The 57671-nt window shown below is 37.8% G+C and carries 52 protein-coding genes, 2 pseudogenes and 1 riboswitch (2 of these 55 cut by a window edge); of the genes and pseudogenes, 40 read left to right on the top strand and 14 right to left on the bottom strand.

Going from position 1 to position 57671, the window contains the following annotated elements; genetic code table 11:
- The 13 genes from UP17_RS09890 to UP17_RS09955 form a co-directional block, all read left to right on the top strand.
- On the top strand, window positions 1-883 hold the 3' portion of the coding sequence (locus tag UP17_RS09890) for a 5-oxoprolinase subunit C family protein (RefSeq protein WP_061462855.1). It extends 113 nt beyond the left edge of the window; the window shows 883 of its 996 coding nt (coding positions 114-996); its start codon lies off the left edge, out of view; it ends in the stop codon at window positions 881-883.
- Between the two features lie 310 nt (window positions 884-1193).
- On the top strand, window positions 1194-2276 hold the full coding sequence (locus UP17_RS09895; RefSeq protein WP_061462856.1) for a hypothetical protein: 1083 nt from the start codon (window positions 1194-1196) through the stop codon (window positions 2274-2276).
- Window positions 2263-4431, top strand: coding sequence for a molybdopterin oxidoreductase family protein (locus UP17_RS09900; RefSeq protein WP_061462857.1), 2169 nt, complete (start codon window positions 2263-2265; stop codon window positions 4429-4431). Before UP17_RS09895 ends, UP17_RS09900 begins: the two co-directional genes overlap by 14 nt.
- Complete coding sequence (locus UP17_RS09905) at window positions 4432-4992, top strand: 4Fe-4S dicluster domain-containing protein (protein ID WP_061462858.1); 561 nt, start codon at window positions 4432-4434, stop codon at window positions 4990-4992. It begins immediately after the preceding gene.
- Window positions 4993-5003: 11 nt separating this feature from the next.
- Window positions 5004-5531, top strand: a complete 528-nt coding sequence (locus UP17_RS09910; protein ID WP_061462859.1) for a QcrA and Rieske domain-containing protein — start codon at window positions 5004-5006, stop codon at window positions 5529-5531.
- 187 nt (window positions 5532-5718) lie between these two features.
- Window positions 5719-6030: a hypothetical protein gene (locus UP17_RS09920; RefSeq protein ID WP_061462861.1), complete on the top strand. Its 312-nt coding sequence runs from the start codon at window positions 5719-5721 to the stop codon at window positions 6028-6030.
- Window positions 6017-6304: a hypothetical protein gene (locus UP17_RS09925; protein WP_061462862.1), complete on the top strand. Its 288-nt coding sequence runs from the start codon at window positions 6017-6019 to the stop codon at window positions 6302-6304. The genes UP17_RS09920 and UP17_RS09925 overlap by 14 nt, the downstream gene beginning before the upstream one ends.
- Window positions 6297-7802, top strand: coding sequence for a nitrate/nitrite transporter (locus UP17_RS09930; protein ID WP_061462863.1), 1506 nt, complete (start codon window positions 6297-6299; stop codon window positions 7800-7802). The genes UP17_RS09925 and UP17_RS09930 overlap by 8 nt, the downstream gene beginning before the upstream one ends.
- A 171-nt stretch (window positions 7803-7973) precedes the next feature.
- Entirely contained in the window at window positions 7974-8624 is a 651-nt protein-coding gene (locus tag UP17_RS09935) for a sensor histidine kinase (RefSeq protein ID WP_061462864.1), read from the top strand.
- Window positions 8625-8725: 101 nt separating this feature from the next.
- The gene (locus UP17_RS09940) at window positions 8726-9379 is read left to right on the top strand and encodes a response regulator transcription factor (protein ID WP_061462865.1); all 654 of its coding nucleotides are present in this window, start codon (window positions 8726-8728) and stop codon (window positions 9377-9379) included.
- Window positions 9369-9830, top strand: a complete 462-nt coding sequence (locus UP17_RS09945) for a GAF domain-containing protein (protein ID WP_061462866.1) — start codon at window positions 9369-9371, stop codon at window positions 9828-9830. The genes UP17_RS09940 and UP17_RS09945 overlap by 11 nt, the downstream gene beginning before the upstream one ends.
- A 20-nt stretch (window positions 9831-9850) precedes the next feature.
- A complete protein-coding gene (locus tag UP17_RS09950; RefSeq protein WP_061462867.1) occupies window positions 9851-11578 on the top strand; it encodes a sensor histidine kinase in 1728 nt (575 codons plus the stop codon).
- A 221-nt stretch (window positions 11579-11799) separates the two neighbouring features.
- Window positions 11800-12555, top strand: a complete 756-nt coding sequence (locus UP17_RS09955; protein ID WP_061462868.1) for an IclR family transcriptional regulator — start codon at window positions 11800-11802, stop codon at window positions 12553-12555.
- 315 nt (window positions 12556-12870) lie between these two features.
- Here the strand turns inward: UP17_RS09955 and UP17_RS09960 are convergent, their stop codons facing one another.
- From UP17_RS09960 to UP17_RS09970, 3 genes are all read right to left on the bottom strand, one after another.
- Complete coding sequence (locus UP17_RS09960; RefSeq protein WP_061462869.1) at window positions 12871-13893, bottom strand: NAD(P)H-dependent amine dehydrogenase family protein; 1023 nt, start codon at window positions 13891-13893, stop codon at window positions 12871-12873.
- 329 nt (window positions 13894-14222) lie between these two features.
- Window positions 14223-15398, bottom strand: coding sequence for an SLC13 family permease (locus UP17_RS09965; protein WP_061462870.1), 1176 nt, complete (start codon window positions 15396-15398; stop codon window positions 14223-14225).
- Window positions 15399-15711: 313 nt separating this feature from the next.
- Window positions 15712-16341, bottom strand: a complete 630-nt coding sequence (locus tag UP17_RS09970) for a homoserine/threonine efflux transporter (RefSeq protein ID WP_061462871.1) — start codon at window positions 16339-16341, stop codon at window positions 15712-15714.
- Window positions 16342-16480: 139 nt separating this feature from the next.
- Between UP17_RS09970 and UP17_RS09975 the strand changes: the two genes are divergently transcribed.
- Together UP17_RS09975 and UP17_RS09980 are read left to right on the top strand one after the other, a co-directional pair.
- Window positions 16481-17308 carry a TrmB family transcriptional regulator gene (locus UP17_RS09975; protein WP_061462872.1) on the top strand — a complete coding sequence of 276 codons (828 nt, stop codon included), beginning with the start codon at window positions 16481-16483 and terminating at the stop codon, window positions 17306-17308.
- A 186-nt stretch (window positions 17309-17494) separates the two neighbouring features.
- A complete protein-coding gene (locus UP17_RS09980) occupies window positions 17495-17674 on the top strand; it encodes a hypothetical protein (protein WP_155727291.1) in 180 nt (59 codons plus the stop codon).
- Between the two features lie 204 nt (window positions 17675-17878).
- Here the strand turns inward: UP17_RS09980 and UP17_RS09985 are convergent, their stop codons facing one another.
- The 3 genes from UP17_RS09985 to UP17_RS09995 are packed head-to-tail and all read right to left on the bottom strand — an operon-like array spanning window position 17879 to window position 20865.
- Window positions 17879-18793 carry an ABC transporter substrate-binding protein gene (locus UP17_RS09985; RefSeq protein WP_061462874.1) on the bottom strand — a complete coding sequence of 305 codons (915 nt, stop codon included), beginning with the start codon at window positions 18791-18793 and terminating at the stop codon, window positions 17879-17881.
- Between the two features lie 20 nt (window positions 18794-18813).
- A complete protein-coding gene (locus UP17_RS09990; protein ID WP_411730424.1) occupies window positions 18814-19818 on the bottom strand; it encodes a FecCD family ABC transporter permease in 1005 nt (334 codons plus the stop codon).
- Window positions 19819-19830: 12 nt separating this feature from the next.
- On the bottom strand, window positions 19831-20865 hold the full coding sequence (locus UP17_RS09995) for a FecCD family ABC transporter permease (protein ID WP_061462876.1): 1035 nt from the start codon (window positions 20863-20865) through the stop codon (window positions 19831-19833).
- 280 nt (window positions 20866-21145) lie between these two features.
- Between UP17_RS09995 and UP17_RS10000 the strand changes: the two are divergent.
- A pseudogene (locus UP17_RS10000) lies at window positions 21146-21483 on the top strand (YmaF family protein).
- 385 nt (window positions 21484-21868) lie between these two features.
- Here UP17_RS10000 and UP17_RS10005 read toward each other — a convergent pair.
- A complete protein-coding gene (locus UP17_RS10005; protein WP_061462877.1) occupies window positions 21869-22783 on the bottom strand; it encodes a LysR family transcriptional regulator in 915 nt (304 codons plus the stop codon).
- Window positions 22784-23236: 453 nt separating this feature from the next.
- Here UP17_RS10005 and UP17_RS10010 point away from each other — a divergent pair, with 453 nt between their 5' ends.
- From UP17_RS10010 to ggt, 4 genes are all read left to right on the top strand, one after another.
- Window positions 23237-24211: a TAXI family TRAP transporter solute-binding subunit gene (locus tag UP17_RS10010; RefSeq protein WP_061462878.1), complete on the top strand. Its 975-nt coding sequence runs from the start codon at window positions 23237-23239 to the stop codon at window positions 24209-24211.
- An 84-nt stretch (window positions 24212-24295) separates the two neighbouring features.
- On the top strand, window positions 24296-24802 hold the full coding sequence (locus UP17_RS10015) for a DUF1850 domain-containing protein (RefSeq protein WP_061462879.1): 507 nt from the start codon (window positions 24296-24298) through the stop codon (window positions 24800-24802).
- Complete coding sequence (locus UP17_RS10020) at window positions 24795-26789, top strand: TRAP transporter permease (protein WP_061462880.1); 1995 nt, start codon at window positions 24795-24797, stop codon at window positions 26787-26789. The genes UP17_RS10015 and UP17_RS10020 overlap by 8 nt, the downstream gene beginning before the upstream one ends.
- Before the next feature lie 240 nt (window positions 26790-27029).
- Window positions 27030-29105 (top strand): gamma-glutamyltransferase, encoded by a 2076-nt coding sequence (gene ggt / locus UP17_RS10025; protein WP_061462881.1) that lies wholly within the window; start codon window positions 27030-27032, stop codon window positions 29103-29105.
- Window positions 29106-29269: 164 nt separating this feature from the next.
- On the opposite strand, the gene UP17_RS10030 is transcribed toward ggt, so the two are convergent.
- The gene (locus tag UP17_RS10030; RefSeq protein ID WP_061462882.1) at window positions 29270-30169 is read right to left on the bottom strand and encodes a LysR family transcriptional regulator; all 900 of its coding nucleotides are present in this window, start codon (window positions 30167-30169) and stop codon (window positions 29270-29272) included.
- Window positions 30170-30292: 123 nt separating this feature from the next.
- Here UP17_RS10030 and hutG point away from each other — a divergent pair, with 123 nt between their 5' ends.
- The 9 genes from hutG to UP17_RS10070 all read left to right on the top strand — a co-directional run bounded on the left by hutG (window position 30293) and on the right by UP17_RS10070 (window position 40395).
- Window positions 30293-31249 (top strand): formimidoylglutamase, encoded by a 957-nt coding sequence (gene hutG / locus UP17_RS10035; RefSeq protein ID WP_061462883.1) that lies wholly within the window; start codon window positions 30293-30295, stop codon window positions 31247-31249.
- A gap of 29 nt (window positions 31250-31278) precedes the next feature.
- The gene (gene gltS / locus UP17_RS10040; RefSeq protein ID WP_061462884.1) at window positions 31279-32484 is read left to right on the top strand and encodes a sodium/glutamate symporter; all 1206 of its coding nucleotides are present in this window, start codon (window positions 31279-31281) and stop codon (window positions 32482-32484) included.
- 280 nt (window positions 32485-32764) lie between these two features.
- Window positions 32765-32920, top strand: a complete 156-nt coding sequence (locus UP17_RS27490; protein ID WP_155727292.1) for a hypothetical protein — start codon at window positions 32765-32767, stop codon at window positions 32918-32920.
- A 60-nt stretch (window positions 32921-32980) separates the two neighbouring features.
- A complete protein-coding gene (locus tag UP17_RS10045) occupies window positions 32981-33652 on the top strand; it encodes an SOS response-associated peptidase (RefSeq protein WP_061462885.1) in 672 nt (223 codons plus the stop codon).
- Window positions 33653-33975: 323 nt separating this feature from the next.
- A riboswitch (SAM riboswitch) is annotated at window positions 33976-34083 on the top strand.
- A 192-nt stretch (window positions 34084-34275) separates the two neighbouring features.
- The gene (locus tag UP17_RS10050) at window positions 34276-35592 is read left to right on the top strand and encodes a Na+/H+ antiporter NhaC family protein (RefSeq protein ID WP_061462886.1); all 1317 of its coding nucleotides are present in this window, start codon (window positions 34276-34278) and stop codon (window positions 35590-35592) included.
- Between the two features lie 629 nt (window positions 35593-36221).
- A complete protein-coding gene (locus UP17_RS10055; protein ID WP_061462887.1) occupies window positions 36222-37094 on the top strand; it encodes a Cof-type HAD-IIB family hydrolase in 873 nt (290 codons plus the stop codon).
- A gap of 96 nt (window positions 37095-37190) precedes the next feature.
- Window positions 37191-38477 carry an MFS transporter gene (locus tag UP17_RS10060; RefSeq protein WP_061462888.1) on the top strand — a complete coding sequence of 429 codons (1287 nt, stop codon included), beginning with the start codon at window positions 37191-37193 and terminating at the stop codon, window positions 38475-38477.
- Window positions 38478-39028: 551 nt separating this feature from the next.
- The gene (locus UP17_RS10065; protein WP_061462889.1) at window positions 39029-39295 is read left to right on the top strand and encodes a RidA family protein; all 267 of its coding nucleotides are present in this window, start codon (window positions 39029-39031) and stop codon (window positions 39293-39295) included.
- A gap of 149 nt (window positions 39296-39444) precedes the next feature.
- Entirely contained in the window at window positions 39445-40395 is a 951-nt protein-coding gene (locus tag UP17_RS10070; protein WP_061462890.1) for a sugar phosphate isomerase/epimerase family protein, read from the top strand.
- Window positions 40396-40853: 458 nt separating this feature from the next.
- Here the strand turns inward: UP17_RS10070 and UP17_RS10075 are convergent, their stop codons facing one another.
- From UP17_RS10075 to UP17_RS10085, 3 genes are all read right to left on the bottom strand, one after another.
- Window positions 40854-41480: an FMN-dependent NADH-azoreductase gene (locus UP17_RS10075; RefSeq protein WP_061462891.1), complete on the bottom strand. Its 627-nt coding sequence runs from the start codon at window positions 41478-41480 to the stop codon at window positions 40854-40856.
- A gap of 71 nt (window positions 41481-41551) precedes the next feature.
- The gene (locus UP17_RS10080) at window positions 41552-42136 is read right to left on the bottom strand and encodes a DUF3238 domain-containing protein (protein ID WP_061462892.1); all 585 of its coding nucleotides are present in this window, start codon (window positions 42134-42136) and stop codon (window positions 41552-41554) included.
- Window positions 42137-42283: 147 nt separating this feature from the next.
- Complete coding sequence (locus tag UP17_RS10085) at window positions 42284-42865, bottom strand: DUF3238 domain-containing protein (RefSeq protein ID WP_061462893.1); 582 nt, start codon at window positions 42863-42865, stop codon at window positions 42284-42286.
- Window positions 42866-42995: 130 nt separating this feature from the next.
- Here UP17_RS10085 and UP17_RS10090 point away from each other — a divergent pair, with 130 nt between their 5' ends.
- Window positions 42996-43469 (top strand): MarR family winged helix-turn-helix transcriptional regulator, encoded by a 474-nt coding sequence (locus UP17_RS10090; protein WP_061462894.1) that lies wholly within the window; start codon window positions 42996-42998, stop codon window positions 43467-43469.
- Between the two features lie 344 nt (window positions 43470-43813).
- Here UP17_RS10090 and UP17_RS10095 read toward each other — a convergent pair.
- Window positions 43814-44120, bottom strand: a pseudogene (locus tag UP17_RS10095) (transposase); the annotation flags it as partial.
- Here UP17_RS10095 and UP17_RS10100 point away from each other — a divergent pair.
- Window positions 44068-44424 (top strand): hypothetical protein, encoded by a 357-nt coding sequence (locus UP17_RS10100; RefSeq protein WP_167555954.1) that lies wholly within the window; start codon window positions 44068-44070, stop codon window positions 44422-44424. The pseudogene UP17_RS10095 and the gene UP17_RS10100 overlap by 53 nt on opposite strands.
- Window positions 44425-44488: 64 nt before the next feature.
- On the opposite strand, the gene UP17_RS10105 is transcribed toward UP17_RS10100, so the two are convergent.
- On the bottom strand, window positions 44489-45493 hold the full coding sequence (locus UP17_RS10105) for a YeiH family protein (RefSeq protein WP_061466052.1): 1005 nt from the start codon (window positions 45491-45493) through the stop codon (window positions 44489-44491).
- 155 nt (window positions 45494-45648) lie between these two features.
- Here UP17_RS10105 and UP17_RS10110 point away from each other — a divergent pair, with 155 nt between their 5' ends.
- From UP17_RS10110 to UP17_RS10145, 7 genes are all read left to right on the top strand, one after another.
- A complete protein-coding gene (locus tag UP17_RS10110; protein WP_061462896.1) occupies window positions 45649-46545 on the top strand; it encodes a LysR family transcriptional regulator in 897 nt (298 codons plus the stop codon).
- Between the two features lie 146 nt (window positions 46546-46691).
- Window positions 46692-48025, top strand: a protein-coding gene (locus UP17_RS26360; protein WP_155727271.1) for an IS3 family transposase whose coding sequence is annotated in 2 segments (ribosomal slippage) — window positions 46692-47064 and window positions 47064-48025 — 1335 coding nt in all. Because the reading frame shifts where the segments join, the coding sequence is not laid out codon by codon here.
- A gap of 270 nt (window positions 48026-48295) precedes the next feature.
- On the top strand, window positions 48296-49822 hold the full coding sequence (locus UP17_RS10125; RefSeq protein WP_061462897.1) for a long-chain-fatty-acid--CoA ligase: 1527 nt from the start codon (window positions 48296-48298) through the stop codon (window positions 49820-49822).
- Window positions 49823-49835: 13 nt separating this feature from the next.
- Window positions 49836-50891: a TauD/TfdA family dioxygenase gene (locus UP17_RS10130; protein WP_061462898.1), complete on the top strand. Its 1056-nt coding sequence runs from the start codon at window positions 49836-49838 to the stop codon at window positions 50889-50891.
- Window positions 50892-50985: 94 nt separating this feature from the next.
- Window positions 50986-52278 carry an MFS transporter gene (locus UP17_RS10135; protein ID WP_061462899.1) on the top strand — a complete coding sequence of 431 codons (1293 nt, stop codon included), beginning with the start codon at window positions 50986-50988 and terminating at the stop codon, window positions 52276-52278.
- A gap of 166 nt (window positions 52279-52444) precedes the next feature.
- Complete coding sequence (locus UP17_RS10140; RefSeq protein ID WP_061462900.1) at window positions 52445-53443, top strand: TauD/TfdA family dioxygenase; 999 nt, start codon at window positions 52445-52447, stop codon at window positions 53441-53443.
- Between the two features lie 178 nt (window positions 53444-53621).
- Complete coding sequence (locus UP17_RS10145) at window positions 53622-54569, top strand: alpha/beta hydrolase (protein ID WP_061462901.1); 948 nt, start codon at window positions 53622-53624, stop codon at window positions 54567-54569.
- Between the two features lie 128 nt (window positions 54570-54697).
- Here UP17_RS10145 and UP17_RS10150 read toward each other — a convergent pair whose 3' ends face one another.
- The gene (locus tag UP17_RS10150; protein WP_061462902.1) at window positions 54698-55471 is read right to left on the bottom strand and encodes an SDR family NAD(P)-dependent oxidoreductase; all 774 of its coding nucleotides are present in this window, start codon (window positions 55469-55471) and stop codon (window positions 54698-54700) included.
- A gap of 477 nt (window positions 55472-55948) precedes the next feature.
- On the opposite strand from UP17_RS10150, the gene UP17_RS10155 reads away from it, so the two are divergent.
- Both UP17_RS10155 and UP17_RS10160 read left to right on the top strand, forming a co-directional pair.
- Entirely contained in the window at window positions 55949-57004 is a 1056-nt protein-coding gene (locus UP17_RS10155; RefSeq protein WP_061462903.1) for a TauD/TfdA family dioxygenase, read from the top strand.
- Between the two features lie 132 nt (window positions 57005-57136).
- A protein-coding gene (locus UP17_RS10160; RefSeq protein ID WP_061462904.1) for an MFS transporter crosses the window boundary here: on the top strand, window positions 57137-57671 show its 5' portion. 755 nt of this gene lie beyond the right edge of the window; only the first 535 of its 1290 coding nucleotides appear in the window; its start codon is at window positions 57137-57139; its stop codon lies off the right edge, out of view.

Below are 57671 nucleotides of genomic sequence, written 5' to 3' on the forward strand. Positions count from 1 at the left end.
TCGAATTGCCAATATGTTAGTTGGTAACAAAGAAGGTGAAGCGGCCCTGGAAATTACGTTAATGGGTCCGACACTTAAAATAGAAAAAAATTGCTTGATCGCGATAACAGGTGGAAATTTATCACCTACTATTGACAGTCAGACTGTACCAATGTGGAAGCCTGTTTATGTGAAAAAAGGCACCATTCTTCGATTTGAAGGGTGTAAATCAGGTTGTAGGTCTTATTTGTCTGTTGCGGGAGGATACGCTATTTCTACAGTTATGAATAGTAAAAGCACATATTTAAGAGGGGAAATCGGCGGCTTTAAAGGAAGAGCGTTAAAAGTGGATGATGTTGTGGATTTTAATGTAACTTCTACTATTCTAATTAACCGGGAATTTAAGGAATCGTTCACCGCTCCAAAGTGGTTTGTCAATGATAAGGAGTTTATGCCAAGTCGCATGCCAGCTATTCGTTTCATAGATGGAAGCCAATCCGATTATTTTACGGACTCCAGTAAAGTCAGTTTTACAGAGAATTTGTTTAAAGTTTCAAACCAATCTGATCGTATGGGCTATAGGATATCTGGCCCTTTGCTTGAGTTAAACGAGAAACGTGAGCTATTGTCTGAAGCAGTAACTAACGGCTCTGTTCAGGTTCCTCCTGATGGAAACCCGATCATTCTCCTTGCGGATAGCCAAACAACGGGAGGATACCCTAAGATAGCTCAGGTTATTACGGCAGATTTACCAATGATCGCCCAGATCAAACCAGGGGAATCCATTCAATTTTCACGAGTAACCTTAAAAGAAGCCGAGCAGCTTTTCCTTCAAAAAGAACAACAATTGAAAGAATTGAAGGTTTCGATTTCATTAGCCCTAAAAAAACAGCAGGTTATATAGTTACTTCATCAAGAAGTAACAAAAAGGAAGAAAGTACTCTTAATATTAGGGTTCTTTCTTTTTTGGTTCATTCTCCTAAAAAGCTAATATTAAGAGAAACTTCCAACGGTTCTCCTCCATTACAAGATAAAAATTTGAAAAGAGAAAATTTAATTGAAATATAGTACAACAGTTCTGCACATTAGAACTGTTTTTTTTATTTTCAAAGATAGGGGAATTTTCCCCTTAGGATGGGGAAGTTCCCCGATATGGAAAAATCGGGGCACCTCTTACAATAAAGGTATGGTAATTGTAATGAGGAGGAATAGTAATGCAGGCAAAAGTAGCAGCAAATCAAAAAACAGGAAAATCAATGGATAATGCTTTTGCATCACATTTTGCCAAGTCTATGTTTCTAGCAGTTTGCGGACTTGTAACCTTATCGTTTTTTGGCACGAGAATGTTTACACACGTAGATTTAAACCTTTATGGCTATATGGTGGGGACGATTATTTTTATTGGGGGGTTCTTTTACAGGTTTATCGCATGGGGAGAAAGGCCGCCAACAAAGATTTTCATAAAAAAAGGCATCAAACTTCTATTTAAAAAATCAACGCCTAAAACATCGGTTGAACATTTAGCAACATACAATTTCATCTGGAATAGGGGAATTTACCGATGGACTCAGCACGTTCTAATCGGCTGGGGATGTATTCTTTCCTGTTTTGTGACATTCCCTCTAGTTTTTGGGTGGATGTACTTCACCATGGACGACAATGGCTACTACAACATCATCGCAATGGGGATCAAGGTAATAACAGTACCAGCTGATGGGATCATTGCGGACTTATCATATAACGCTCTGAACATTACTGCTGTAATGGTTATCACGGGAGTATGCATGGCACTTTACCGCCGCTTGAAAAATATGCAGGCAAGAGCAGAACAAAAATTCATGTATGACTTTCTTCCATTATATATGCTGTTATTAGTCAGTGTTACAGGATTGGCATTAACGTTCATGAACATCTTTTTGCATGGTACTGGACAGCCAGCTATGTCCCTGATTCATCAGTGGTCAGTCATTATTACATTGATTTATCTTCCGTTCGGAAAACTTGCTCACATACCTTTCCGCCCACTGAGTGTATTTGCAAGAAACTACAGAGAGCATTATGCGGAACAATCCATGAAAGGATGCAAAGTATGTGGTGATGAGTTTGTTTCATCAGAACAATCAAAAGATGTCGTAGAGGTTCTCGGCGTGAATGATATCGAATTTCAAACGAAGGAAGGCCATCATCTCGCTGAAATGTGCCTACCTTGTCGAAGAAAATACCGGATTGCTCAATTTTCCGGTTTCCCTATCCATGAGCTAAAAGTTAAGGAGGCAAACCAGAATGCAAAGGGATAAGTTTTTTAAAGAAGTGGAGAATGTGATACACCCGAATGAAACATTGGTCAAAACGCATTGTGCGTATTGTGGAATGCAGTGCGGAATGAATTTAAGGGTAAATAGAGCGACAAATAAAATCATTGGGGTTGAACCACGTTATGACTGGCCTGTAACGGTTGGAAAAATGTGTCCAAAAGGGGTCACAGCTTACCAGCAGACGAACCATGATGATCGTATTTTAAAACCGCTTATTCGTGATGATGCATCATTAAAGGGAACAAAGGAAGGCTTTCGTGAAGCAAGCTGGAATGAAGCATATGATTTAATCGCGAAAAAATTCAGTGAGCTTCAAAAAAAATATGGAAAAGATTCATTATCCGTTTTCAGTGGCGTATCAATGACAAATGAAAAATGCTATTTAACAGGAAAATTTGCACGTGTGGCTCTTGGAACACGCTACATCGACTATAATGGCCGTTTCTGTATGTCAAGTGCGGCCGGGGGATTCCTTCGTTCTTTCGGCGTAGATAGAGGTTCAACATTACCCTGGACAGATATTCATGAAACAGATTGCTTATTTATTGCAGGAAGCAACACAGCAGAATGCCATCCAACTTCTATGTTTCGTGTCTGGAACGTACAAGAAAGAGGCGGTTACATTATCGTGGTGGATCCCCGCGAAACGCCTATTGCGAGAAGAGCAGATCTGCACCTTGACCTGAAACCGGGAACGGATCTTGCCCTTGCTAATGGAATCTTAAATTTATTAATTCAAAATGGTTATGCTGACGAAGAGTTTATTAATAATCATACAAACGGATTTGAAGAAACAAAAGAGCTAGTAAAAGAATTTACGCCGGAATATACGAGTGAGCTTACAGGTGTTGCACCGGAAAAGATCATTCGCGCAGCAGAGATTTATGGAAAAGCACCGAATGCAGTTGTCATGTTTGCCCGTGGAATTGAACAACAGCATAAGGGTGTTGACAATGTATCTGGATATACAAACATGGCGCTTGTAACAGGTAAGATTGGCCGTCCGAAGTCTGGTGTAGCAACATTCACTGGTCAAGGAAACGGACAGGGTGGTCGGGAGCATGGTCAGAAAGCGGATTTATTGCCAGGATACAGGAAAATTACAAATCCTAAACATGTAGAGGAAGTTTGTAAAGTATGGAAAATCACTCCGGAAGAAATGCCTCAGCCGGGTGTTTCTGCTTATGAAATGTTTGAACTGATGGAACAAAAAACGATCCGCGGATTGTATCTGCTATGTTCTAATCCAGCAGTATCTGCGCCGAATTTAAATTTCGTCAGAAGTACGATGAAAAACCTGGATTTTATGTTGTGTTCGGATTTCTACCTTTCTGAATCAGCAGAGTTTGCGGATGTTATCCTGCCTTCTGTAACGTGGTCAGAAGATGAAGGAACAGTTACAAACCTTGAAGGACGAATTATTAAGATAAATAAGGCACAAGAACCTATCGGAGATTCTAAGCCCGATTGGAAAATACAAGTAGAGCTTGCAGAACGTCTTGGGAGAGGAAGATATTTTTCCCATTTGAAAACTGCAAAAGATGTGGCAGATGAATTCAGACTGGCTAGTAAAGGCGGAAATGCCGATTATTACGGCGCTACTTGGGATAAGATTGACAAACAGGACGGAGTATTTTGGCCTTGTAAGGATGACAATGACAAGGGAACGCCGCATATGTTCCTGGATAAAAAATTCTATCACGCAGACAGTAAAGCGAAAATTTGTGCGCTTCCTTATCGGCCCCCTGCTGAGGAGCCAGATGAAAAATATCCGCTTCGTTTAACAACTGGACGTGTCGTTTACCATTATCTATCAGGGAACCAGACGAGAAGAATCCAGTTCCTGCGCGATATGTGTCCGGAACCGTATGTCGAAGCACATTCGGAATTAGCAAAAAAATACAATTTGGAAAATGAAGATAAAGTCCGTCTATTTACCCGAAGAGGCGAGGCAATCTATAAAGTGAAAATTACAGAAGCCATTCGTGAAGACACTGTATTTGTTCCATACCACTTTGGCCACGAGCAATCTATCAATCTATTAACAATTGCAGCGCTTGATCCAATCTCCCGTATGCCGGAATTTAAAGTCTGTGCAGCTCAAATGGAAAAAGTCGAAATAAAGAAGGTGCAATAAATGAAAAAGAGGCTCTACTTAGAACTTGAAAACTGTATAGGATGCCGGTCATGCCTAGCGGCTTGTACACAATGCGGGGGGCATGAAGAGAGGAACAGAAACTATGTATATGATGTAAACCCTCTGGTTAATCGGCAAACGATGCCTCTTATGTGCCTTCATTGTGTGAATCCGGCCTGTGCAAGGAGTTGTCCGGCCCAGGCAATCCAAATCCATGAGACAGGTGCCGTATTATCAGCACTCGTTGAAAAATGTATCGGCTGCCAAAATTGTACGATTGCTTGCCCATACGGAATACCGAAATTTGACACTGAACAAAACCTAATGTATAAATGCGATTTATGTATCGACCGGACAAAAGACAGTATCCCGCCAATGTGTGCAAGTGTTTGCCCATCCAATACTCTTCAATGGTTGACCGATGAAGAAATTGAAAATAAGAGAAAACAATTTAATCTAGATAATGGAAAATGGGTGACTAGCCTTCCTTATCTTGAAAGTGAAACGAACGTTAAGGTAAATCTCCCAGGTATTTTACAGGGAATAACTAAGTTATATTAGGAGGGATTAAGATGCCGTCAGATAAAAATAATAAAATTCCCTTTAATGAAGATAATTACACTCATAATATTGAACGGAATAATGAAAGAAAGCTTGACAGACGTGGGTTCATGAAAACATTAGTGGGTGCTGCTGGCGTATTCGCCATTTCCTCCCTCCCTTGGGGGGCGGTAGCGGCTAAAGAATTGATGGGGCTTGGGGAGAAGGAGTATCCTCACAAAAAAATCACAGATGTAAGCAAACTTGCAATTGGTGACGCAATGAATTTTAAATTTCCAGGTGATCATGATGATGCCATTTTGATCAGATTATCAGAAAAGAAATATGCAGCTTACCAAAATGCATGCACACATCTTCGCTGCCCGGTTTTCTGGGTGAAGGAAGAGGGAGAGATGGTTTGTCCTTGCCATCATGGGAAATTTGATGTTGAAACAGGTGCTCCAACTGCTGGTCCGCCAAGAAGGCCGCTGCCTGAGATTCAGGTGAAAGTGGAAAATGGAGCGGTATACGCAGTAAGGGTGAAGCGTTATGAGGCTTAAGTTCATTGGTGTCGCGTTGCTCTGTGCCTTCTTTATGATGAATATTGTATTTACCCAATTTATGGTTCACCAATATTATTATGAAAATTATGTGAATGTTTTAATATTCGTGGGATTAAACATTGTGGTGTTTCCCTTAGCGTTATTTACATATAAAAAAACGAAAAATGAAAAGGCGTGAATGTAAATGAACAGTGAAACGTACATTGATTTTTGTTTTATAAAAGAAGCATCTGGAAATTTTGCTGTTGAAATCGATATGCTCCTTTCAGACCTTTTTAAAGATGTCCGACTAAACTGGTATTTAGATGAAAAGTCAATCGATGGGGTCGATATTGTAGTTGCTGAAGTAAAAGGAATGAGCAGATGGGAGTCTGAAGAGGAAGCAATTGAATTTATCGAGATTCATGCAGGAGATTTGTTCTGGAAACATTTGCATGGGTATCAACTAAACGTTTACATGACAAAGAGGGGGTGCAATACCTGTGGAGCCCATTAAAATAGAAGATATACAACCGTTAGTATCAGAAAAAGCAAGCGTAGCGATCCTGGATGATGGTGGCCAGGATAAAGCTTCTTTCGTTACAAAAACGATTGTTAAGGTGGAGCTTTGTCCTGACATCACACATCTGCGCATTTATTTTGACGACATTAACTTTTTTGCAGTCCCATTGATATCGATTGTGACTAAAAGTGTAAATGAGTGGGTGGCTTTTGATGAAAAATCGGGTTTGCAATATATAATTAGAAGAGAGAGTGGTCAGGATGTTTAAAAAAATTCAGCTGCCATTACACACCTTAAATCTCGTTGTAGGATTTATGGTATGGGTATTAATTTCTTCCCTGCTGCCTTTTATTAAAGAAGATATCAATATACCGGATGGTCAGCTTGCACTGGTAACAGCTGTCCCGGTTATTTTAGGATCTATCCTTCGCATTCCCCTTGGCTTTTACGCCAATCAGTTCGGGGCCAGGAGAATTTTCCTGATTAGCTTTATATCGCTGTTATTCCCTGTTTATTATATCAGTATCGCGGATTCTCTTGCTGATTTGTTGATTGGGGGGCTTTTCCTGGGAATTGGGGGAGCCGTATTCTCTGTTGGAGTAACTTCCTTACCTAAGTATTATCCTAAGGAACGCCATGGCTTTATTAACGGAATTTATGGTGCAGGAAACCTCGGAACGGCCATTTCAGCTTTCGCAGCCCCCGCTGTAGCTACGAAGTTTGGCTGGTCGACAACCGTACAGGTTTATCTTGTGATTTTGTCAGTCTTTATCGTTGGTAACTTCCTATTGGGGGATAAAAAGGAACCGAAAGTAAAAACCCCGCTTTTAGAACAAGTTAAGGGTGTCTACAAAAATGAAAAACTGTGGCTGCTAAGCTTATTTTACTTTATAACATTCGGTTCTTTTGTTGCATTCACTATTTATCTGCCAAACTTCCTTGTAGAGAATTTTGGATTAGATAAAGTTGATGCCGGTGTAAGGACAGCTGGCTTTATTGTCCTTGCTACTTTTATGAGACCAATTGGCGGGTGGCTAGCCGACCGCTTCCATTCTCTTATTCTGCTCATGTTTGTTTTTGGTGTTTATACGGTTTCAGCCATGATCCTATCCTTTGCTCCATCATTCGGATGGTACACATTCGGCTGTTTAAGCATTGCTCTCTGTGCTGGAATAGGAAACGGTGTCATTTTTAAGCTTGTGCCGATGTATTTTCAAAAGCAGGCTGGTATTGTGAATGGAATTGTGTCAGCAATGGGTGGTTTGGGAGGATTTTTCCCTCCGTTAATTTTATCCTTGTTATTCAATATTACAGGTCATTATGCAATCGGGTTCATGGCATTGTCCGAAGTTGCCCTCGCAAGTTTGATTTTAGTTGTCTGGATGTTTTTCCAAGGTAAAATGGGGCTTGCCAAAGAAGTGATTGACCATACAATAGAAGGAATTTTGATCACCGATATCAGTGGTAAAATCATTTCAGTAAACCCTGCATTTACTAAAATTACGGGCTATCAGGAAAATGAAGTACTTGGAAAGAATCCTAGTATACTTAAGTCTGGTAAACAACCGCAAACTTTTTATGAGGAATTATGGAATTCTATTAAAAAAAATGGTTTCTGGCAAGGGGAAATCTTGAATAGCCGGAAGGATGGGCAACAATATCTACAATGGCTGACAATAAGTGCAATAAAAAATGATGCCGGGGATGTCGTTCAATATGCCGGGATGTTCAGTGACATTTCAAGTAATAAAGTGAAAAAAGCATAAAGAATTATATATCGTAAATTCTCAGTCTTGAAGTGGAGCTTTTGACGTACAAAAATATAGTGCAAACTTTCCCACTGAACAAATCGCTCGATAGAAAGCGTAACTTTTGGGAGGACGTGGCGTAAGTCGGTCTGTCCGATAATTTGCGACAAACAAGTAAGGAGGGTGGGAATGAATACTAAGCCACTCAAAAAAAACATTAGTTCTTACATTATTCAAACTCATGAAGAAGAGATTAAACGAATTGCAATGGAGCTTCATGAAGGTGTGGGACAATCCCTCTACAGTCTCTTTACAGGTATGCAGCTCATTGAAAAGGAAATCGAACAGCCTGCCATGAAAAGCTATGCAGGCGATATGAATCAGCTATTGGAAAAGACAATTCAAGAAATCAGGCTCTTGGCTGTGGAATTGCATCCTCCTACCCTTACAACTCTGGGGCTGATTTCTGCTATGAAAAGCTATATAAAATTATACACTTCAACATATGGCATTGAAGTTGAGATAGAGAATCTGGGTGTTGAATCGAAAATATCTGATAGAGAAAGCATTACACTTTTCAGAGTCTGCCAGGAAGCATTAGTGAATATAGCCAGATATGCTGATACGATGAAGGCAAGTATACTATTCAAATGGAAAAAAAGCAGGTTATTGATCATGATTAAAGATTCAGGAAAAGGGTTTGAGGTGGAAACCGCTATGAATAAGTCGAGCGGGCTTGCAGCCATGAGTGAAAGAATGCATTTGATTGGCGGAAAATGTTTCATATTTTCAAAAATAGATGAAGGGACTTCTATAGAGATTTCCCTTCCATTATATTAAAATGTACTAAACAAGGGGTTTGCTAATTGAGCAATCCCCGTTGTTGTTTCATTTTCAACTAATAACACTACATATACGAACAGAGCAAAGGGGGAGCAGCTTTGATAAAAATTTTGCTTTGCGATGATCACGCCGTTGTAAGAATGGGCTTAAAGATGCTATTAAATAATCATGCTGATATGGAAGTCATAGCGGAAGCTTCTGAAGGGAACGAAGGAATACAGCAAGCGCTAGAGCACCAGCCTAATGTGGTAGTCATGGATTTAAGCATGCCTCATGGGAAAGATGGCTTATCAGCAACTTCGGAACTGAAAAAACTAATGCCTGAAGTATCCATATTAATACTTACAATGCATGATGATGAAGAATATTTATTCAGAGCCATTCAAGCGGGGGCTTCAGGCTGTATTTTAAAAAGTGCACCACATGAAGAATTATTACTAGCTATTCGCTCTGTATCGACCGGAAATGCTTACCTTCATCCATCTGCAACAAAAAGGTTAATGGAAGTATACATAGGCAGTGTGAAGCAGGGGACCTCTGATATTTTCAATCTGCTTTCGGACCGTGAAAAAGAGGTGCTGACATTGATTGCGAAAGGATTTTCCAATAAAGAAATTGCCGGACAACTTGTCATAAGTGTGAAAACGGTTGAAACCCATAAAGGAAACCTGATGGAGAAGCTTCAGATGAAAACAAGACCTGAACTTGTTGCATTTGCTTTAAAAAAGGGGTTATTAGGGCATGGAATTTAACGTGTACAATCAATCAAGAAAAGGTCAACCATTTAAACAAACGTGTGTACAAGTATTAAAAGAGTTGGACTGTGATTTTGTTGGTCTTGCTTTACAAAACAGTAACGGTCCAGATGTAAGCTGGCATTATGCCGCCGGGAACAGAAATGATAAATACAAAAGAATAACTGTTCGATATGGGAAAGGGATAGCAGGGAAGGTCATCTCTACAGGCAGGCCGATGAAAATTGAAGATTTCCCTAATAATATCCTTGGCAAAGCACTAGAATACCCTATCATGCTCGCGGAAAATCTTAGATTCGCTTTCGCAGTTCCAATTCAATTTAAAGTTGTTCTCAAAGGAGTATTATTGGTAGGTAATAGAACAACTCAGCCTATTTCTGAAAGTGACCAGCAAACGATCCTTGATGCAGCAAAAAAATTGGAAAAGGAATTAAACAGCTCAATTTAACGGCAACAGGAGGACTATGAATGGACTGGAATAATCATTTGGAAAAGGAAAAAGAGAATTTTTCTGGGTCCGGCGATGCGACAATTCTCGTCAATGAATCTGGCATCATCTCATTTGCGAATCAACGGGTATATGAAAATTTTGGTTATTCAAATCATGAATTAATAGGAGAAAAACTTTTGAATCTTATGCCAGGAGCAAACCTTCAGGCAAGTGGGGAAGGGGAAATAATCCACCAGTTCGGAATCCACAAGGATGGTCATGCTTTTTCCCTTTTTTTCAGGATGAATGCCTTTTCTCTTGAAAAAGAGGTCCATTACTTAGTCGTGTTCCATAAAGTGAAAGACCAATCACGGCTTAATCAAAATCAATCCTATCCCATAAATGAGCTGGTTGATATAATGTATGCAATAGAAGAATCAACGATTGTTGCTTTTACAGATGAAAAAGGCAAAATAAAATCCTTCAATAAGAAATTTTGTGAGGTATCCAAATATTCAGCATCAGAGCTTTTAGGGAAAGATCATCGTATTATCAATTCAGGTCATCATTCAAAGCAATTTATGCAAAATCTTTGGAGAACAATCTCAGCAGGAAGTGTATGGCAAGGCGAGGTTAAGAACAGAGCAAAGGATGGAACCTATTATTGGGTAGATACCACAATTGTCCCTTTCTTAAATGAAATGGGGAAACCGTATAAATACCTGGCAATTCGGAAGGAAATTACCGAATATAAACGAGTTGTAGAGGAACTGAAAAAATCCGTACACAAACTGGTCGATTTTCAATTTGCTTTGGATGCTTCATCAATTGTAGCAATAACCGATCAAAAAGGGACCATCAAATATGTTAATGATCAATTTTGCAGGATTTCCAAATTTTCAAAGGAAGAGCTGATTGGACAGAATCATCGAATTATAAACTCGGGATTTCATTCTAGAGAATTTTTCAATGATCTATGGAAAATGATTTCATCCGGGAATGTATGGAAAGGCGAGATTAAAAATATGACCAAGGATGGAACTTATTATTGGGTAGATACGACAATAGTTCCGTTTCTTGATGAGCACAATAAACCTTACCAGTATTTGGCCATTCGCCATGAAGTGACCAATAGGAAGATTGCGGAAGAAGAGATTCAGAAAATGACGGGTAAAATCATTGATGTTCAGGAAGATGAAAGGAAACGCCTTTCCCGCGAGCTTCACGATGGTATCGGACAAAACCTGTACAGCCATCTCATCACGATTAACAGGCTGCAGGCAGAAATGAGTCATCCCCTGTTAGATCAGATGCGAGATGAAGCGACTGAAATAATCGAAGAACTTCGACACCTATCATGGGAACTGCGGCCATCAGTACTCGATGATCTTGGTTTGTTTCCTGCCATTCGCTCTTATTTGGTCCGGTTTTCAGAGCATCACCATATCAGGGTCCATTTTGACTGTTATTTAAATTGCCGTCTGAATACAAACAAAGAAATTACCATTTACCGTATAATCCAAGAAGCATTAACGAATATTCGTAAATATGCTCATACTCAAGCAGCAACAGTCACGATTCGGGAAATTGATGAAGAAATTCGTGTGGTCATAGAGGATAAAGGAAAGGGCTTTGATATTGAAAAGGTTACCCGTGGGGTAGGCTTATTCAGTATGGAGGAGAGAGCCAGAGCTGCCGGTGGAAACCTTTCCATTCATTCAGTTGAGGAGAGAGGGACAAAAGTATTTTTGGAAATACCTTTGTAGAGAAATCCAAGTCAATTTATATGCAAGGAATTCCTGGGGGCTTTCGAAATTAAGGTAATGTTCCCATCGGGGCTGCAGTTAGAACTATGCCTCAAAAACTAAAGCTGAAAGTTTTGAAGAAAAACGTAAGAAGCTAATATGATTAGGTGCTCATATTTTATAATAGAAAACACCTATAATGAACTATTAACTGAAAACTTAAATCATGAAGGAGAAAAAGTATGCAGGCACATAACAAAACTGTCGTGAAGTCCATGCAGATCCTTACCCTTTTCATAAATCATCCGAAACTCACCTTTAATGAGATGATGGAACTTTCCGACCTGCCGAAAACCTCTTTGCACCGTATGGTGGGATCATTAGAAGAAATGGGATTTTTAACAAGGGACGATGACGGTCATTATTCACTTGGACTGATATTCTTGCAGTTTGGTCAACTGGTAGGGGAGCGTTTGGATATCAGATCAATTGCCTATCCCATCATGAAAGATCTTCGGGATGATGTAGAAGAAGCAGTGAATTTAATTGTGAGGGATAAGGACGAAGCCATGTACATTGAAAAGGTGGACACATTGCATCCTGTTCGACTTTATACATCTATTGGAAGGCGTTCGCCATTATACGCTGGCGACTCTCGAATCATACTAGCGCATTTGCCAGAAGAAGAGCGTGAAGCTTATTTGGAAAGTATTGAATTAAAACCAATTGCCATTGGAACGATAATGGATAAAGATAAACTTCGTCATGCTTTGGATGAAGCTAGAATGAAAGGTTACACGATAACTTCATCTGAACTGGAGAATTATACGAAAGCGGTGAGTGCGCCGATACTCAATGGCAAAGATCAAATAGTAGCTGGCATTAGTGTGGCTGGGATAGAGGCTAGATTTCAGGAAGATCGCTTGCCTGAATTGATTGACAAAGTAACGAAAGCCGCCAAGGAAATTTCCATGAAACTAGGTTCTAAAAAATCTTAAAGATACTAGAAAATGATATTTTCCAAACAATCACATAAGCTGGTTGATTCCTATATAAAAAATGAAAAGGGAATAACCTGCAAAGCCACCGATCATGGTGGTTTTTTGTCTTTTTTTGGCTGCTCAGCAGTAAAATGGTTGATTATAGCAGCTTTAGGAAAGCGCATATCATCAACCATACTAACTGAGCCAAGATGCATAGGTGAACCATTTGAGATGGTTCACCTATGCAAATAAAGTAAGCAATCTACATAGCTATATTCAAGCTTTTGAATCTGGTCACAATCATACGGATGATCGTTGGTCTGCCTGCCTCTAAATATGCACAAAGTCTGATTGATTTATATTTCTCGGCACCCCGATGTCAGCCATTGTAAGTAAACCTGGTTTACGGAGGGCATCAATTTGCTTAGCGGTATTGATAATCATTGCAGCGGTTGCAGTATCCCCAAAGATGCCGTTTGGAACAATCAATCTTTGGGTTTCGTTCCCCTCGATAACGATTTCATCTTCTTGTTTAATACCTGCAGACATCGTTAAATCCAGGTGAATTTCCTTTCCGTCCGTGGTCTTGCCCGTGGAAATTTGATGAAGCCCCTTAACATCCCCAGGTTTTAAGGTAGTTAGGGGAACGGTAATATTTTCGCTTGCAATCGTTGGTTCAATTGTATTGAGTACACTTGAAAGTTTCCAATTGAGCCCATAAGCGATTAATCTGACAGACTCCTCAAGTCCTACATGTCCAATTTTATTTTGTTCAGCTAAAAATTCAAACTCTTCTTTGGTCATCCCGATTCCGACCTTCTTTTGTAAGGGAAGGCGCCTTTTCGAAACATCCACTTTACGATTGACCCTAATTTTATTAACCGTCGTCAATACTGTAGAAAAAGAAATGGCCATAGTATCCATTATGTAGCCTGGATTAATTCCGGTCCCAATGACACTAAGTCCCTTTTCTTTAGCGTAATCATCTATTTCCTGTGAAAGTACAGGATAGCGATGCCAAGGGAAAGAAAGCTCCTCACAGGTGGAAACCACTGAAAATCCATGATCTAGAAGCTCTTTGATTTGAGGCCATACTTGCTGTGCGTTTGAACCAGTTGCATGAAGGGCGACAGGGTGGTCAGCGTCAGTCCTTACTTCCTTTATATGGGAGACTACACACTTATTCGTTTCCTTTTCATTGATGAGTGAGCCAATGTCCTTACCTATCTTATCGGGATCAATATCAACAACTCCGAAAATCGATTGTGGATTGGTTTGGTAAGCACTGCGTAGTATTTCAATGCCAATGGGGCCGAGTCCGAATACTGTAAATTCAGAATATTGTTTAGCCATTCATCTCTCATCCTTTCAAAATAAGGTATAACAAAATGTTAACATTGAGAGATAAATAATAAAAATAGTTAATTTTTATATATTTATAAATAATCGTTATAAAAGGAATGACCGCAATGAATGTGTGGCTATATGCAAAAGAGGTTGCTTCACCTGAAACCGCGTGACACATAAAAAAACACCATCCTTTCTACATATTACAGAAAGAATAGCGTTTTTTTGTTTTTGGGGTAATGATATGCCCTAGCTTGCTGGGCATATGGCGGCACCCCTATAGGCATATGTTAAGGAAATCCAATATAAAAAACCCAAAGTTGTTTAAACCTATATTAAAAGAAATTTTGATTTTTCATTGTAAAGTAATAAACAAGAGTTAAAAGAGCTAAAATCGAAAAGTTATAAAAGCTAAACCTTATAAGGTACATTTTACTTTTTTGTGGATCTCTCTTAATAAAAAGTTTAAATGAAATTACACTTGCGAGGGAAGCAACTATCGTACCAAGTCCACCTAAATTTACACCTACTAATAAAGGCTGCCAATTCACGGAGAATTTTGATAAAAAGATCGCAGCTGGTACATTGCTTATCAGTTGGCTTAAAATTATGGAACTGAAAAAGATAGATGTAGGACTTTTGAGATGTTCGCTTGCAAATGTGTGTACTACCTTTAAATCCGATATGTTTCCTATAAATATAAAAAAACATATAAAAGTAATAAGCAATAAATAATCAATTTTCTTCAATAATTTTATATCAAGTATACATGCGGTTCCCAAAGCGATGATGAATGCAAGTTTGTAGCTTAAAACCCCAAGTATGGATGCAGATATGATGCCAAATAGAATTCCCCATACTGTTGCCCTTTTTTTATTTTTTATAGAAATATACGGAAGTTCCATTTCCAGTGTTTTACTATTCAATCTTTGATTAAGAAAGAATAATAGAATAATTCCAAGAACCACTAATAGAAGGATTGTTGTAAAAAATTGTATGGGCCTTATTCCGTAGTTAGTAAATATATAAAGATTTTGAGGATTTCCCATAGGAGTTAGGCTGCTTCCGATGTTAGCCGCAATTGTCTCTAGTATAATAGTATCTAACATAGAAGTTTGTATAATCTTACTAATTATAAGTGTTAATGGTACAAATGTTATTAATGCCACATCATTCGTTACAAGCATGGAACTAAAAAAGCATAATAAAATTAGGATTGCTGAAACACTTTTACTATTATGACATTTACTCAGTATAGTAATGGCGAACTTATCCAATAGTTTAAGATCTTCCAGAGCCTTAACTACGAGCATAAGATTAAATAAACTGACTAATACTTTAAAATCAATATATTCCAGTTTTGGTGAATGGAATAAACAGCTTACGATTGCAAACAAGAGTGATATGGTAAATACAATGTCTTTTTTTAAAATTCCAAATTTCAAGTTCACTTTTTTTCGTACTTCACATAAATATATTCTTTCATCAAATCCCCCTCCAGTACTATCTATTCTACTACATTACTCTGTTTCTTACATTTGAAACATACACTTAAAAAACACCATCATTTCCATGGAATTACAGAAAAATAGCATTTTTTAGTTATGGGGGTAATGATTTGTCTTGGCTTGATGGGGATTAGGTGGTACCTATTAATGAACTAACGGTGCGTTAGCTGAAATCAGAGTTGTTTATAAGGGCAGCACTTTTCTTATGGAACTAAATGGGCAGGTAGTTAACAAGTTTGTTAGAAACATGTGGAGTGAATAGAAAAACCGTTCAATTTTTTGAACGGATTGAATCAAATTAGTTATTTTATACAATTTATATTCCTGTTTTAATGCCAAAACCTATTAAAATTAAGCCAGTTGATTTTTGGAACGCTTTCTGGAATTTGGAGTTGTTCAACCATTTTTTTGCGTAATCAATTAGATAAACAAGAAATAGAAACCATAATACAGCGAGTAAGGTTAAGATGAAGGCTAATATAATCAATTGCTGGTTTACATTTCCATTCAAATTGACAAATTGCGGCATGATTGTTATATAAACTAAAATAGTCTTTGGATTAAGAATATTATTAAGTAATGCTTGCATAAAGGAATCCTTATTATGCCGATTTAAATACTTCGTGGGTGTATTTGCTTGTGCTTGTATTTCTTTTAAAGAAAAAGCGCTTTTAGTAAAAAAACTTTTAATCCCTAAATAAATTAAGTAGGCGGCTCCCAAATATTTGATTGTACTGAAAAGAATCACAGACTTTGCAATGACGACAGATAACCCAAGAATAGCAATAAGCGTCCAAAAAGAAAGTCCCGTTGCCATTCCGAGAACGGTATAATGTCCAGCTTTTGGACCATAGCGAAGCGTGTTTTTCACTAGGAGCATAGTATCTGCTCCGGGTATAATAACCATCATTGCAACTATTGATATGTAAGTTAGTAAGCTATCCATACTATTTCTCCCTTCTCGTTTGTTAGTGGCTACTCAAGTAACTACTTATTAATTATATTGGATACTTATGGAAAAGGTCAACAGATTTTGCTAAGATATTAGTTACTAAGGTAGCAACTAAGGTTGTGTTGGAGGATTTATGAAAGAAAACATTTTAGAAACATTAAAAAATCTAAATTTTACCGAATATGAAGCGAAAGCATATCTTACCTTATTGGAAGAATCGCCATTGACTGGCTATGCAGTAGCAAAAAACTCCGGTGTACCACGTTCAAGAATATATGAAATTCTGGACGGTCTCGCAATAAGAGGGGATATTCTGGTTAGTCCTGGAAACACACCACAGTATACTCCTGTACCTGCAAAGGAGCTAATAAAAAACCGTCGAATGAAAGCAGAAGAGAATTTTGAACTGGCAGAAAAATCATTAGCGGAGTTTGAAAGTTCTGCAAATGACCGTGAAAATATCTGGAATATCACTGGACGCAATGAAATACTCGAAAAGGTTAAAGCTTGTATATTATCTGCTGAAAAAAGAATCCTCTTAGAGATTTGGGAAGAGGAATTCGAAGAATTGGAGTCTGAACTAAGACAGGCAGCAACTAGAGGGGTCAATGTAACAATTATTGCTTATGGGGAAATCGTATGTGATTTTGCTAATGTTTACCTCCATTATATGGGTCATGAAATTACAGAAGAGTATGGTGGACGATGGCTTGTTATTAGTGGAGATGACTCAGAAGTAGTAGCAGGTATTGTCTCGCTGGGTAAAGATAGTCGTGCGGCATGGACAATGCATGTAGGTTTGGTAATGCCAATTACAGAAGTCATGATTCATGATTTGTATCTCATGGAAATTATGGAGAAACATAGAGAGCTTTTAGAAGAAAGTTTTGGTGAAAACCTTGCCAATTTACGTAAAAAATTTTCTATCCATCCAGATTTTAAGAAACATTACATTGACTAGATTTGTACTATTTTTTCCTGTTTTAACAACAAAAAGAAAAGCATTACTTTTTTATTAATCAACGTTTTGAGGAAGTAGTATGGGGCACAGTACAAATTCAAGCTTTAACACCAGCATCCAGCGTCTATGGGCAATCCCAAGTAGCGAATATTGCTAGATGGGGATTACTAACAATGATTGATGAATATGAATGGATTTGAAGCATGGAAGCACGCATTAGCGGAAGCATCATTTTCACCTATAGCGAAAAAATACGGGAGAGTTCCTGCAATAGTCAATGGACAATTAGAAGTTCCAGAAAATTTCATTGAAAAAGGTGAAGCCGATGCGATTGGGTCAATAAAGTCAATAATGGAGAGCTATTAGCAGTGTTAAAGCCGGAAGAAGTGTTAAGCCCGAATGCAAAAAAAAGGTATTTGAAGTATAAATCTTCTCAATCTCACAGTGCTTTACTTGAAGAAGCAAACTAAAAAAAGCCGATTCCTTAACGTACAGGAATCGACTTTTTTAGTTTGAAATTTCGCCTAGCGTAAAAATTCCCCGTTCATCTTAACCCAAAAATAACACTATTTATTTTGAAAAGATTTCTTTTGCGTTTTCCATGGCCATTTTATTTCCTAGTGCTGAATAGTCAAGCCATGGCTGATCCGGAACTACGTATACATGTTTTCCTTTAACTGCTTTCAACCCTTTCCAAATGGGTGTATCTTCCAACTGTTTAAAAGCAGTCTGAGACTCATCGTCACTGTTGACAATGACAAATATAGCATCTGCATCGAAATCTGGAAGAACTTCTTGAGATATGACTTCGTAAGGCAGATTTTTATCAATCTTTTCAACACCATTGGCAGGTTTAAAACCTAAATCCTGAAATAAGATAGGTCCCATTGGCTTTTCAGTACTAAATACTCGTAACTCCTTTGCAGTAACACGGATTGCCATTACTTTACTGCCTTCACCAAGTTTATTTTCAATTAAATTTTTGACTTCTTTTGTTTGTTTTTCATAATCTGATATGAACTTTTCTGCTTGCTGTTGACGGTCGACAAGTTTAGCAACGGACTTTAAATGATCTCTCCATGTTCCTTCATCAAGATTAAATACATGAGTCGGTGCGATTTTTTCATATTTTGATACATCTTGTCCTGAAAATTCTTTATCAAGATAAATCACAGAAGGATTTAGTTCTATCAACGCTTCCATATCTGGATCTTTTACGGGTCCAAGCTTTTGCGTATCTTTTAATCGATCCTTCACATGCGGCAGAAAATCTTTTAATTCTCCACCAATTACAGAACCAACTGGAGTTATATCTAATGCAAGTAAATCATTTGTTAGGTGGATGGAAAGTGAAGCGATTCTAGGTTCTTCACTCTCTGGTTTATTTTTTTGTGCTGATTTACTATCATTTGAAGATGTCTGTCCGCAAGCCGACAAAATAAGAATTAACATAATGCTAAATAAAATAGTAATTTTCTTGTTCATTTTTTCTCCTAATTGAAAAGTTATTTTGTTTTTGTGAGCAAGTAAAGAAAATAGGGAGCTCCTATAGCAGCGACTACTATACCAGCTGGAATAGCATTTGGATGAAATATGGATCGGCCGATGGTATCCGCAAGCACCAAAATAATGAGTCCTATAAGTCCTGCAACAGGAAGGAAATGCTGGTACATCGGGCCAACAAGCCGACGGGCAAGATGCGGGGCAACTAGACCAATAAATCCAATACCGCCGGCCATTGCTACACTCGCACATGACAAACCAACAGCAGTTACCAGCATCAGCAAACGTTGTTTTTGAACAGAAACACCAAGTCCAGCAGCTACGTCATCACCTAGTGATAAGGCATTTAATGTGTTAGATTTGAAGTAAGCATAAGGTGCTAAAATAAGGATCCACGGAAAAAGGGCAATAACATGGATCCAATCTCTTCCCCATACATTACCAACTAACCATCTTGAAGCAAATGAGTAGGTTTCTTCATCAAGACGAAGAGACAGAAAAAGTGTAATAGCACTAAAACCAGCAGAAATCGCAATTCCAATGAGAATAAGGCGAATGGGCAGTATGCCTTTGTAACGATCATAGGCAAGTAAAACAATAAGAAAAGCAGTTAAGACTCCGCCTAAAAAGGTAAATAACGGTATAAGGATTGATGCTTTTTCATCTAATGAATGAAAATATGTTACAAAGATAATGAGACCAAAGGACGCACCTGCATGTAAGCCTAAAATTCCTGGATCTGCCAAAGGATTACGCGATAAACCTTGTAGGATTGCACCTGAAATTCCTAATCCAACTCCAGCCAACATGGTAATCAAGATTCGTGGCATACGGTAATCAAATAGCACAGTAGAACTTTTAAAATCACCGTTGCCAAAAAGCGTTTGGATTACTTTTAAAGGTGAAATTCGCAGTGTACCTGTATTCAAGCTTATTAATACTGCAACTATACTAATAAAAATAAATACCATAGTAACTATATATGCCCTCTTGTTGTCTGCATTCATATGATATTTCACCTATAAGTCCCTCCCTACTTTACGAGCAATATAGAGAAAAAAAGGAACACCGACAAGGGCCACCATTATACCAATAGCCAGCTCTCTAGGCGGGTTCAACGTTCTGGCACCCAGATCAGCCAGTATTAACAGAATCGAACCCAATAATGCTGACATTGGAATAATGAGCTGATAATATCCTCCAACCAATTTTCGTGAAATATGTGGGATTACAAGTCCAACAAAACCTATTGAACCAACGGCCGAAACAGAAACTCCTGCCAGAATAACGGCTACTATCATTCCTAGTATTCTAATACGATTCGTATTCACACCAAGATTGGTGGAAATATCATTGCCCATTGAAATGAGTGATACAGATCGACCTAATGAAATTGCCCAAATAATTGCGATAAGAATAATAGGAGCAAGCACTTTCAAATGACTCCACTTTATCCCTGCTACACCTCCCGCATACCAAAATGCTAAATCCTGACTCAAATCATAATAAATGGCCACTCCTGAACTAAGTGAATGTAGGAGCGCTGCTATCACTGCACCTGAGATTGTTAGCCTTATAGGTGTTAATCCTCCCGGCACAGATGAGCCTATTATATAAATGAATAATGTACTCAACACAGCTCCTATAAATGAAAAAACCATCAAGACAGCATATGGTATATTTGGAAAGAAAGCGAAACTAAGGGCTACCACAAACATTGACCCTGCGTTAATACCAAGTATTCCTGAGTCAGCTAAGGGGTTGTGGGTGACTCCTTGCATCAAAGCACCTGCAACTGCAAAAGCTGCTCCGACTAATGCAGCGCCAATCACCCGTGGAAGCCGTAGTTCGTGGATAATCTGTTGCTGTGTCAGTGTGGGATTATAATCAAAAATCGCTGACCACACCGTATTGATGCTAACCTCTTTTGCTCCAAATGTTACAGCCAAAAATAGGCACAGCACTAATCCAATAATCACCAGAATGAATAAACACAATAGCAGAAAACCATTTGAACGCTTTTTGAGTCCCTTTAGAGAGGGATTATGTAACATTTTTTAATTCATCCTTTACTGTTCATTAATGGAATTGATAATCATTATCATGATGATTATATCTTTACTCTTTGCTGAAATCAATCTATTTTTTTAACACGTTAATTTGTTAAAATATTGAATTGTTTGTATATGTTCACATAGGCTCCAGCAGGCAGGAAAATCGTTCGTAAAAGTATACTTTTACGATTTTTTAATTATGATTGTTACGAACCTCCTTATTGTTCCAAGCATATAGTTTATAGAATTTATGATAATTAATATATAAGGGGTGAATGGATTGAACAAGGTAGGAAAAGATGATTTTGTTTCTGGGTTTGTTCCACATCATATCATGGGTCCGTTGATTATACATCTGTAGAGGACGGCCATGTCCATCAATGTCTGGATGTAACATCCCCGCCAATTCCATCACAAGAGGGAGAACATATTCACTATACAGAAGGATATGTGGTATTTGAGGATGGGCATAACCATTATTATAAGGCATATTCGGGACCAGCCATTCCTGTTGGCAATGGAATGCACGTTCATTATTATGATTTTTACACAACTGAAGATGATGGGCATAAACATCGAGTTAGAGGGGTCGATCAACCTGCTCCAGGGAATAAATAAAGGTACATGATATTCAAAAAGAAAACATCAGGGGGATTGAAAGCCCCTGATGTTTTCCTTTTTTTTGGATAATTTTAGTAGAGTTTTATCCGATTCGAGGTTTTTCAAATAACCAGTGATAAATTATTTAACGAAGTTTAGAAGTGAAATTATCCAAAATTAAAAGCCCCATTTCTCAGTGTCATAAACGAGAAATGGGGCTTTTTTCACTTTATGCGTAACCCGTTATTTCGAACCCCTCCTTTTAATCGAGAGGGGCTCTTTTTTGAAATTTCACAAAATGCAAAAAATGAATCATTTAAAAGGTAAAGTGTTAACAAATATTATTAATACTAAATGGTTTTTCTCACTCCGAGTTGTTTCGCAGCTTTTTAAGCCAAGAATCTCATATATCGTAAAAAGTCTGATCATTCTTTAACGTTTTTAAAATATGCTTAGTCAGCATTGACGCATCATCCGTGTTTTTCCAAACTGCAGATATGGAACTGGATAATTCAGAGTTATCGATGTTCAATGCTTTAACTTTGCTTTTTCCCAACAAACTCACCATATCTTTCGGCATGAGAGCAACACCTAAGTTATTGGATATAAGGTTGGCAATCGTTAATAATTCGGATCCTTTACATAATTCTTTAGGTGAAAATCCAGCAGTCAGACAAGCCTTTTCCAAAAGGAATTGAAGGGAGTGTGCTTGGACGGCATCATAATGGATAAAAGATTCGTCCCTTGCTTCGTATAAGTGTATAGCATCCTTTTGGGCTAGTGGATGATCAATGGAAACGACTAATTGTAAAGGGAACCTTTTGAATTCAATCATGCTTAATCCTTCATTTGCGATGATGTTATTGTGTATGGGCGTTCGGATGAAACCGATGTGATAATTTTGTTGGTTTACGAGCTTCACTGCTCTTGAGGATGTTGTTTCATGCAGGTAAAAATCTGTTTCCGGGTATTCCCCCACTATCTTTTTCAATAACTTCGGGATATATATGCTAGCTGCAGAGGGGACAGTAGCAATCTTCATTTTGGGCTTGGGGATGGTTTTATTTTCAACTATGTAATTCACTGTTTTCTCAATATCTTCAAAGGAAGGGGCAAGTTTTTTATAGATGTACTCTCCTTCTTCCGTCAATGTAATTTTTCTTGTCGTTCGATTTAATAGTTTAAGGCCTAATTGTTTTTCGAGGGATAAAATCTGTTGGCTAAGTCCTGGCTGGGATATATGCAGGGTTTTGGAAGCCTCACTGAAACTAAGATGGTTAGAAACCTCTATGAAATAGCGGAGGGATAGGAAATTCAAACAATCACCCACTTTAGTCAGATTTGAAAATACACACTAAAAATAGCTAGTAAAAGGAAGGGCGGACCTCAAATATACCCTCTCAAATAATATTTGTATATAACGATTAAAGGCTAGAAATATGTTAAAAGTTTGTATTTTTATAATAAAGACTTATAAGTTTATAACAATAATATATTTCTAAAACGGAAGAGTCAATATTATCCTTAAATTAAGGATAAAAATGTAATAAAGAGGATAATGAACTCATTAAATAACAGAATTTTCCGAATTTTAGCAGGTGTTTTTACAAATCTCTGCTTGTTTACTTGAGATAAATAAAACTTTTTAATCGATAGTGGGACTTTTAGTTATTGTGTCTAATTTTGCAAAAAAAAGGAAAAGTGGGGTGGTCGGTAGAATAATAATAGTATCATCTCTTGCAGATGATGAAAAACAATGGGGGGGAGTTTTATGAAAAAGTTTAATAAGTACTTTTTATTAGTTATGATTCTGACAGTGACCGGTATTATCACGGCCTGCGGAGACAGTAAGGAAGAAGTATCCGGCAGCGGAAACCAAAACCTGAGTTTGTTGACTGGTGGAACGGGAGGTACATACTATCCACTTGGGGGACAAATTGGAAAAATCATTTCTGATAAAACAAAAGCGAAAATAACACCTCAGACATCTGGTGCCTCGGCTGAAAACATGGAAACTTTAAGAGCTGGAGAAGCTGAAATCGCTTTTTCGCAAACGGATATCGCCGCATATGCACTTGAAGGAAAAGAAATGTTCGATGGCAAGCCTATAGACAATATACAAGCGATCAGCTCTTTATATCCTGAAACGGTTCAAATTGTAACGACGGCAAAGAGTGGAATTAAATCAGTCGAGGATTTGAAAGGTAAAAAGGTATCAGTAGGTGCACCGGGTTCTGGTGCTTACATCAATGCAATGCAAATCCTGGAGATCCATGGGTTGACTGAGAAAGATATTAAAGGACAAAATCTTTCTTTCGATGAGTCGACGGAAGGAATCCAAGCTGGAAGTATTGACGCAGCTTTCATTACGGCCGGTACACCAACTGGTGCGGTTGATGCGCTATCCGTACAAAATGATATTATTATCCTGCCTATTGCAGAGGACAAGATTCAAGAGTTGGTTAAAAAATACCCATACTATGCAGAAGACACAATTCCAAGCGGTACGTATAAAATCAAATCCGATGTTAAAACAGTTGCTGTTAAAGCAATGTTAGTGGTTACAAAGGATCTTGATGAAGATTTAGTGTATGAAATGACAAAAGCGGTATATGACAACACGGATAAAATCACACATGCCAAGGGCAAGTTCATTACAGCAGAGACTGCACTTGAAGGATTAGGGGATATGGAAATTCACCCTGGCGCTGCAAAATACTTTAAAGAAAAAGGTGTTTCCAAGTAATGAAATTTGGTCGGTAGCTCGCAATATGTGGCCTATCGGCCTCGTTTTTTCTGAATGGGATTTCAGATTTTGAAAGGGGTACCTATGAAATTCAAGATATTCATGGCTTTTGGTACACCTCTGATCATCGCTTTTCTATTATTTTTTCCGTATAAGCATGTAATTGCATTTTCCTACCAGGACCAAGGGGAATTAGTCGCGTACTTGCCATTGAAAAGAGAAAAAAACTTCCAGATTAAGTATACACACTCCATCCACCTCTCGGAGGTACTGGAATCATATCGTTTATCCGATAAGCAAATCGAACAAACCGAACTTGCTTATAGTGATTTTGCGGTCGGTATGCCTTCTAATGCAGAGGGGGAGGAAGTATTCGAAGAGAAAGACGGTATCTACTTCATAAAAAATATGAATCGCAATTTCGCTTATATAGATTTACGTGTAGGGCAAGTTAGAGCTAACCATCGATTAGTTTATGATAAAAAAACATATACATTGGCAGACTTTATTAAGCCAGGAACATGGGTCAGGATTTCATCGGAAAGAATTTCAATATGGGAACAGTTGAAAGGAGTGAAGATTCATGGCTGATAAGGAAAAAATGCAGTATTTAACCGAAGCGGAACAACAGGAATTATTGGAAAAGTACGATCCTGAAGCAGGGACAAGGAAATTAACCGGCGTTTTGGGACACATTGTATTTTTTGGACTCTTAGCTTTTTCGTTATTCCAATTATATACTGCTATTTTTGGTGTTTTTACAGCACAAATCCAACGGACGATACATTTAGGGTTTGCACTTTCCTTGATTTTTTTACTTTTTCCTGCAAACCGGAAGAAGCGTCAGAAAGGAAAATTTCAAGTTGCTTGGTACGATATCATTTTAGCGATCCTTAGTATAGGCGTAGGTGCATATTGGCCATTATTTTTCGAGGATATCGTCATGAATGTAGGACGCTTAGGCGCTGTGGATTTTGTGGTTGGTTTAATGGCCATTCTGCTAGTTTTAGAGGCAACTAGACGAGCAGTAGGGCTTCCTATTATGGTCATTGCTTTATTATTCGTTTTCTATGGGATTTTTGGTCAGTATATGCCAGGATTCCTCTCTCATCGCGGTTTAACGCTGGAACGTTTGGTGCAAACGATGTTCTTCTCGACAGAGGGCATTTTAGGTACACCGTTAGCTGTTTCATCGACATTCATCTTCCTGTTTTTATTATTTGGTTCCTTTCTTGTCCGTACGGGTGTCGGGCAATACTTCAATGATCTTGCAACGTCTATTGCCGGTAGAAGGATAGGGGGACCTGCGAAAGTTGCGATTTTTTCCAGTGCTCTGCAAGGAACGATCAGCGGAAGCTCTGTGGCTAATGTTGTCACTTCAGGATCCTTTACAATACCGATGATGAAAAATCTTGGATACAAGAAGGAATTCGCAGGGGCAGTGGAAGCAGCCGCGTCTACTGGCGGTCAATTAATGCCTCCGATCATGGGGGCGGCGGCATTTTTAATGGTTGAATTCATTGGGAATGGGATTACGTATTGGGATATAGCAAAGGCGGCTACGATTCCAGCTATCCTTTACTTTTCAGGAATTTGGATCATGACCCATTTTGAAGCGAAACGACTTGGATTACGTGGACTAACGAAAGAAGAAATGCCAAATAAAAAGGAAGTGATCAGTAAACTTTATTTGTTAATTCCGATCATCGCCATTATCTTCCTGCTCATGCTGAATATAACGGTTACACATGCAGCCTTGTATTCCATTCTTATCTCAGTTCTTGTAGGATTCATAAACAAGGATGTCCGCATGAAATTCATCGATATCATTTATGCATTAGTGGATGGAGCCCGGACTGCACTTGCGGTTGCTGCTGCAACCGCAGCAGCCGGCATTATTGTAGGAATAGTTACGAAAACAGGGCTTGGGCTGAAATTGGCAAATGGATTAATCGATTTCTCTGGTGGATATTTAATTCCAACACTGATGCTAACGATGGTAGCGGCAATTATTTTAGGAATGGGATCACCTACAACTGCCAACTATGTGATCACCTCGACGATTGCAGCACCTGCGATCATTTTGCTTGGCGTCCCTGATTTATCTGCACATCTATTTGTCTTCTATTTTGGCATTATAGCAGATATAACTCCTCCAGTTGCATTAGCGGCATTTGCAGCGGCAGGGGTAGCGGGCAGTGAACCGATAAAAACGGGGATACAGTCATCAAAACTGGCTATTGCTGCATTTATCATTCCGTATATTTTTGTTCTCTCTCCACAATTACTAATGATCGATACAACTTGGCTGGAGGTCGCCTGGGTCGTTCTTACAGCGCTGTCAGGCATGATTGCAATTGGTGCTGGAGTTATAGGTTACTGGATGAGGGGAATGCACTGGATAGAAAGAATCCTCGCTATAATCGTTGGTTTACTATTAATCTATCCTGAAACGATATCGGACATCGTTGGGTTAACTACATTTATCGTATTGCTGGCTTTACAATATCTTGGAAAGAGCGACAAATACGACAGCCCCAATATCTTGGAACATAAGCAAAGTATAGAGAAAAGTTGAGGCTTCAATTTTCAATCCGGATGTAAAGGTTAGTGAAGAGTCATGGTGAAAATTCAGGGGGGGTGATTTTTTGAATTGAATCATCATTGAGAGAACTTACCTAACAGCCAAAGGGAATGTGCATACTGCTTCAATTTAGAGATTAACCAGTATATTCCCGACTTGCAGATCGAGGGTCATCCGTATATCCACTTGCCGTATGGTGAAATCCCAATTTTGTTTTTGAAAGGAGACTAATTCATGAAATTTTTAAAAAGTTTTATTTTAGTTACTTTCAGTTTCTTTTGTATGATCACACCAGCTTTTGCAAGTGTCCCCGGAGTGGATAAGTCAATGGGAAAGGGTTTTACAAATGGAATCGTATCAGTTTCTCATCCGTTAGCAGCTGAAGCGGGTATAAAGATACTAAAACAAGGTGGAAATGCAGTCGATGCAGCAGTTGCCATTCAATTATCGTTAAATGTAGTTGAGCCAATGATGTCTGGAATCGGCGGCGGTGGTTTTATGATGATCTACAATAAAAAGGAAAATAAAATAACGATGATCGATAGTCGCGAAATGGCACCACAAAATGTTACGCCTGAACTTTTTTTAGATTCAAAGGGAAAACCTATACCTTTTAGTAAACGGCACATATCTGGGAAAGCGGTTGCAGTTCCCGGAACACTTTTAGGGGTAGAAACTGCTCTTGAGAAATATGGAACATTGAAATTATCTCAAGTTATCGACCAGTCTATTTTACAAGCTGAAAAAGGGGTAAAAGTCAATTGGGCGACAGCTCAATATATCGACGAAAATGTAAAAAAACTTGAAAATAACCAAGCGGCTGCAAAAGTTTTTGTGCCAAATGGAAAACCATTGGTAGAGGGAGATACCCTCGTTCAGCCAGATCTGGCAAAGACTCTTAAGTTAATAAAAGAACAAGGTTCTAACGTTTTTTATAAAGGTGAAATCGGAGAAGCACTTACCAAAGAAGTTCAAAAACGTGAAGGAACGATGACAAAAGAGGATTTGGAAAACTATGTGGTGAAAGAGAGAGAACCAATTAGATCGGAATATAGGGGCTTTGAATTGGTGGGTGCAGCTTCACCAAGTTCAGGCAGTTTGACGATCCAACAAATCCTGAAGCTTATGGAAGGATACGATGTACAAAAGATGGGGGCTAACTCCCCTGAGTATCTTCATTATCTAACGGAAGCCATGCATCTCGCATATGCCGATCGAGCTGCCTATATGGCAGATGAAGATTTTTATGATGTACCTACTAAAGGACTATTGGATGAAGATTATATAAAAGAAAGAAGAAAACTCATTAATCCAAATAGATCAACAGTTGATGTCAAAGCAGGCGATCCATGGAAGTATGAGGGCAAAGAACCGACTTCAATGAAGAACGTTAAGGAAGAGCAGACCCCGATTGGACAAACGACTCACTTTTCTGTAATGGATAAGTGGGGAAATATGGTTGCTTATACGACTACAATCGAGCAAGTATTCGGATCGGGTATCATGGTACCTGATTATGGATTCATGCTTAATAATGAAATGACGGATTTTGATGCCACACCGGGGGGCGTTAACCAGGTGGAACCAAGAAAAAGACCAAGAAGCAGTATGTCCCCGACCTTTGTATTAAAAGATGGCAATCCCTTCATGGCCATTGGTTCACCAGGCGGAGCGACGATAATAGCATCGGTATCTGAAACGATTATGAATGTGCTTGATCATCATATGCGAATTCAAGATGCCATACTAGCTCCACGTATTTATTCTGCTGGTTATCCTACAGTTAGATGGGAACCGGGAATTGAACAAAATACAAGGCTGGAGTTAATGGCAAAAGGCCATGTTTATGAAGAAAAACCCCAACATATCGGTAATGTGCAAGCTGTCATTTTTGATTATGAAACAGGGAAAATGTATGGAGGAGCCGACAATACGAGAGAAGGAACTGTTCAAGGAGTGTATGATGTTTCCTATAAAGCTAAAAAGCCAAAAGAAATAAAAGAAGAAAAGAAAGGACCGTTTACCTTAAAGGTGAATGGAGCCGTTTATCCCTATACTGCTGAACAAATGAAACTGATAGATGAAAAACCCTATATCCAATCAGACAAATTGCTACTTGGATTGGGTGTAATTGGAGCAGGTGACTTAGGAACATATGAACCAGATAAAAAATCGTATTTACCGGTGTTAAAAGTAGCGAAATCGTTAGGATATAAAACAAAATGGAACGAAACAGACAAAGAGGCACTATTGGAAAAAGATCCAGCGGATTTTGAAGATCCCGACGATGATGGTAGCGTCACGAATTGATTTCATCCTGACTAATATAACCAGTCCAGACAGGGATTCCTTTAAAAAGATGTAAGAAGGAAATTGGAAGTGAAACGGTCCAGACTAATGATATTCCCCTTGTGCATTGTGCAGAAAGGGGAATATTTTTTGTGCATTTTTTCAGTGAAGATTTGCTTTTTTAGTTAGTCGATTCTATCACTCTCATTAAAAAAGCGATGTATCTCCTCAACTAATTTACATACCGCAGGTGACAGATATCGATCTTTCAAGTAGGCCAGGTATACAGTCCTTTCCAAAAAATTAGATTCTATTGCACGGATTGAAGTATCGGTTGTTGTAACGGATTTTACATAGCTTTCCGGTAAAATTGTAACACCAAGTCCTTCTTCCACCAAACTGCAAGCTGTTTCAAGTCTTTCTATTTCGTAAATAATATTGGGAAGTGCCTTTTCATGCTTGAATGCTTTTAAGATATCATCTCTTGTTTGAAATCCAGTTGTACTGATGATCAATTCTTTCTTTGCAAGGTCTTGGAAAGTGATAGACTCTTTTTCGTTTAATTCGTCATCTTTATGGACCAAAAGCACGAATTTTTCATTGTATAGGGGTGCAGATATGATTTTCTCATGGTTAATTGGCTGGTTCGTGATGGTGAAATGAACATTAAACCGATTTAACGATTCGATAACCTTTTCTTCCCCCAATATTTCCCTGACTTTGAAATGAATATTAGGATAATTGATTTTAAAATTCCTGATTATCTTCGGGAACCAGATTTTGAATGATTCAATGGAACCTATAGATATTGTTCCACTTCCAACATGCTTCATCTCCTCAAGTTCCACTTGAAAATTATTGAATCTTCTTAACAAATCCACAGATCTCGTATAAAAAATCCCCCCTGCTTCCGTAAGCTCAAGTCCCCTTGTATTACGTTCCAAAAGCTGAAAACTAACTTCTTTTTCTAATTTCATTATGGCATTACTTAAGGAAGGTTGAGATATATGCAGTATTTTAGCAGCTTTAGAGTAATTCTTTTCCTGGACAACGGTAGTGAAATAACGTAGTTGGCGAAGATCCATATATTCTCCTTTCTATAGTTTAAAACTATAGATATATTAAAATTTTGTATTGGTAATTATATATTATCTCAATTATAATTTTAAAAAAAGATATTTCAGAATTTTTTTAATAAAGGAGAAATTATGTATAATAAACCGATTTTAGATTATTGGAATGGAAGGATTGATTCCCATTCTGAAATGGACAGCTTCAGGTACCACCAAAGAGTGCGTTTGTCACCGATTTCGGAATTAAACACCTCTCCCAAAGCATCCAGAACCTTTGGAATGATTGGCTTCAAATGTGATGAAGGCGTCAAAAGGAATAAAGGCAGGATTGGTGCTGCAGAGGGTCCTGATCATATAAGGCAGTCCTTGGCGAAATTACCATGTCATTTATCCTCCCAATCCGAACTGGTGGATGCTGGAAATGTAATCTGTGAAGGTTCAGAGATGGAGGATGCCCAAGCTCAACTGGGATCAGCTGTTGCCCAGATATTGGAGAGTAAAGCGATTCCTATCATACTTGGCGGAGGACATGAAACCCTTTATGGTCATTATCTTGGGATAAGGAAATACGTTGGACCAAAGGCTAGATTGGGGATTATTAATATTGATGCTCACTTTGATATGAGGCCTTATGAAAAAGAAAGTTCATCAGGAACGATGTTTAAACAGATTTTGGACGAAGATCAAAGTTGTGGATATTTATGTGTCGGAATTCAGAAACAGGGAAATACGAAGGCCCTGTTTAAAACTGCTGAGAGGAGTAAGGTCGACTACATATTGGAAGAAGATTTGTCATTGAACGAAATGAATGAAACCAAGCAGCGGATAAATGAATTCGTTAAAAAAAATGACTTCATCATTCTTACATTATGTACTGACGTTATTGATTCAGCCTACGCACCAGGGGTAAGTGCACCCTCTCCATTTGGACTGAATCCGAAATTGGTCCGTGCCATTATTAGGCATGTCGTATCAAACGAAAAGATCCTCTCCTTTGATATCGCGGAAGTGAATCCTTCGTTGGACGAAAATAATAAAACCGTTACATTGGCAGCACATTTAATAAATGAGGTATTGCTGCATTTTAAATAATAAATTATACATCTGGGGGCAGACATACGATGAATCTGGAATTAAATCAAATCACAACTTTATTTCTCGCCGTATCACTGCTTTTGGCGGGTGGACTGTTAATTGGGAAGATTCCCATCCTTAAAAGGTTTTGCATACCGGCTCCAGTAGTGGGAGGATTATTGTTCGCGATACTTGTGACAATCTTCAGACAGGCTGGATTGATCAATTTAACATTGGATACTACTTTACAAAGCCTTTTCATGCTTACTTTCTTTACAACTGTAGGGTTAGGGGCAAGCTTTAAACTTGTTAAGCTAGGTGGGAAACTGCTCGTCATTTACTGGCTGGCTTGTGGCGCCCTGGCTCTTTTTCAGAGTATGATAGGAGTTTCACTTGCAACCGTACTTGATTTAGAGCCTTTATTAGGAGTAGTAATGGGCCCCATCTCGATGGAAGGAGGCCATGGGGCAGCTACTGCATTTGGTGGGACAATTGAAGATCTTGGGGTTAGTTCCGCTTTATCCATTGGACTTGCAGCAGCAACCTTTGGCTTGGTTGCAGGCGGGTTAGCTGGTGGTCCATCCGTTAAATATTTAATCACTAAGTATAAATTACAGCCATCCGAAGCGGATATTGATGATGAAGTGGCAGCAGCCGTGGAAGCGAACGGAGATTCACCCAAAGGGATCAACGCCCAAAACTTCATGATCCAGATTCTGATCATAACATTCTGTATGGCAGCAGGTTCTTACTTAGGAGAGCTTTTCTCGAGTTCAACCGGTTTTGTTTTGCCAAGCTATGTAGGAGCAATGTTTGTAGCGGTTATCGTTAGAAATATTCTTGATGGTTTTAAAAGAGAAGCTGTGGATATGAAAAGCATCGATCTAATCGGAGACGTAACATTGGGAATTTTTCTATCTATGGCCTTAATGAGCATAAAACTATGGGAAGTGGCCGATTTGGCATTGCCGATGCTTCTAATTGTTTTCGTCCAGGTATTTTTCATAGTACTTCTTGGTACATTGGTATTATTCAGATTACTAGGTAAGAATTATGATGCAGCTGTCATGGTTGGTGGCTTTATCGGACATGGATTAGGGGCAACTCCCAACGCAATGGCAAATATGTCTGCCATTACAGGTCAATTTGGTCCTTCGAGAAGGGCATTTCTTATCGTACCGATCGTAGGGGCATTCCTCATCGACCTTTTTGCTATCCCTATTATCATTACCAGTATAAATTTGTTGAAGTGAAAAACCTTCTGACCAGACTGTCTATGATTTTATTCATGGACAGTCTTTTTTATCTATATGTTATTTTGAATGCAAATGGAAGATTACAAGCTTCCTTTACTATGAAATGAGGGTCTCGGATTGCTTCGGGTGATTAATCTTAAGGGTAATCAAGTTTAATGGAGCCACTGTATAGGCTCCTCATTAGTGGATTAACCACGACTCTGCTAAAGGTCAATAATGATACTTGTAGGTTTTTGGTTTATAATAACAACCATCTAGCCTTATGAGGGGGGATCCTATGAATGAATATAATGTAACGGTCAGGAATGGCAGTACATTAATTTTGTCGGAAATCATTAAAGCTGAAGATGAAAGAGAGGTCCTTGGAACACTTTTGATTTCCAGCGAATTATTCAATCAACCATTTACCGACATCAGGATTTTAGAACGCTGATTTGTACCTGCCCGTTCCATTTGTTACACTGTAATAAATCTTAAAACGGTAGGCGATATTATGTGCGGACGTTTCACCCTTTTCACTGACATTGAAGAAATAAAAGACCGGTTCGATATTCAAGGATCATTTGATGAAGAATACCAATTCAGTTACAATATTGCACCTTCCCACTCTGTGCTATCCGTCATTAATGACGGGACTAGGAATCGACTTGGATATCTTCGGTGGGGACTCATTCCTTTTTGGGCAAAAGATGAAAAAGTGGGCTACAAAATGATCAATGCCAGAGCGGAATCCATTGCTGAGAAGGCAAGCTTCAAGAATGCGTATAAGAAGAAACGATGCTTGATAATCGCTGATTCCTTTTATGAGTGGAAGAAGGAACCCGAGCGAAAAATACCCATGCGAATAAAGCTTAAGAATCATGCTCCATTTGGTATGGCCGGTCTCTGGGAATCCTGGAAATCTCCAGAGGGCATCAACATTTATTCGTGCTCAGTTATAACGACCGTTCCTAATGAGCTAATGACCAGCATTCATGATCGTATGCCTGTCATCCTAAAACCTGAAGATGAAAAAGATTGGTTGAATCCATCCATTAATGATCCTGCATATCTGCAGCAGTATTTAAAATCATTCGATCCTGAACAGATGGAAGCATTTGAGGTATCGACTGATGTGAACTCTACTAAAAATAATTCACCTAACCTGATACAACAAATTTGCTGAGAGGTCCTTTCTTTAGACCTCTTTTTATTTTTAGTTTCTTCCTGATAAAAGACAGGATTTGGATCATAGTATAACAAGTACATCATTATTGAAAAAACCTTATTTACTGCACCTGTAAAAGGCCCTTTATTATATTAAGGTCCACATGTGAAATTCTTTAAAACTAAACCTTGCGAAAATACATAAAATGCTGTACTCTTATATTTGCTTTTCAATATGGCTTTCGATGTCACTTTCACAAACTCAGATGGTTTCGGCGAGTTTCCAGTCTGGTACTTTTCTGGTAGATATCGTAATATTTGATAAATTATATAATTTAGATCTTCTTATCAAGAGAGACGGAGGGACTGGCCCGAAGATGTCTCGGCAGCAGACTTAATAGGAGTGCTGTGCCAAATCCAGCAGGCTAATTTTTGCCTGAAAGATAAGGGGGGCGTTTTTTATAAATTAAAAGACCTCTTCTTGTTGTTTAAAGGAAGAGGTCTTTTTTTATGCCGACAGTTTTAAAGTTGTTGATTCCATTAGTGGGCATATCAGGTTATTATTAGCGTTATTTGCAAAAACTGTTAAAAGAATAAGGGCTGTGACACATGTCATGCGAAAAATAAAAAGAGGTGTTCATCATGAGTGCAAACAATAAAGGGAATCCCTGGGCATTGATCCCATTTGTCGTTTTTTTAATTTTATTTATTGGCTCCGGAATCATCACTAAAGATTTTTATTCATTTCCGGTGATTGTAGCGATTTCTATCGCATCAGCAGCTGCATTGGCAATGAATCGGAAAGAGACTTTCAATCAAAAGGTTGAAATCTTCTGTAAAGGTGCCGGGGACTCCAATATTATGTTAATGGTTATCATTTTCCTTTTGGCTGGCGCTTTTTCCAAGGTTGCAAATGGCATGGGGGCAGTTGAATCAACAGTGAATCTTGCCTTAGCTGTTTTTCCGCAAAATCTATTAATGGTAGGGATTTTCATTATTGCTTGTTTTATTTCTTTATCTATGGGGACAAGCATGGGAACGATTGTTGCCCTAGCACCTATTGGGGTTGGAATTAGTGAGCAAACAGATATTTCGCTTGCCCTTTCAATGGCGGCCGTTATTGGTGGTGCGATGTTTGGTGATAATCTATCCTTCATTTCGGATACGACAATCGCTGCAGTTCGAACACAGGGAACGAAAATGAAGGATAAGTTTAAAGTGAATTTTTTCATCGTTTTACCTGCGGCCATCATCACATGTGCCATCCTAGGAATTTTAACGATGGGTGAACAAGCCGAAATTTCCCAACATGCTTATAATTGGGTGAAGATCCTTCCATATCTTTGTGTATTGATCACTGCATTGGCAGGAGTCAATGTGTTCCTGGTCCTTTCCATCGGAATTGTATTTGCCGGAATTATCGGCTTGGCTGATGGAAGTTATCAACCGTTGGGTGTCATTCAAAAGGTTGGGGAAGGAATGGCGGGAATGTATGAAATCTCCTTCCTTGCCATTTTAATTGCAGGTATGGTAGCTGTAATCAAACATAATGGTGGCATCGATTATTTACTCCACCTTGTGACCCGAAATAGCAAATCAAAAAAAGGAGCGGAATTCAGCATTGCCGGGCTTGTTGGTTTGACGAACCTTTCAACGGCAAATAACACGATTTCGATTATCATTGCCGGGCCACTTGCCAAAAATATTGCCGAGAAGTATGGGATTGATCCACGTAAATCGGCGAGCTTGCTTGACGTTTTTGCCTGTTGCATCCAAGGGTTGATTCCATATGGGGCACAGCTCCTTGTTGCAGCAGGGGTAGCAAAGATTTCCCCTATAAGCATCTTGCCATATTCTTATTACCCAATACTTATTGGAATTTGTGGAATTATTGCCATCTTGATTGGTTTTCCAAGGTTTCAGGCGGGAAATGATGAAGCGAAGAAACCTACTTCTTAAAATGAGAATAATTTTGAAACAACACCCTGAATCATTGGATTCAGGGTGTTGTTATGACTATTACCATAAAATTGCCGTTTGGCAACGATATGCGACCAAAAATATTTTGGTATGAAAAAAGATATTTATGAATAAGGTTATTAGTTTAAACTAATAAAAATAAGCCTGAACCATTTATTCTGGTTCAGGCTTATTTTCTTTTGTAACGAAAATTTCTTTATAAGACCGATAATTTCTTGTTTCAAGAGAGTTTTTTGCATAAGTGTTATTTAGCTAAACAGAAGCTTTGTTTAATGACGAACTGAAAAGAGTGATATGTTTGAATAAAAAACTTTTCACTTTATCTTTAATAGATTTGCCTTTACTTTCCCCTCTTTACGGTCAGTTGTTGAGGCTTTTTTCTAGTTGATAATGAAAATAAGAGCAGGTGAATTGGACAAATTAAGACCTGATTTACAAAACCTTAACATTGGATTAATGTGGGGTTTATATTGATAAATTATGATTGAACCGTAATAAACAGTAATAAACATTAAAAATCCCACATTAAGATTGGCTTTTTATTGAGAGCAGGTATAAAAGCTAGAAAGAGAATTTAATAGATAGAATGAGAAAAGGGGCTATATAGCATGAGTTTCATTGCGATAGATTTAGACGGAACATTATTAAACGACCAGAATGAAATTAGTGATGAAAATATAAAGGCGATTCAATATGCCCAAGATAGAGGCTTTGAAGTAGTTATTTCAACAGGACGAGCTTATTTTGACGTTCAAACAATTTGTGAAAAAGCCGGGATTTCCCCATTTGTAATCGGGACAAATGGCGCAACCATTCATTCCAAAAGCGGAAAGTGCATTTCTTCTATTACGATAACTAAAGATCGTGTCGAATCTATTCTCCAATGGTTAGATGAACGTAATTATTATTACGAAGTGTTTACTGATAAAGCCATTTATACTCTTAAAAAGGGAAGAGAACATTTCCATAATGAGATTAAAAGTTTGAAAAGCGCAGATTTGAATACAGATATGAAAGAATTAGTTGAAGTAGCGGAAAGGCAATTTGACCAGTTTGGATATGTTTTAGTTGAAAACTATCATGATATCTTAAAACAGGAGGAAGAATTCTATAACGTATTAGCATGTTCTCTCGATAAAAAGAAATTAGAGGAAGCATGGAACCAATTCAAACAGTTTGATGAGTTGATGGTTGTTTCATCTGCTGATCACAACATTGAAATTACTAGTAAAAGAGCTTCAAAAGGAATGGCCCTTGAAAAATTGGCTTTTTTGATGAATGGCTCCTTAGATCAGGCTATTGCAATCGGGGACAGCAACAATGATTTATCCATGTTCCAGAAAGTTGGATACAGCGTAGCGATGGGAAATGCGAAAGATGTCATAAAAGCTGTTTGTACAACGACAACCATGAAAAATGATGAGAACGGGGTAGCTTATGCGATTTATCGATATATGGAGAACTTCGAGGTTCAAAAATAAGTGTCAATGCCGAAGGAGCGAGCGATAAAATGGCATGGATATATATCATAATGGCAGGACTTTTGGAAATCGTCTGTTTATGAGGGGGGATTGTTTATGGCAGTAGCAAAGAAGCAGGTCAAAAAATGGTTTACCTTATGTATCTTAATTTTGGGAGGAGGAACAATATTTAAATTATCATCCTTAAAAGATGCTTTTTACATTCCGATGCAAAAATATTTTCATCTTTCACATACCCAAATAGGTTTGGCATTATCTGTATATGCTATTGTGCAAATGTTTGGTTATGTAGTCTCCATTTATATCACTGATAGATTTTCTAAAAGGAAGTTAATTCCGTTTGGATTGATTGGGGTAGGTGCAACTGGGATTTATTTATCTACTATACCAAGTTATTATGGAATTTTAGCTTCTTGGGGAGTAATGGCTTTATTTACAGAGATTACTTTTTGGCCAGTATTGATAAAAACCGTTAGATTGCTTGGAGACTCCGACGAACAAGGCAGGATGTTTGGATTTCTTGAAGCTGGCCGTGGTGTTGTAGATACAATCGTTGCATTCTCTGCTCTAGGTATATTTATTTGGTTAGGATCTGAGTCATTAGGTTTCAGAGCCGCAATTTTATTCTTTGCCTTGATTACAATTATTGTTGGTATTATTAGTTATTTCTTTATAGAGGACGATATTATTGAAACGTTTGATAAGGGTGGAGAAGAAATTAGTAAAAATAAAATAGTTTTGAAAGGTGCGATTCAAGCAATTAAAACTCCTAAATTGTGGTTTTCCTCATTTACAATATTTTGCGTTTATACGGTTTACGCAGGTTTAACTTACTTTATTCCGTTCTTGGAAGAAATTTATGGAATGCCGGTAGCGTTATTAGGTGCATATGGGATTATAAACCAATACGGATTAAAAATGATAGGCGGTCCCATCGGTGGATTCTTAGTTGATAAAAAATTTAAATCAGCGACAAAATACCTTAGATTTACATTTCTCTTATCCATTATTGCAATGATAATTTTTATTATGCTTCCACATGACAAAATGAATATTTATATAGGAATAATTGCGACACTTGGCTTCGGAACGATTGTATTTACTCAACGGGCTGTGTTTTTTGCCCCATTAGATGAAATTGATATTCCAAAAGAAATAAGCGGTGCTGCCGTATCAGTAGCTTGTTTAGTTGGTTATGCTCCTTCAATTTTCGCCTTTGCCATGTATGGTAATATTCTGGATCACAATCCTGGAATTACTGGATATAGATATGTATTTTTGATTATGATTGCATTTGCAGCTATAGGTTTTATTATAAGTAACTATTCAGTTAAAATTTTAAAAAAGAAAAAACAAACTAACCGATATTTGGAAGATAATTAAATGAATGTTTAATTTTTTATCAATATATAAATTGGCTTAAATTTGGGTAACAAATGAAAATTGGATTAGAAACAGAAAGCTTTCACTTGCAGTTTATTATAGGTTGAATGAATATTTTCGATTTTATCAGAAGGCTGTTTTCACATACTTTGTTGCTATTTACCAGGTAGTGAGTTGTGGTTGATTTCCCCTCCAGATGCTCGCTTTCCTTGGTGCGGGCGGTGAGCCTCCTCGGCGTAAACGCCTGTGGGGTCTCACCTGTCCCGCTGCTCCCGCAGGAGTCTCGCACTTCCGCTCCAATCAACCTTAAATAGTTTCGTTTTAAAAACAACAATCTTTACGAAAAGAGCCTATCAGAAAAAACAGCTAATCATTTAAGATGTAAAAACCGTATTTCAATCAAAAACTGATTGATCCTTTAACAACATACTATCCAAGTGATGATCTTTTAGAACAAATGTTATTGGCCCAAGATAATGAAATTAAAGAATCTGTACAAACGGTCAAAAAGTTACGAGAAAAATATTGTAGATAAAAAGGAGATTTTTATTATGAAAGAAGCAGTTTTAACAAATAATGCGCCACAACCTATTGGACCATATTCCCAAGCGGTATTATCAAAAGGGATTCTCTATATTTCGGGGCAACTCCCTTTAAATCCTAATACTAATAAATTAGCTATAGGCATTGAAGACCAAGCAAGACAATGTTTAGAAAATTTAAAGCACATTTTAATAGAAAAAGGTCTAGAAATGAATTCAGTTTTGAAAACAACTATATTTGTGACTGATTTCCAGCTAGGAGTACCATTCAGGTAGCAGAATTACCTATGAGTGCAATGATTGAAAAGAGAACTTTCGTAAGCAAAGTCGTTAAGTAGAAATTAATTCAAATAAAAATAGAAGTCGAACAAAATTTAGTTTAATTTCTTCTCTGCACAATAAATTAACATAAAGGTGGGTAAAACATGAAAATTGGATTAGAGACAGAAAGCTTTCACTTGCAGTTTATTACAGGTCGAATGGATATTTTCGGTTTTATCAGAAAAACAGCCGAATTGGGATTAGATGGAGTCATGATCAATATTGTTCCATGGCCAGGGTTGCCAGGAATTGGTACATTAGAATCATTTGAACCGGAATACTTAGACAATGTAAAAAAAGAAATTCAAAAGTATGGATTTTTCGCTGAAATCGATACAAATGGAACCGACCCGAAACATCTAACCGAGGTCATTGAGGCCGCGCATAGAATTGGAGCGGATGTCATTCGTACGTATACCTGCATGGGAGAATATGATCCAGGCAGATTGAGAAGAGCTCCTGAAGATATTAAACAAATTGTACCATTATTAAAGAAATATAGAATCAAGCTTGCTGTTGAAAATCACGAGGAAGAGTTAACGGATGAAGTGATTCAAATCATTAAGGAAGTCAACAGCCCTTGGGTTGGTGCTCATTGTGATTTCGGGAATGCAATGATGGCATGGGAGGACCCGGTTGAAGCTGTAAGAAAATTAGCACCATATGCCTTTACAACTCATTTTAAGGATCATATTATCGTCCATGATGGCGAAGATTACAGGGTATGTGGCGTACCTGCTGGGACTGGTAACATCGATTTGGAAGAATGTTTTAAAATATTGATTGAGAATTCAATGTTGACTAGAATCAACGTTGAAATGTGCTTCCCGTATGCCATCCATTTTAAGAGAGAGCCTGGTACAGGCGGAGTCTTTGCAGTAGGCGAAGGAGCATTTAAGGTGGAACAACCTCCTTATGATTTGAATGTAATTAAACCATTGGATTACTATTATCCGCCAACAGAACTTCTAGAACAAATGATTGAGGATCAAGAAAAAGGTGCAAAGCAATCGGTTAGATATGCACTTGCATTAAGGGATAAATACTGCCGCTAATAAAAAACAGGGAGAGGTTCTTTCGAGAATAATCTCCCTGTTTTTTATTTTGCAGAAGGGTGCTTGAGTTTAACAATAGGGTTGTTACACAACACTTTCTTATGGAACTAAAGGGGCTGGTTAGTTCAAGAGTGAGTTTTGATCTTTGTTCAACAATTGGGCCAGATTGTGGAAGATCATTTTAAAAGAAAATACGATATTTGTCTGTGAGATTCTGAAGAATTGTACTAAGCTAAAGGACAGAATAGTTGAAGAAAATCAAGTTTATATATATTTTGTCCATCAACGTTCCATTGTAATGTAATCCTTCTTTCTATCTTTTTATAAGATTTAAATAGAAATATTACATCAATTGGGTTCTAACTCCCCCAAAAGTAGCAAGATGAGCGAATAAAAAAACAGTACCACCGCTATAAAAGTGGTGGTACTGCTATATTGAGTGACAAGTGTTTTATTAATTAGAACGTACTTGCTACTTTAACAGCTTTTTCAAGCCCTGCAGCAATAATTTCTTCTGCTTTATCAGGGAATTGATTGTGACCCTCAATCACTACTTTCTCTATATTTTTTACACCGAAGAAGCTCATCATACTTGCTACATATTTAACAGCCATTTCTACTTCAGCTTTTGGTCCTTCAGAATATACACCGCCACTTGCGTTTAATAATGCAATTTTCTTATCTCCAATCAGACCTACTGGACCTTCTGGTGTATATTTAAATGTTTTGCCTGCGCGGTTTAAATAATCAATATATGTGTGTAGTACAGCTGGAATTGTTAAGTTCCATAATGGGAATCCAAACACAACTTTATCAGCTGCAAGGAATTGTTCTAAATATTTATCAGCAACAGTTACTGCTTTTGTTTCTTCTGCTGTTAAACCAAGTCCTCTACTAGCTTTAAATGTACCGTTAATCATATCTACTCCTACATATGGCAATTCTTCCTTGTATAAATCAAGTTCTACCACTGTATCATTTGGATGTGATTCTTTATAGCTTGCTAAAAAAGCCTCATATAATTTCACACTCACCGCTTGGTTTGCGGGGCGATTGTTTGCTTTTACAAATAAAACTGTTGTCATTCTCTTTTCCTCCTATTGGTCACTCTTTTGTTGTTATATATTTATTCACTAAAAAGGGAATCCTATTGTCTTTACAATATCTTTTTAAAACTATATTCCATGTCTCCGCCTAGAGCTTCAGCTGTATCACCAGTTTCTCTGAAGTCATGTGTATGAATCTTTTCAAACGGACCAAAGTTTACTTGCTTATAAAATTCATAACAAGGGAATCCGTCATGTGCACCTTGAATATCGATAGTACCATCTTTTTTGACATGTACAGTTAATAGATAATCAACGGGAGGTGCATATACATTTAATGGGTTGCTAGCACTAGCACTCATTTGAAATTTGACGTCATCTGACCTCCATACAACATCAGTGCACAAAATGCCTTCCGTTCTAGCTTTTCCTGTTTTTTTATTAACGGAACCATCAGGAGTTGTGATTCTTTCTGTTGTTATGCCAGTATTCGCATATGTGAAAATTTCTTTTTTGTAAAAATCTACAACTACTTCTTGTTCCACTCTAGAACGCATAGCGTTTACCGCATATGGTGTAAATTCACGTGCATCACCTTCAAATTGAATAATGTTTCCTGTTTGAGTATCCTTCTTAGGTTCAGTCCAAGACATTGGAATAAATACACTTGCTCTAACTTTAACGATATTAGTCATGAGGCACACCTCTGTAATTCCTGATTTATTTTGGGTAATAATAATATTGACCCCTTGAGCAAAACAGATCACAAGTTCCTTCGTTTGATCAATTGCTTTTCATTTAATATTTGTTGCTGCTTGTAAACTTCTACTTAGTATTTATATCTAGATTGTCGTTTTAAAACTGTATTCCATTTCCCCAGCTAGCGCTGCTGGAGTGTCACCAGTTTTTCTGAAATCATGTGTATATATTAATTCAAATGGACCAAAATCTGTTTGTTTATAAAATTCATAGCAGGGGAACCCATCATGGGAACCTTCAATATACGCAACACCATTTTTGTTAACATGTATAGTTAATAAATAATCAGCCGCAGGTGCTGCTGCATTTAAAGGATTACTTGCACTTGCCCTCATTTCAAAAGAAACTTCATCAGAGCCCCACACAACATTAGTACATACAATATTTTCTGTACTTGTTTTTCCTTTTTTATAATCAATAGAACCATTTGGATTTGTAACTTTTACAGTTACGATACAAGCATTTACATATGTGAAAATTTCTTTTTTATAAAAATCAATGATCACTTCTTGCTCTAATCTTGACCGCATAGTGTTTACAGTGTTTGGTGAAAATTCACGTGCATCACCAGTGTATTCGAATATCTTTTCTGTTGCAGGATCTTTAATAGGTTCCAACCAAGCATATGGTGCAAATACACTTCCTCTAATTTTAACGATAGCCATGAGAACCCTCCAAAATGTATTAATTTTTTTATAATCGAATTATAGTCAATTTGATTGACTACATTGCGTATAGTACAATGGATTTTAAATAAAGTCAATCTAATTGACTTTATTTAAGGAGGTTTTATGTATGAATCATGAAATATTTAGTGAGTTGGACCTTACATCACTTTTATCATTATCCTTTAGTACATCAATTACTGAATTACATGACAGATTGAGTGAATTGGGATTTGGAGATATTAGACCTGCACATGGGTTTATGTTTAAATGTATCACTCCCAATGGTGCAACAGGTATAGAACTAGCCGAATATTTAGGAATTACAAAGCAAGCTGTGAGTAAAATGGTGGATTATCTTGAGAAAAGTGGCTATGTAATGCGCAAAGCTCATCCCACTGATAAGAGAGGGAAAATTATTGTTTTGACTGAACGAGGTTGGTTAGTTGTGAAAGCAAAAGAGAAGATACTAACTGAAATTGAGCAACGTTGGATTGAAAAGATAGGTGCTGATCGCCTGCAAATGCTCAAAGAAGATTTAACAAAATTAGTTTATGAAGAAAATGAAGATAAACTATCATCGAGGTTAAAACCTGTCTGGTAATTATAGAGTTTATAAAGGGAACTTATAATCGTGCTTAAATTCGTACTAACAGTACACATTCCTGTAATGATTTAAATTAGCAGCAAGGTTTGTGGAGAATTGTACGGGAGCGTTAGTTGAAGAGAAACAAGCTAACATTTGTGTTTCTATTTTCGTTGTTCCATTAAAGGGCGCAATTCTTGAAGAAGGTTCGCTTTTCTTATAGAACTAACCAGCCAATAGTTTTTCAAAATTTTTCAATAAACACTTAAAATGTTTCATGATATACTAAATTTGCGTGTGCCAAATAACCTTCCAAGGTTCTGTGTTTGGAAAGTTTTGGGCTGTTTAGTTATACTTTAAAACTAGGCTAGATCTTGGAAAGTTGATTTACTTTTTAAAAGTGCATAAATCCAATGTAAGAATTTATTGATACTTGCTATCACAGCTACTTTAAAGGGCTTTCCTTCCTCACGTTTCTTATCATAAAATTCTCGTAATCGCCTTTTACGAGGAATGATTTCATCTGTCGTTTTCTTTTTGCGACAATCACGAATGGCACATTTTACAGCCATATACAAGGCGTGTCGCAGCCTACTAGAACCTCTTTTGAGTACCTTTGAATGTACCAGATTCAAAGACACTTGGATCGATTCCGGCAAATGCAACCAAGAAAATTATAAAGAAAGTGGGAAAACGATTGAAGCGATTAGAACAGGTGGCTACATACTATATTGAAGAGTTTAGTCAATATTCGCTAGCGGTAATCCGTTCAAAGCAAGGAGTTACTCCCACTTTCGAAGGTAAAATAGTTATTTCGAAAGTAATACCTTTACTAAACCTTAAAGAACTAAACAAAGAAATTTATTTTAAAAATATCAATCAAATGCGTTTAATTACTGCGCCTACTTTTTCTTTTATACTTCAAGAAATCAAGTTGAATTTTAATTCAATAAATCATTTGAAGTTGAATTAGTTGAGCAAAACCCTACAGTTATATATGTATTGCAGTGGGTAAAAATTCACCTTTTTATTCTTTGTTAAAGACTAATATAAGTTAGCGATGATAAAAGAATTGATGTAATAATAATGGCAATAAGTGGACGTATTGCTTTGGTACGTAGTTCTTTTAAGCTAATATTCAATCCTAATCCGGTCATTGACATTGTTAACATAAATGATGTGAAGTCTGCAATATCAGACATCACTTTTTGTGATACCAATACCTTATTACCAATGATATAGCTTCCCACAAAACTCATAACAATAAAGCCAATTAAAAACCATGGAAACTCGAATCTTGCCTCCCCTTCTATTTTTCCTTTCTTTTTCATCCAAAGCATGAGGATAAAGCAAACCGGAATTAATAGGAATACTCGTGTAAGTTTGGCAAGTAATGCGTGAGCAAGAGCATCCTGGCCTGCCGGGGCAGCAGCTAAAGCAACATGGCCTATCTCGTGTAGGCTGATTCCAACCCAATTTCCGTAGTTCATAGGACCAATTGATAAAAAAGGATATATTAACGTATAGATTATTGAAAACACTGTGCCGACTAATGCGATGATGCCTACACCCATAGCCGTATCTTCATCTTTTGCTTTTATAATAGGCGATACGGCCGCGATGGCAGCTGCACCACAAATGCCTGTGCCAACACTTAATAATAAAGAAAGATTAAAATCTGCCTTCAGCCATTTTGCAATAATCATAAGAACAGCAATTGAAAAAATGATCGTTATTGTCCCTCTTAGCAATAGAGGGACACCCTGATGAAATATCACAATCATGTTAAGCTTTAATCCATAAAGTATGATGGCAAACCTCAATAACTTTTTTGATGAAAATTGAATACCATTACGTAATTTTTCTGGATATCCAAAAACCTGTCTATAAATTACAGCTAGTAAAATGGCGCATGCAAGAGGTCCAATATGATTTAGACCTGGCAACGCTGCTAAAATAAAACCTAATACGGCTATGAGCAAGGTAAAACCAATTCCAGAAATCAAAGAAACATTTAGCTTTTTTGCCGGTTTTTTTTGCATATTTGGACTGGGAGTTATTAACGCTTTTTGTTCCAATGTTTTTCAACCCCTTATTTGGATTATTTTTAATTTATCGTAACTTATGATTTACAATAAGGAAAATAAATGATTATTATAGTTGTAATAAGTAAATACGATAGTAAGGAGGGGAACATATGGATCAACTATTATCTGTATTTATATCTGTAGCTGATAAAAGAAACTTTTCCAGAGCAGCGGAAGAGCTTCATATGACCCAGCCAGCAGTCAGCCAGCAAATTCAACAATTGGAAAAATACGTAGGTGCAAAACTACTTCTGCGAACAAACAAATCTGTCCAGATAACTAAAGCAGGAGAAATAGTCTATTTACATGCTAAGGAAATTACAGGTTTATATAAACGAATGTCGATGTTAGTGAATGAATTAAATAACGAGCCAACAGGACCATTAAAAATTGGTGCCAGCTATACCTTTGGAGAGTATGTATTACCACATATACTTGCAAGAATGAAAAACTTATTACCTAATATCATCCCTTCGGTACAGATTGGCAACACAAGGGATATTGCCAAAGCAATCACAAGTCATGAGATCGATGTAGGTATTGTAGAAGGGGAAATTTCTCTTCGAAATATATATATAAAATCGGTTTCCACCGACCAAATGTATATCGTGGCAGGGGGCAAATATCCAATTTATTTCAATAAGGAAGTTTCACGAAGACAGGTAGAACAAGAGAATTGGATTGTCCGTGAAGAAGGTTCTGGTACAAGAGAGGCAACAGAAACATTATTTCAATCTTTACAAATACGTCCTTCCAAGTTAATGGAATTCGGCAGCACACAACTTATAAAAGAAGCAGTTGAAGCTGGGCTTGGTATTAGTTACTTATCTGAACTTACTGTAAGAAAAGAAAGAATGCTCGGTACCATTCAAGTATTAAATGTAAAAGGGACACCGATAAAAAGAAATTTTTCAGTTATAACAGAATCTGTGGAATTGCATACGAAATCTATGAACTTATTTATTGAGTTAATAGAAAAATATCTAAAGAATCAATTATTGCAATAGCTCTATTTTATAAAATAATCAAAAATATAAAAAAAGACAACGCTCTTTGAACTATACCCCGGATAACGGACACACATAAAAAAGTGTCCCTTATCCGGGTTTTTTTATGTTTCAATAGATGTAATGAGTATGGACGGAGGGTTTCTATGAGTAAGAATATATATACTGAATTTCAGATTAAAGAACTTGAAAAGAATCCAAATATCATTAGTGCTTCCGAGCGATCTATTTCCTATAGTCCGGAATTTAAAACAAAAGCTGTTAAGGAATATAAAAAGGGGAAAGCCCCCTCTCAAATTTTCATTGACCAGGGAATTAATCTCGAAATAATTGGAAAGAAACAACCCAAACGTTGTCTACAGCGCTGGCGTAGTACCTTTGAAAGGTTTGGTGAGGAAGGCTTCCTTACGGAACGCCGTGGAAAAGGAAGTACAGGACGCCCCACTTCCAAGCCACAGTCTGTAGAAGATCAACTTAGGAAGGCCGAGGCGAGAATCAAATTCCTTGAAGCAGAAAATGACTTCCTAAAAAAGCTGGAAGAGCTAGAAAGGCAGGCTCTGAAAAAGAAATGATTCTAACTGCTGCTGAGAAGTTCTATCTGATTGAAAGGACGATCAGAATACACCAATTAAAGAAGGCTGTTTCTTATCTATGCAAATTGGCTGGTGTAAGTCGAAGTGGCTACTATGATTGGTTAAAGGCAGCTCCTTACCGTGAGCTTCGTGAAGAACAGGATGAATTAGACATAGAATTGATCAGAAATATTTTCATCAGTAAAAAGGAAAAAGTAGGCGCCCTCCAAATCAAAATGATTATGGAGAATGACTACTCGGCCGTCATGAATCATAAGAAAATCAGACGGTTGATGACAAAATATAATCTCCTAGCGAAAATCAGAAGGGCCAACCCGTATCGGAAGATGGCCAAGGCAACCAAGGAGCACCTTACTTGTCCAAACCTCCTTAATCGTGAATTCAATCAGGAGGTGCCAGGGAAGGTCCTGCTTACTGACATTACCTATCTTTATTATGGGAAAGGCCAAAAAGCGTATTTATCCTGCGTAAAAGATGCCGCCACAAAAGAAATCGTTACGTACCATTTATCTACTTCATTAGAAATGGATATCGTTTACGAGACTTTAAATAAGCTAAAGCAGGCTGTGTGTCACGAGTTCCATCCGAGTGCAATCCTTCATTCTGACCAGGGGTTCCATTACACCCATCCGCTATTTCAACGCAAAGTGAAGGAACTTGGGATAACCCAATCCATGTCCCGCAAGGGAAACTGTTGGGATAATGCGCCAATGGAAAGTTTCTTTGGCCACTTTAAGGATTTGGCAGAATATAAAACATGTACTAATTTAACGGATGTGAAGGAAGAAATTGATCGAGTTATTGAAGAATATAATGAACATCGTTATCAATGGGGGCTAAGGAAAATGGCCCCAGTACAATACCGGGACCATTTATTAGCTGCTTAGGCACTTTTTTATACTGTCCGTAAAATGGGGCACAGTTCACTTTACTGGGGCTTTGTCTTTTTATTTAGAAGTAGTTGTAGAGTTCATCGAATTAGCACTCCTTTTATCCTGAAGTTCCTTTTTAATATTATTAATACTTATATATAAATTAAAATCTTTAATTTTATTTAATTATAATTTATAAGTATACTTAGTGTAACAATATTTTAAATATTCAAAATAGTGGGCGTTCAAAGCCTCCTATGTGAGAAAAGGGGTGGAATTCATTTAATGAGTTATAACTTAAACGAAAATCTAAAAAGAAGTGCAAGCAACTTCCCGGAAAGTATCGCTTATATCTTTAGAGATAAAAGTGTTACTTATCAAGAACTAAATCAGAAGGTGGATCGATTGGCTGACGGTCTGTATGTACAAGGAATCAGGAAGGGAGATGGAGTGGCTCTAATTTTAGGAAATAGCCCTGAATTTCTCATTGCGTACTACGGCATTTTACGGCTAGGTGCATTTGTTGTTCCTATCAATCCTTTGTATACCCAAGGGGAAATCAACTACTTATTAGACAATAGTCAAGTCAAAGCGGTCATTACTCATGTTTCTGTAGAACCGAAGTTATCAGAAGTAAAAAAGCAGTTGGAAAATCTGAAGATTGTGATTTATACGGAAGCCGAGGATCAGGAATCGACATGGGAGCATCTCATGGAAACAGGCACAAGCTTCAATGCAGATGGAAGCCCTTACATTGATGAAGAAGACCTTGCAGTCATTCTATACACATCAGGAACAACCGGGAAACCAAAGGGTGCAATGTTAACGCATCGGAACTTGGTTTCAAATGCGGACTCCATTTCAAAATTACTAGAACTCGATGATAAAGATCGTGTCGTAGCTGTTCTGCCAATGTTCCACGTATTCTGTATGACAGTTTGTCTGAATGCGCCAATTGCTTGTGGGGCAACAGTCCTGATCCAGCCTAAATTCAGCCCTCATGACGTGGTCACCACCATTCGAGAAAAAAAGGCAACCGTGTTTGCTGGAGTACCTACGATGTACAGTTTTATCTATCAATTGCCTGAAGCGAGTGCAAAGGATTGCCAATCTATTCGCCTGTGTATCTCTGGAGGTGCCTCGATTCCGGCAGAGCTGCTGCATAATTTTGAGAACAAGTTTAGTGTTTCTTTATTGGAAGGATATGGGCTTTCAGAAACTGCTCCTCTCGTCGCGATTAATCCTTTAAAAGGGACTCGCAAGCCAGGTTCTATCGGTTTGAATATTCCAGCTGTCCAAAGCAAAGTTGTAGATGAGTTTGGAAAAGAATTGCCGAGAAGAGAAGTAGGAGAATTAGTTGTTCAAGGGCCAAATGTAATGAAGGGATATTTTGGGATGCCGAAAGCTACTTCAACTGCTTTTAATGACGGGTGGTTTTACACTGGTGATCTCGCAACAATGGACGAAGAAGGATACATCTACATTGTTGACCGCAAGAAGGACATTATTATTGTTGGAGGCTACAATGTATATCCTCGTGAAGTGGAGGAAGTCCTGTATCAACATCCTGCTGTAATAGAGGCGGCCGTAATCGGAGTTCCAGATGGGGAATACGGAGAAAGTGTTAAAGCTTTTGTCGTAGTTAAGGATGAGCAGATCACCATGAATGACATTATTCAATTCTGTCACGATAAGCTGGTGAAGTACAAGCTTCCTAAACGAGTAGAATTTTTTAAAGAGTTGCCTAAGAACTCAACAGGGAAGATTTTACGAAGAGAGTTAAGAGCATTGACTGAAATGAACACTTATTAAAGGGGGATTAATTATGTCAACCATTTTAAAAGAAAAAGTTAAAGGGCAAGTAGCGTGGAAAGGCACTGACCTGGCTAAAGATGATTCATGGGTTTATTATTTGTCTGAAAAAACGATTGCCTCGCTTGAGGATGCTTTAGTTCATGTTAAACAAAAGGGTTTAAAAGCACCTGAATTTAACAAAGAGGATTTTCCGATTCCTGATATATATGAAGAAATCGTTTATTTTGTTGAAGAGCTGGAGAATGGGAGAGGGTTCCTATTAATTCGTGGATTACCTATTGAAAGATATACAGATGAAGAAGCAAGCATCATTTACTGGGGTCTCGGACTTCACATGGGCATTCCGGTATCGCAAAACGCAAATGGTGAACTCTTAGGGCACGTCAAAGATCAAGGTCTTAGCTTAGAAAATTCTAATGTACGTGGTTACCAAACGAAACTGCATCTTCCATTTCATGCTGATGGATCTGATGTTGTTGGCTTATTAAGCCTAAGAAAAGGGAAATCTGGAGGTTACAGCAGTATCATCAGTTCGATGACTGTTTACAATGAAATTCTGGAGAAGAATCCGGAATATCTAGGAGTTCTCTGTCGTCCATTTTACTTTGATCGTCGTGGAGAGGAAGCGCCGGGAGAACCTCCAGTATTTACATCATCAATCTTTAATTATTATGATGGTAAATTGAGCTGTAGATATGTCCGTTTATTTATCGAATCAGCACAAGCAAAAACAGGCATACAATTGTCAAAAGTGGAAATTGAAGCATTAGACTTATTGGACTCCCTACTTCATGATGAGAATTTACATTATAACATGATGTTGGAAGAAGGTGATATGCAGTTCGTCAATAATTATACGATTCTTCACTCACGTACTCAATACGAAGACTATGAAGAGCCGGAACGCAAACGTCATCTTTTAAGATTGTGGCTCACGATGCCAAATGGTCGGGAAATTTCCCCGGAATTCGCGATGTTTATTGATGAGAATACAGGTAAACCAGGTCGCGGCGGCGTACCCCAACGTAAAACAACATCTGGCGGTATTATAGAAACCCTGAAGTGATTTTTTATAAAACGTTTAGTAAGAACGAGTGGGAACACCTTTTCGGAATTCAGAAAAAGGTGTTCCTTATATAGGAAAACGTGGGGAGATTTTCATGACAAGCACTCCAAAATATTCTTGGGTTATCTTATTATTTCTAGTTCTTAGCGGGATGATCAACCAAGTGGATAAAATAATTATTGGGTTGGTTTCCGTTCCTTTAATGAAAGAGTTACATTTAAGTCCATCGCAATGGGGAGTTGTAGGAAGTTCTTTCTTTTGGTTCTTTACCTTCTCCTCCATTATTTTTGGCGGCATGGCCGATTCAAAAAACACGAAAAAAATGTTAACTTGGATGTCGTTGGTTTGGTTGATAGTTCAATTTTTCACCCCTTTCGTTAGCAGTTTGTCTATGCTTTTGTTAACCAGAATGATTTTGGGAGCTGGTGAAGGTCCTGCCCCCGCTCTATCCACGGCAATCATGGGGAAATGGTTCCCGAAACATAGGCATGGCATCGGTTTTGGTGCGGTTCTATTAGGAACGACAGGGGGATCTGCAATCGCTTCGCCATTATTAATCTCCTTGATTGATCATTATGGATGGAGATCTGCATTTATAGCGATGGGCATTCTGGGACTGATTGTGCTGGTTTTATGGATGATTTTCGGTAAAGAAAGTCCTCAAGAAATCGGCTGGCCGTCGATACAGCAAAAGGAGCAGCAATTATCCAGCCTCTCTAAAGTTTCTTGGAGTCAGTTTTTTCCGCATCTATTATCTAAAAACTTTATTCTGATCGTTTTGTGCGGGGGGTGTGCCTATTGGTTATTGTCCGTACAAGCGGTATGGCTTCCAGCCTATTTTACCAAAATTCAACATTTTAATGGTCAAACATTAAAATTAGCCGTGTCTTTACCTTTTCTTTTTGCAGCGTTTTTCCAATTAGGATTTGCCATTCTATCAGATCGGCTCTATCGTAAAACCAGAGATATTCGTAAAGCACGAATAAATCTTGCCGGTATAACGATGATGTTATCCGCTCTATGCTTATACCTAGCAAATGCCGCGAATTCCACGGTGATGTCCATATTGTTCTTCACCCTTGCTCCGGGTTTTGCGTATGTCATTCTTTCACTCGCACCCGCAATATTGATGGAGTTTTTTTCTCCCCAAAATATTGGAAAGGCACAAGGGACGTTCATTGCACTTGCGAGTATTACAAGCGTTATTGCTCCACTCGTATTTGGCTATCTTATTCAAAATTCTGAGACTGAAGCTATCGGATACGGATACGCATTTCAAGCCTCTTCTTTAGGGATGCTCATTATTGGATTATTGTTTTGGATCGGTGTACGTCCCGCAAAGGAAAGCCACACAATAATTGAAACAGATGAGAAATTGAGAATTTAAGAGATATAAACGTAGATTGAAAGATTCTTAGTAAGATTATATTGATCTAACTTAATTATAAGTTAAAAATAATAATTTCATTTTTAATTATAAGGATACCATATATAATAAATTCTGAATATTCAATCAGTTGAGATGATACAACAAATATAAAGGAGGAATATGTATGTCTGTTATTTTAAAGGAAAAAATTCAGGGGCGTTCAGCGTGGAAAGGTATCGAACTGGAAAAAGATAATTCATGGATTTATTATTTGTCTGAGACAACCCTTGCAGCTCTTGACAAGGCTGTATTACATGTTCAACAAAAAGGGGTAAAGGCACCCAATTTTAACAAGGAGGATTTCCCGATTCCTGATCTCGCTGATGAAATTGCTTATTTTGTTGAAGAGCTGGAGAATGGGAGAGGATTTCTATTGATTCGTGGATTACCAATGGATCAATATACTGACGATGAAGCTAGTATCATTTACTGGGGTCTTGGACTTCACTTGGGCCTACCGATCATCCAAGGAAAAAAGGGCGACCTCTTAGGGCATATCAAAAACATGGGTAAAGACTTTAATGATAATACAGCAGTAAGAGGTTACCAAACGAATGTACGTCTTGACTATCACACAGATCTTGCTGATGTTGTCGGATTACTATGTCTTCGTAAAGCGAAATCTGGCGGTTTAAGCAGTATCGCTAGTGCGATGTCTATCTATAATGAAATTCTGGATAATCACCCTGAGTACCTTGAAATTCTCTACCGTCCATTCGCCCATGATCTTCGTGGGGAAGAAGCACCTGGTCAATCTCCAGTAGTTCCATCACCGATCTTTAGCTATTACGATGGTAAATTAAGCTGCAGATATATGCGGCAATATGTCGAATCAGCACAAACAAAGACAGGTATCTCTTTGTCAAAAGAGGAAATCGAAGCGTTTAATTTTGTAGATTCCCTTACTGCTGATAAAAACTTTCATATTGATATGATGATGGAACCGGGTGATATGCAATTCGTTAATAATTATACCGTTTTTCATTCACGTACACTATTTGAAGATTATGAAGAAGATGACCGCAAACGTCATTTATTAAGATTGTGGCTCATGATGCCAAGTGGCCGGAAAATTGCTCCAGATTTCGAGTTTTATATAGGAGGAGCACCTGTAATTAGATAAAAACCCGTGGTAATAATAATCACTAATAATTCTTGAATGGTGATTTTATTCAACGAAAATGATGAATAAAATCACCATTTTATATTTTTATTTTGAAGTGAGAGTTTCGTGACAGGAATAATGGCGTCGCATATAGACTGGGTAATTTAAAAATAACCTAAAGTGAGGAGGATGTTTTTTGGCAAATTTAGATCCGCAAGCAGAAAAATATTTACAAGCATTTAATCAGCTGCCACCTATTCATACGATGAATCATAAGTCAGTAAGAGAGATGCTTTCTAAAGCACCGCGTCCTGTTGTAAAATTAGAACCGCTTTCAAAAGTTGAGGATTACATGATTCCGGTAAGCCAGGATGAAACAATCAAATGCAGGGTATATATACCGGAAGGAAAAGGTCCTTTCCCACTATTTATTTACTACCATGGTGGAGGATGGGTTCTAGGAGACATTGAATCAACGGATGCAAGCTGCCGAATGATAGCGAATCGAACGAAAAGTATTGTTGTATCCGTAAACTATCGTCTTTCTCCAGAGTATAAGTTTCCGACTCCAGTAGAAGACGCCTATTCCGCATTGCAATGGGTTTTTGAAAAAGGGACTGCATTTAACGGAGAGGTTTCACGATTGGTAGTTGGTGGGGATAGCGTAGGTGGAAATCTAGCAACTGTAGTTACGATGATGGCGAGAAACAAAAAAGGTCCAAACATCACTGCACAGGTTTTAATCTATCCTGCGACAAATCTTGAGTTCAATACGGAATCCCATCGAACCTTTGCAAAAGGATTTGGACTTGACCGCGAGCAGTTGATTTGGTTCCGTAATCATTATTTAAGGAATAATGAGGACAGATGTAATGAGTATGCTTCCCCCTTAGTGGCTCAAGATTTAAGTGGTCTCCCTCCAGCAATTGTTATTACAGCGGAAAATGATGTACTTCGGGATGAAGGAATGGCCTATGCTGAACGTCTAAAAGATTTTGGTGTTCAAGTTGAATATGAATGTGAACCCGGGATGGTCCACGGATTTTTTGTACAAATGGCCATTTTCTCAAAGAACATAGAATTGACTGTTTCTCGGATCGAGAAGTTCTTGAGTTCCTTAAAATATACAATAGGGATAGATTGAAAGAAAATGTTCTAAATGAAGCGAGCCTCAGAATGTAGTGAGGCTCGCTTTTTAAAATAACCTATTTAATTTTTTAAATAGAAATTATTGATAATCAACGAAACAGTAACAATAGCAACCCTAGGCATTTAGTAATAAACGGTATTTCCAATTCCACCGGTTACCGAAATGACATCGCCAGTTATCGATGCCGCCAAAGGTGAGGCTAGGAAGGTAACGACATAAGCAATTTCCTCTGATGTAATCAAGCGGCCGAGGGCATTCATTGATGCTGCCTGGCGTATAGCTTCCTCATTAGTGACACGGCCTCTAAACGTTTCCGTATCGACAATCCCTGGATAAACAGCATTGACAGTAATTCCGTGCTTTCCTAATTCTAATGATGCGGATTTTGTCATATGGACAACAGATGCATTACGAGGACCGGAACTAAAATAATTGCCGCCAATTCTAGCTGCCAGACCACTTATATTGATAATACGTCCCCAATTATTTTGGATCATATAAGGAGCAACAGCCCGGACACTACGAAAATAGCCCATATACTTTTCTTCGAAATCTTTTAAGATAAGTTCATCTTTAATGCTGTTAAAATCCTCTGGTTCATGGCCTCCTACACGGGCCCCACTGTTGATTAAAATATCAATGCTTCCCATTTCTGCTGCTGATTTTTCAACTAAATTTAGGATAGAGTCCGGATCATTAGTATCTGCCGTTATTGGATAAATATTCCTTTTAGTTTCTTTGGCCAATTCGTCTGCTGCATTCTTTAGTGAAGATTCGTTTCTTGAACAAATCGTACAATCCACACCTTCCAAAGCCAACTGACGGGCAATAGCTTTGCCAATCCCCCTGCTTCCCCCAACGATAAGTGCCTTTTTTCCAGATAATTTTAAGTCCATAGTTCAACCTCCTGCTTCAATTAACTTGTATTAGACTCTGCTCTTGAAAGCGGTTTATTAGAAAATTCAATCATCTCTATCTTTGATTATACCTATAAATGATAATTATATAAAATTAAAGATTTTAAATTGCACTTAAGTTTTATTAATATAATGATATGTGTTGTAAATTGCCATGTAAAAGTGTGTTCTATTTCCGTTTATTAGTAAGGTTTATTTGTAAATTAAAAATTTTAATTTTATTTAACTGAAAATTATGAATATAATTAACTGGATAACTATTATAACAGTCAGAAGTTATTTAAAGCGCTTTCATGGAAAAGGGGGAGGACAAGGGACATCATTTATTAAGCAATAATTGTTTGTATAAGGGTTTGGAAAGATAGTGGCAGTCGCTTTTAAAGTAGGAAAACAGCCCAAACTTTTTCATTAGGTACTATAGTTAAAATTGCAATAGAAAACGAAGGAGGATTCTCAGTGCCGTCTATTTTAAAGGAAAAAATTCAAGGACCAGTAGCTTGGAAAGGTATTGATTTAGCTAAAGATGAATCATGGATTTATTATTTGTCAGAGAAAACGATCGCAGATCTTGAAAGCGCTTTATTCTATGTGAAACAAAAAGGATTAAGGGCACCTGATTTTAATAAGGAGGACTTTCCAATTCCGTATCTTTCTGACGAAATAGCTTACTTTATAGACGAGCTGGAGAATGGGAGAGGTTTTCTATTAATTCGTGGCTTACCAATTGAAAAGTATACAGATGAAGAAGCAAGCATTATTTACTGGGGTCTCGGAGTCCACCTGGGCATCCCGGTCACGCAAAACGCAAAAGGTGATCTATTAGGACATGTTGTTGATCAAGGTCTCGACATTAATGATTCAAATGTACGTGGTTACCAAACGAATGCTCATCTGCCCTTTCACCCAGATGGATCTGACGTAGTCGGATTATTAAGTCTTCGAAAAGCTAAATCTGGCGGTTACAGTAGTATCGTAAGTTCCATCGCAGTTTACAATGAAATTCTGGATAGGTACCCTGAGTATCTTGGAATTCTCTATCTTCCATATTTCTTGGATCGTCGTGGTGAGGAAACACCAGGTGAATCTCCTGTTTATTCATCACCAGTCTTTAGTTATTACGAAGATAAATTAAGCTGCAGATATAACCGCGGATATGTAGAATCAGCACAAGCGAAAACAGGTAGATATTTGTCAAAAGTTGAAACTGAAGCATATGACTTAATAGATTCCCTCTTATATGATGAAAACATGCATATTGATATGATGATGGAACCGGGTGATATGCAATTTGTTAATAATTATACTGTTCTTCATTCCCGTACTGTATACGAAGACTATGAAGAACCCGAACGCAAACGTCATTTATTAAGATTGTGGCTCACGATGCCAAATGGGCGAGAAATTGCGCCAGACTTCGCGATGTTCATTGATGAGAAAACAGGTAAAGCTGGTCGCGGTGGTATTCCAGTACGTGAAAATACAGCTGGAGGTATTGCAGAAAAAATGAGGTAAGGGGTTTAATAAATAAAGAGTTTAGACGAGGTTAAACACGGAAGATTTACCTTTAAAGACTTTTAAAACATTAAAGACTTTTAAAACACCAATTGATTCATGTTTAACGGAATAGAAGGGGAGATTATTAATTTGAAAACACCTAAATATTCTTGGATCATATTATTAATTCTTGTAGCTTCAGGGATGATCAACCAGGTTGATAAAGTTATCATTGGTTTAGTTTCTGTTCCTCTAATGAAAGAGTTACATTTAAGTCCTTCACAATGGGGAATAGTTGGCAGTTCGTTCTTTTGGTTCTTTACCTTTTCCTCTTTCATTCTAGGGGGAATGGCCGATTCAAGAAATACGAAAAAAATGTTTACTTGGATCTCGTTTGTATGGTTGATTGTTCAATTTACCACACCTTTTGTTTCAAGTCTATCTCTACTAGTAATAACAAGAATGATCTTGGGAGCAGGAGAAGGTCCTGCCGTTGCTATATCAACTTCAATAATTGGAAAATGGTTCCCTAAACATAGACATGGTATAGGCTTTGGCGCTGTTCTCTTTGGAGCAACAATCGGGCCTGCGATTGCTTCGCCATTATTAATCTCCTTGATCAACGGATATGGATGGAGATCTGCTTTTATAGCAATGGGGATTGTTGGACTAATGGTGCTAGTTT

Origin of the sequence: Peribacillus simplex (genome assembly GCF_001578185.1) — a bacterium.
Lineage (GTDB): Bacteria > Bacillota > Bacilli > Bacillales > DSM-1321 > Peribacillus > Peribacillus simplex_A.

Coding starts and splice junctions, on each gene's coding strand:
- UP17_RS10090 (WP_061462894.1), top strand. CDS start 42,996: ATGAATCATGAAATATTTAGTGAGTTGGACCTTACATCACTTTTATCA.
- UP17_RS09920 (WP_061462861.1), top strand. CDS start 5,719: ATGAACAGTGAAACGTACATTGATTTTTGTTTTATAAAAGAAGCATCT.
- UP17_RS09945 (WP_061462866.1), top strand. CDS start 9,369: ATGGAATTTAACGTGTACAATCAATCAAGAAAAGGTCAACCATTTAAA.
- UP17_RS09995 (WP_061462876.1), bottom strand. CDS start 20,865: ATGTTACATAATCCCTCTCTAAAGGGACTCAAAAAGCGTTCAAATGGT.
- UP17_RS10085 (WP_061462893.1), bottom strand. CDS start 42,865: ATGGCTATCGTTAAAATTAGAGGAAGTGTATTTGCACCATATGCTTGG.
- UP17_RS09930 (WP_061462863.1), top strand. CDS start 6,297: ATGTTTAAAAAAATTCAGCTGCCATTACACACCTTAAATCTCGTTGTA.
- UP17_RS09960 (WP_061462869.1), bottom strand. CDS start 13,893: ATGGCTAAACAATATTCTGAATTTACAGTATTCGGACTCGGCCCCATT.
- UP17_RS10130 (WP_061462898.1), top strand. CDS start 49,836: ATGTCAACCATTTTAAAAGAAAAAGTTAAAGGGCAAGTAGCGTGGAAA.
- UP17_RS09980 (WP_155727291.1), top strand. CDS start 17,495: ATGAATGGATTTGAAGCATGGAAGCACGCATTAGCGGAAGCATCATTT.
- ggt (WP_061462881.1), top strand. CDS start 27,030: ATGAAATTTTTAAAAAGTTTTATTTTAGTTACTTTCAGTTTCTTTTGT.
- UP17_RS10020 (WP_061462880.1), top strand. CDS start 24,795: ATGGCTGATAAGGAAAAAATGCAGTATTTAACCGAAGCGGAACAACAG.
- UP17_RS09950 (WP_061462867.1), top strand. CDS start 9,851: ATGGACTGGAATAATCATTTGGAAAAGGAAAAAGAGAATTTTTCTGGG.
- UP17_RS10055 (WP_061462887.1), top strand. CDS start 36,222: ATGAGTTTCATTGCGATAGATTTAGACGGAACATTATTAAACGACCAG.
- UP17_RS10065 (WP_061462889.1), top strand. CDS start 39,029: ATGAAAGAAGCAGTTTTAACAAATAATGCGCCACAACCTATTGGACCA.
- UP17_RS09900 (WP_061462857.1), top strand. CDS start 2,263: ATGCAAAGGGATAAGTTTTTTAAAGAAGTGGAGAATGTGATACACCCG.
- UP17_RS10075 (WP_061462891.1), bottom strand. CDS start 41,480: ATGACAACAGTTTTATTTGTAAAAGCAAACAATCGCCCCGCAAACCAA.
- UP17_RS10070 (WP_061462890.1), top strand. CDS start 39,445: ATGAAAATTGGATTAGAGACAGAAAGCTTTCACTTGCAGTTTATTACA.
- UP17_RS10105 (WP_061466052.1), bottom strand. CDS start 45,493: ATGCAAAAAAAACCGGCAAAAAAGCTAAATGTTTCTTTGATTTCTGGA.
- UP17_RS27490 (WP_155727292.1), top strand. CDS start 32,765: ATGAATGAATATAATGTAACGGTCAGGAATGGCAGTACATTAATTTTG.
- UP17_RS09990 (WP_411730424.1), bottom strand. CDS start 19,818: ATGAATGCAGACAACAAGAGGGCATATATAGTTACTATGGTATTTATT.
- UP17_RS10015 (WP_061462879.1), top strand. CDS start 24,296: ATGAAATTCAAGATATTCATGGCTTTTGGTACACCTCTGATCATCGCT.
- UP17_RS09895 (WP_061462856.1), top strand. CDS start 1,194: ATGCAGGCAAAAGTAGCAGCAAATCAAAAAACAGGAAAATCAATGGAT.
- UP17_RS09985 (WP_061462874.1), bottom strand. CDS start 18,793: ATGAACAAGAAAATTACTATTTTATTTAGCATTATGTTAATTCTTATT.
- hutG (WP_061462883.1), top strand. CDS start 30,293: ATGTATAATAAACCGATTTTAGATTATTGGAATGGAAGGATTGATTCC.
- UP17_RS10010 (WP_061462878.1), top strand. CDS start 23,237: ATGAAAAAGTTTAATAAGTACTTTTTATTAGTTATGATTCTGACAGTG.
- UP17_RS10060 (WP_061462888.1), top strand. CDS start 37,191: ATGGCAGTAGCAAAGAAGCAGGTCAAAAAATGGTTTACCTTATGTATC.
- UP17_RS09905 (WP_061462858.1), top strand. CDS start 4,432: ATGAAAAAGAGGCTCTACTTAGAACTTGAAAACTGTATAGGATGCCGG.
- UP17_RS09970 (WP_061462871.1), bottom strand. CDS start 16,341: ATGGATAGCTTACTAACTTACATATCAATAGTTGCAATGATGGTTATT.
- UP17_RS09935 (WP_061462864.1), top strand. CDS start 7,974: ATGAATACTAAGCCACTCAAAAAAAACATTAGTTCTTACATTATTCAA.
- UP17_RS10110 (WP_061462896.1), top strand. CDS start 45,649: ATGGATCAACTATTATCTGTATTTATATCTGTAGCTGATAAAAGAAAC.
- UP17_RS10030 (WP_061462882.1), bottom strand. CDS start 30,169: ATGGATCTTCGCCAACTACGTTATTTCACTACCGTTGTCCAGGAAAAG.
- UP17_RS10045 (WP_061462885.1), top strand. CDS start 32,981: ATGTGCGGACGTTTCACCCTTTTCACTGACATTGAAGAAATAAAAGAC.
- UP17_RS10080 (WP_061462892.1), bottom strand. CDS start 42,136: ATGACTAATATCGTTAAAGTTAGAGCAAGTGTATTTATTCCAATGTCT.
- UP17_RS09975 (WP_061462872.1), top strand. CDS start 16,481: ATGAAAGAAAACATTTTAGAAACATTAAAAAATCTAAATTTTACCGAA.
- gltS (WP_061462884.1), top strand. CDS start 31,279: ATGAATCTGGAATTAAATCAAATCACAACTTTATTTCTCGCCGTATCA.
- UP17_RS09910 (WP_061462859.1), top strand. CDS start 5,004: ATGCCGTCAGATAAAAATAATAAAATTCCCTTTAATGAAGATAATTAC.
- UP17_RS10050 (WP_061462886.1), top strand. CDS start 34,276: ATGAGTGCAAACAATAAAGGGAATCCCTGGGCATTGATCCCATTTGTC.
- UP17_RS10135 (WP_061462899.1), top strand. CDS start 50,986: ATGACAAGCACTCCAAAATATTCTTGGGTTATCTTATTATTTCTAGTT.
- UP17_RS10125 (WP_061462897.1), top strand. CDS start 48,296: ATGAGTTATAACTTAAACGAAAATCTAAAAAGAAGTGCAAGCAACTTC.
- UP17_RS10140 (WP_061462900.1), top strand. CDS start 52,445: ATGTCTGTTATTTTAAAGGAAAAAATTCAGGGGCGTTCAGCGTGGAAA.
- UP17_RS09955 (WP_061462868.1), top strand. CDS start 11,800: ATGCAGGCACATAACAAAACTGTCGTGAAGTCCATGCAGATCCTTACC.
- UP17_RS10150 (WP_061462902.1), bottom strand. CDS start 55,471: ATGGACTTAAAATTATCTGGAAAAAAGGCACTTATCGTTGGGGGAAGC.